This is a genomic window from Nonomuraea sp. NPDC047529, from assembly GCF_040642995.1.
GTDB lineage: Bacteria > Actinomycetota > Actinomycetes > Streptosporangiales > Streptosporangiaceae > Nonomuraea.
Genome location: NZ_JBEYTJ010000002.1, coordinates 280,397 through 337,105, shown reverse-complemented (window position 1 = coordinate 337,105; position 56,709 = coordinate 280,397). Strand labels below are relative to the sequence as shown.

General features: G+C 71.9%; 55 protein-coding genes (2 of these 55 only partly in view). 28 read left to right on the top strand and 27 right to left on the bottom strand.

Annotated elements, in window-relative coordinates; genetic code table 11:
* Together ABZ815_RS05180 and ABZ815_RS05175 are read left to right on the top strand one after the other, a co-directional pair.
* Positions 1–1,497, top strand: partial view of a ComEC/Rec2 family competence protein gene (locus ABZ815_RS05180; protein WP_357694170.1) — the 3' portion only. Its footprint begins 1,341 nt before the window's first position; 1,497 of the gene's 2,838 nt are visible here — the last part of the coding sequence; its start codon lies beyond the left edge, outside the window; it ends in the stop codon at positions 1,495–1,497.
* 246 nt (positions 1,498–1,743) lie between these two features.
* The gene (locus tag ABZ815_RS05175) at positions 1,744–1,962 is read left to right on the top strand and encodes a hypothetical protein (RefSeq protein WP_357694168.1); all 219 of its coding nucleotides are present in this window, start codon (positions 1,744–1,746) and stop codon (positions 1,960–1,962) included.
* Positions 1,963–2,176: 214 nt separating this feature from the next.
* Here ABZ815_RS05175 and ABZ815_RS05170 read toward each other — a convergent pair whose 3' ends face one another.
* Positions 2,177–3,175, bottom strand: coding sequence for a hypothetical protein (locus ABZ815_RS05170; RefSeq protein ID WP_357694166.1), 999 nt, complete (start codon positions 3,173–3,175; stop codon positions 2,177–2,179).
* A gap of 479 nt (positions 3,176–3,654) precedes the next feature.
* Between ABZ815_RS05170 and ABZ815_RS05165 the strand changes: the two genes are divergently transcribed.
* Positions 3,655–5,397: a leucine-rich repeat domain-containing protein gene (locus ABZ815_RS05165; RefSeq protein WP_357694164.1), complete on the top strand. Its 1,743-nt coding sequence runs from the start codon at positions 3,655–3,657 to the stop codon at positions 5,395–5,397.
* A gap of 50 nt (positions 5,398–5,447) precedes the next feature.
* On the opposite strand, the gene ABZ815_RS05160 is transcribed toward ABZ815_RS05165, so the two are convergent.
* Positions 5,448–6,095, bottom strand: coding sequence for an IS5 family transposase (locus ABZ815_RS05160; RefSeq protein WP_357694162.1), 648 nt, complete (start codon positions 6,093–6,095; stop codon positions 5,448–5,450).
* Positions 6,096–6,291: 196 nt separating this feature from the next.
* Here ABZ815_RS05160 and ABZ815_RS05155 point away from each other — a divergent pair, with 196 nt between their 5' ends.
* The 5 genes from ABZ815_RS05155 to ABZ815_RS05135 all read left to right on the top strand — a co-directional run bounded on the left by ABZ815_RS05155 (position 6,292) and on the right by ABZ815_RS05135 (position 10,383).
* Positions 6,292–6,639, top strand: a complete 348-nt coding sequence (locus ABZ815_RS05155; protein ID WP_357694160.1) for a helix-turn-helix transcriptional regulator — start codon at positions 6,292–6,294, stop codon at positions 6,637–6,639.
* Entirely contained in the window at positions 6,636–7,817 is a 1,182-nt protein-coding gene (locus ABZ815_RS05150; protein WP_357694158.1) for an MFS transporter, read from the top strand. The genes ABZ815_RS05155 and ABZ815_RS05150 overlap by 4 nt, the downstream gene beginning before the upstream one ends.
* A gap of 137 nt (positions 7,818–7,954) precedes the next feature.
* Entirely contained in the window at positions 7,955–8,500 is a 546-nt protein-coding gene (locus tag ABZ815_RS05145; protein WP_357694156.1) for an isochorismatase family protein, read from the top strand.
* A gap of 64 nt (positions 8,501–8,564) precedes the next feature.
* Positions 8,565–9,290: an MBL fold metallo-hydrolase gene (locus ABZ815_RS05140; RefSeq protein ID WP_357694154.1), complete on the top strand. Its 726-nt coding sequence runs from the start codon at positions 8,565–8,567 to the stop codon at positions 9,288–9,290.
* A gap of 202 nt (positions 9,291–9,492) precedes the next feature.
* Positions 9,493–10,383 (top strand): LLM class flavin-dependent oxidoreductase, encoded by an 891-nt coding sequence (locus tag ABZ815_RS05135; protein WP_357694152.1) that lies wholly within the window; start codon positions 9,493–9,495, stop codon positions 10,381–10,383.
* Positions 10,384–10,721: 338 nt separating this feature from the next.
* Here ABZ815_RS05135 and ABZ815_RS05130 read toward each other — a convergent pair whose 3' ends face one another.
* Together ABZ815_RS05130 and ABZ815_RS05125 are read right to left on the bottom strand one after the other, a co-directional pair.
* Positions 10,722–11,798, bottom strand: a complete 1,077-nt coding sequence (locus ABZ815_RS05130; protein ID WP_357694151.1) for a winged helix DNA-binding domain-containing protein — start codon at positions 11,796–11,798, stop codon at positions 10,722–10,724.
* Complete coding sequence (locus ABZ815_RS05125; protein ID WP_357694149.1) at positions 11,795–12,928, bottom strand: epoxide hydrolase family protein; 1,134 nt, start codon at positions 12,926–12,928, stop codon at positions 11,795–11,797. Before ABZ815_RS05125 ends, ABZ815_RS05130 begins: the two co-directional genes overlap by 4 nt.
* A 62-nt stretch (positions 12,929–12,990) precedes the next feature.
* Here ABZ815_RS05125 and ABZ815_RS05120 point away from each other — a divergent pair, with 62 nt between their 5' ends.
* Entirely contained in the window at positions 12,991–13,980 is a 990-nt protein-coding gene (locus ABZ815_RS05120) for a YafY family protein (protein WP_357694147.1), read from the top strand.
* Between the two features lie 81 nt (positions 13,981–14,061).
* On the top strand, positions 14,062–15,033 hold the full coding sequence (holA, locus tag ABZ815_RS05115; RefSeq protein ID WP_357694145.1) for a DNA polymerase III subunit delta: 972 nt from the start codon (positions 14,062–14,064) through the stop codon (positions 15,031–15,033).
* A 40-nt stretch (positions 15,034–15,073) separates the two neighbouring features.
* Here holA and ABZ815_RS05110 read toward each other — a convergent pair whose 3' ends face one another.
* Both ABZ815_RS05110 and ABZ815_RS05105 read right to left on the bottom strand, forming a co-directional pair.
* A complete protein-coding gene (locus ABZ815_RS05110) occupies positions 15,074–16,228 on the bottom strand; it encodes an epoxide hydrolase family protein (RefSeq protein WP_357694143.1) in 1,155 nt (384 codons plus the stop codon).
* A 33-nt stretch (positions 16,229–16,261) separates the two neighbouring features.
* Positions 16,262–16,759, bottom strand: a complete 498-nt coding sequence (locus tag ABZ815_RS05105; RefSeq protein ID WP_357694141.1) for a MarR family transcriptional regulator — start codon at positions 16,757–16,759, stop codon at positions 16,262–16,264.
* Positions 16,760–16,827: 68 nt separating this feature from the next.
* Between ABZ815_RS05105 and ABZ815_RS05100 the strand changes: the two genes are divergently transcribed.
* Positions 16,828–18,090, top strand: a complete 1,263-nt coding sequence (locus tag ABZ815_RS05100; RefSeq protein ID WP_357694139.1) for an MFS transporter — start codon at positions 16,828–16,830, stop codon at positions 18,088–18,090.
* A gap of 25 nt (positions 18,091–18,115) precedes the next feature.
* Here ABZ815_RS05100 and ABZ815_RS05095 read toward each other — a convergent pair whose 3' ends face one another.
* The 6 genes from ABZ815_RS05095 to ABZ815_RS05070 form a co-directional block, all read right to left on the bottom strand.
* A complete protein-coding gene (locus tag ABZ815_RS05095) occupies positions 18,116–18,808 on the bottom strand; it encodes an ABC transporter ATP-binding protein (protein WP_357694137.1) in 693 nt (230 codons plus the stop codon).
* Positions 18,798–19,727: an ABC transporter ATP-binding protein gene (locus ABZ815_RS05090; protein WP_357694135.1), complete on the bottom strand. Its 930-nt coding sequence runs from the start codon at positions 19,725–19,727 to the stop codon at positions 18,798–18,800. The genes ABZ815_RS05095 and ABZ815_RS05090 overlap by 11 nt, the downstream gene beginning before the upstream one ends.
* On the bottom strand, positions 19,724–22,315 hold the full coding sequence (locus ABZ815_RS05085) for an FtsX-like permease family protein (protein ID WP_357694133.1): 2,592 nt from the start codon (positions 22,313–22,315) through the stop codon (positions 19,724–19,726). The genes ABZ815_RS05090 and ABZ815_RS05085 overlap by 4 nt, the downstream gene beginning before the upstream one ends.
* Entirely contained in the window at positions 22,312–25,371 is a 3,060-nt protein-coding gene (locus ABZ815_RS05080; RefSeq protein WP_357694131.1) for an ABC transporter permease, read from the bottom strand. The genes ABZ815_RS05085 and ABZ815_RS05080 overlap by 4 nt, the downstream gene beginning before the upstream one ends.
* Positions 25,372–25,577: 206 nt before the next feature.
* Positions 25,578–25,847, bottom strand: coding sequence for a 30S ribosomal protein S20 (gene rpsT / locus ABZ815_RS05075; protein WP_352352450.1), 270 nt, complete (start codon positions 25,845–25,847; stop codon positions 25,578–25,580).
* A 131-nt stretch (positions 25,848–25,978) separates the two neighbouring features.
* A complete protein-coding gene (locus tag ABZ815_RS05070) occupies positions 25,979–26,968 on the bottom strand; it encodes a hypothetical protein (protein ID WP_357694129.1) in 990 nt (329 codons plus the stop codon).
* A gap of 55 nt (positions 26,969–27,023) precedes the next feature.
* On the opposite strand from ABZ815_RS05070, the gene lepA reads away from it, so the two are divergent.
* A complete protein-coding gene (gene lepA / locus ABZ815_RS05065; protein ID WP_357694127.1) occupies positions 27,024–28,856 on the top strand; it encodes a translation elongation factor 4 in 1,833 nt (610 codons plus the stop codon).
* A gap of 3 nt (positions 28,857–28,859) precedes the next feature.
* Here lepA and ABZ815_RS05060 read toward each other — a convergent pair whose 3' ends face one another.
* Positions 28,860–29,276 carry an acyl-CoA thioesterase gene (locus ABZ815_RS05060; RefSeq protein ID WP_357694125.1) on the bottom strand — a complete coding sequence of 139 codons (417 nt, stop codon included), beginning with the start codon at positions 29,274–29,276 and terminating at the stop codon, positions 28,860–28,862.
* Positions 29,273–29,566 (bottom strand): hypothetical protein, encoded by a 294-nt coding sequence (locus tag ABZ815_RS05055; protein WP_357694123.1) that lies wholly within the window; start codon positions 29,564–29,566, stop codon positions 29,273–29,275. The genes ABZ815_RS05060 and ABZ815_RS05055 overlap by 4 nt, the downstream gene beginning before the upstream one ends.
* 67 nt (positions 29,567–29,633) lie before the next feature.
* On the opposite strand from ABZ815_RS05055, the gene ABZ815_RS05050 reads away from it, so the two are divergent.
* Positions 29,634–30,125 carry a GNAT family N-acetyltransferase gene (locus tag ABZ815_RS05050; protein ID WP_357694121.1) on the top strand — a complete coding sequence of 164 codons (492 nt, stop codon included), beginning with the start codon at positions 29,634–29,636 and terminating at the stop codon, positions 30,123–30,125.
* Between the two features lie 4 nt (positions 30,126–30,129).
* Here the strand turns inward: ABZ815_RS05050 and ABZ815_RS05045 are convergent, their stop codons facing one another.
* Genes ABZ815_RS05045 through ccmA form a run of 3 tightly spaced genes read right to left on the bottom strand, consistent with a single transcriptional unit; the run spans position 30,130 to position 32,368 of the window.
* Entirely contained in the window at positions 30,130–31,629 is a 1,500-nt protein-coding gene (locus tag ABZ815_RS05045) for a DUF6297 family protein (protein WP_357694119.1), read from the bottom strand.
* Entirely contained in the window at positions 31,626–31,748 is a 123-nt protein-coding gene (locus ABZ815_RS05040; protein WP_357694117.1) for a hypothetical protein, read from the bottom strand. Before ABZ815_RS05040 ends, ABZ815_RS05045 begins: the two co-directional genes overlap by 4 nt.
* Positions 31,745–32,368 carry a heme ABC exporter ATP-binding protein CcmA gene (gene ccmA, locus ABZ815_RS05035; RefSeq protein ID WP_357694115.1) on the bottom strand — a complete coding sequence of 208 codons (624 nt, stop codon included), beginning with the start codon at positions 32,366–32,368 and terminating at the stop codon, positions 31,745–31,747. Before ccmA ends, ABZ815_RS05040 begins: the two co-directional genes overlap by 4 nt.
* 235 nt (positions 32,369–32,603) lie before the next feature.
* On the opposite strand from ccmA, the gene ABZ815_RS05030 reads away from it, so the two are divergent.
* Together ABZ815_RS05030 and ABZ815_RS05025 are read left to right on the top strand one after the other, a co-directional pair.
* Entirely contained in the window at positions 32,604–32,936 is a 333-nt protein-coding gene (locus tag ABZ815_RS05030) for a hypothetical protein (protein WP_357694114.1), read from the top strand.
* 54 nt (positions 32,937–32,990) lie between these two features.
* The gene (locus ABZ815_RS05025) at positions 32,991–33,623 is read left to right on the top strand and encodes an MOSC domain-containing protein (protein WP_357694112.1); all 633 of its coding nucleotides are present in this window, start codon (positions 32,991–32,993) and stop codon (positions 33,621–33,623) included.
* Between the two features lie 26 nt (positions 33,624–33,649).
* Here ABZ815_RS05025 and ABZ815_RS05020 read toward each other — a convergent pair whose 3' ends face one another.
* Positions 33,650–34,894 (bottom strand): glycoside hydrolase family 18 protein, encoded by a 1,245-nt coding sequence (locus tag ABZ815_RS05020; RefSeq protein ID WP_357694110.1) that lies wholly within the window; start codon positions 34,892–34,894, stop codon positions 33,650–33,652.
* Positions 34,895–34,969: 75 nt separating this feature from the next.
* Entirely contained in the window at positions 34,970–35,956 is a 987-nt protein-coding gene (locus tag ABZ815_RS05015) for a styrene monooxygenase/indole monooxygenase family protein (protein WP_357694108.1), read from the bottom strand.
* Between the two features lie 55 nt (positions 35,957–36,011).
* Here ABZ815_RS05015 and hemW point away from each other — a divergent pair, with 55 nt between their 5' ends.
* The gene (hemW, locus tag ABZ815_RS05010; RefSeq protein ID WP_357694106.1) at positions 36,012–37,229 is read left to right on the top strand and encodes a radical SAM family heme chaperone HemW; all 1,218 of its coding nucleotides are present in this window, start codon (positions 36,012–36,014) and stop codon (positions 37,227–37,229) included.
* Here hemW and ABZ815_RS05005 read toward each other — a convergent pair.
* The 3 genes from ABZ815_RS05005 to ABZ815_RS04995 are packed head-to-tail and all read right to left on the bottom strand — an operon-like array spanning position 37,222 to position 39,409.
* Positions 37,222–37,824 (bottom strand): DUF4870 domain-containing protein, encoded by a 603-nt coding sequence (locus ABZ815_RS05005; protein WP_357694104.1) that lies wholly within the window; start codon positions 37,822–37,824, stop codon positions 37,222–37,224. The genes hemW and ABZ815_RS05005 overlap by 8 nt on opposite strands.
* Positions 37,821–38,630 (bottom strand): DUF3097 domain-containing protein, encoded by an 810-nt coding sequence (locus ABZ815_RS05000; protein ID WP_357694102.1) that lies wholly within the window; start codon positions 38,628–38,630, stop codon positions 37,821–37,823. The genes ABZ815_RS05005 and ABZ815_RS05000 overlap by 4 nt, the downstream gene beginning before the upstream one ends.
* A gap of 17 nt (positions 38,631–38,647) precedes the next feature.
* Positions 38,648–39,409 carry a hypothetical protein gene (locus ABZ815_RS04995; protein ID WP_357694100.1) on the bottom strand — a complete coding sequence of 254 codons (762 nt, stop codon included), beginning with the start codon at positions 39,407–39,409 and terminating at the stop codon, positions 38,648–38,650.
* A gap of 156 nt (positions 39,410–39,565) precedes the next feature.
* Here ABZ815_RS04995 and hrcA point away from each other — a divergent pair, with 156 nt between their 5' ends.
* From hrcA to ABZ815_RS04980, 3 genes are read left to right on the top strand one after another with little or no spacing between them, the layout of a single operon-like run.
* Positions 39,566–40,579 carry a heat-inducible transcriptional repressor HrcA gene (hrcA, locus tag ABZ815_RS04990; RefSeq protein WP_357694098.1) on the top strand — a complete coding sequence of 338 codons (1,014 nt, stop codon included), beginning with the start codon at positions 39,566–39,568 and terminating at the stop codon, positions 40,577–40,579.
* A gap of 11 nt (positions 40,580–40,590) precedes the next feature.
* Positions 40,591–41,733, top strand: a complete 1,143-nt coding sequence (dnaJ, locus tag ABZ815_RS04985; protein ID WP_357694095.1) for a molecular chaperone DnaJ — start codon at positions 40,591–40,593, stop codon at positions 41,731–41,733.
* Between the two features lie 9 nt (positions 41,734–41,742).
* Entirely contained in the window at positions 41,743–42,468 is a 726-nt protein-coding gene (locus ABZ815_RS04980; RefSeq protein WP_357694092.1) for a 16S rRNA (uracil(1498)-N(3))-methyltransferase, read from the top strand.
* A 9-nt stretch (positions 42,469–42,477) separates the two neighbouring features.
* Here ABZ815_RS04980 and ABZ815_RS04975 read toward each other — a convergent pair whose 3' ends face one another.
* Together ABZ815_RS04975 and ABZ815_RS04970 are read right to left on the bottom strand one after the other, a co-directional pair.
* Positions 42,478–43,128: a hypothetical protein gene (locus tag ABZ815_RS04975; RefSeq protein WP_357694090.1), complete on the bottom strand. Its 651-nt coding sequence runs from the start codon at positions 43,126–43,128 to the stop codon at positions 42,478–42,480.
* Positions 43,125–43,604, bottom strand: coding sequence for a SigE family RNA polymerase sigma factor (locus tag ABZ815_RS04970; protein ID WP_113704031.1), 480 nt, complete (start codon positions 43,602–43,604; stop codon positions 43,125–43,127). Before ABZ815_RS04970 ends, ABZ815_RS04975 begins: the two co-directional genes overlap by 4 nt.
* A gap of 312 nt (positions 43,605–43,916) precedes the next feature.
* On the opposite strand from ABZ815_RS04970, the gene ABZ815_RS04965 reads away from it, so the two are divergent.
* The 8 genes from ABZ815_RS04965 to era all read left to right on the top strand — a co-directional run bounded on the left by ABZ815_RS04965 (position 43,917) and on the right by era (position 49,830).
* On the top strand, positions 43,917–44,261 hold the full coding sequence (locus ABZ815_RS04965) for a histidine triad nucleotide-binding protein (RefSeq protein WP_357694087.1): 345 nt from the start codon (positions 43,917–43,919) through the stop codon (positions 44,259–44,261).
* A 90-nt stretch (positions 44,262–44,351) separates the two neighbouring features.
* Entirely contained in the window at positions 44,352–45,389 is a 1,038-nt protein-coding gene (locus tag ABZ815_RS04960; protein ID WP_357694085.1) for a PhoH family protein, read from the top strand.
* Positions 45,386–45,862 (top strand): rRNA maturation RNase YbeY, encoded by a 477-nt coding sequence (gene ybeY, locus ABZ815_RS04955; protein ID WP_357694083.1) that lies wholly within the window; start codon positions 45,386–45,388, stop codon positions 45,860–45,862. The genes ABZ815_RS04960 and ybeY overlap by 4 nt, the downstream gene beginning before the upstream one ends.
* Entirely contained in the window at positions 45,859–47,154 is a 1,296-nt protein-coding gene (locus ABZ815_RS04950) for a hemolysin family protein (protein ID WP_357694081.1), read from the top strand. The genes ybeY and ABZ815_RS04950 overlap by 4 nt, the downstream gene beginning before the upstream one ends.
* Positions 47,155–47,461: 307 nt before the next feature.
* Complete coding sequence (locus ABZ815_RS04945) at positions 47,462–48,097, top strand: hypothetical protein (protein WP_357694078.1); 636 nt, start codon at positions 47,462–47,464, stop codon at positions 48,095–48,097.
* A gap of 1 nt (position 48,098) precedes the next feature.
* Entirely contained in the window at positions 48,099–48,425 is a 327-nt protein-coding gene (locus ABZ815_RS04940; protein ID WP_357694649.1) for a cytidine deaminase, read from the top strand.
* 7 nt (positions 48,426–48,432) lie between these two features.
* Positions 48,433–48,903, top strand: coding sequence for an NUDIX domain-containing protein (locus ABZ815_RS04935; protein ID WP_357694647.1), 471 nt, complete (start codon positions 48,433–48,435; stop codon positions 48,901–48,903).
* A 9-nt stretch (positions 48,904–48,912) separates the two neighbouring features.
* Complete coding sequence (gene era / locus ABZ815_RS04930) at positions 48,913–49,830, top strand: GTPase Era (RefSeq protein ID WP_357694076.1); 918 nt, start codon at positions 48,913–48,915, stop codon at positions 49,828–49,830.
* A gap of 25 nt (positions 49,831–49,855) precedes the next feature.
* On the opposite strand, the gene ABZ815_RS04925 is transcribed toward era, so the two are convergent.
* Positions 49,856–50,329 carry a hypothetical protein gene (locus ABZ815_RS04925; protein ID WP_357694073.1) on the bottom strand — a complete coding sequence of 158 codons (474 nt, stop codon included), beginning with the start codon at positions 50,327–50,329 and terminating at the stop codon, positions 49,856–49,858.
* 147 nt (positions 50,330–50,476) lie between these two features.
* A complete protein-coding gene (locus tag ABZ815_RS04920; RefSeq protein WP_357694071.1) occupies positions 50,477–53,044 on the bottom strand; it encodes a BTAD domain-containing putative transcriptional regulator in 2,568 nt (855 codons plus the stop codon).
* 46 nt (positions 53,045–53,090) lie between these two features.
* Here ABZ815_RS04920 and ABZ815_RS04915 point away from each other — a divergent pair, with 46 nt between their 5' ends.
* On the top strand, positions 53,091–56,543 hold the full coding sequence (locus ABZ815_RS04915) for a serine/threonine-protein kinase (protein ID WP_357694069.1): 3,453 nt from the start codon (positions 53,091–53,093) through the stop codon (positions 56,541–56,543).
* Here ABZ815_RS04915 and ABZ815_RS04910 read toward each other — a convergent pair.
* Positions 56,540–56,709, bottom strand: partial view of an ATP-binding protein gene (locus ABZ815_RS04910; protein ID WP_357694067.1) — the 3' portion only. It continues 271 nt past the right edge of the window; the window shows 170 of its 441 coding nt (coding positions 272–441); its start codon lies beyond the right edge, outside the window; its stop codon occupies positions 56,540–56,542. The two genes, ABZ815_RS04915 and ABZ815_RS04910, sit on opposite strands and share 4 nt — an antisense overlap.

Sequence of the window (56,709 nt, the reverse complement as noted above, 5' to 3'; positions counted from 1 at the left end):
GGGCGTGACACGACGGAGACGCCCACCACTCCCGATCGTCGATGGGCGAATTCCGGCCGGGGCGGGAATGCGGCAGGCACGCTGAGAGCCGGTCATGGGGTAGGGGAGGCAGCCGAGCGCGGGGTGCATGGGGCTGTGAGGGCTGCCGAGCGCGGCGGGGTGCATGGGGCTGCGACGACTGCGCGCGTGGAGGGCGCCGCCGGCTGTCTCTCGTCGTCGCTCCCGGAAGACGCGTCCGCCGGTCAGGGGCGCGCCGTGTCGAGGCTGTGCCGCCTGCCGAGATGGCTGGCGGAGGCGCTGGCCGTGTCGGCCGCCGCGCAAGCGGCCGTGACGCCCGTCCTGGTGCTGATGTCGGGACAGTTGACGCTGGTCGCGGTGCCCGCCAACCTGCTCGTGGCCCCCGCCGTTGCTCCGGCGACCCTGCTCGGATTCGCCGCCGCCCTGGTGGCCCCGATCTGGCCGGACGTCGCCGGCATGCTGGTCGTCCCGGCCGGATACGCGGTGGGCTGGATCGTCACCGTGGCTCGCTGGGCGGTGAACGTCCCGCTCGCCACCGTGCCCTGGCCGGGTGGTCTTCCTGGTCTCGGCCTCCTCGCCGTCGCCGTGGCCGTCGCGATCCCGGTTCTCAGGCATCGCCCTTGGCGGACGATGGCGCTGGTGGCGGCAGCGGCCGCCCTGGTGGCCGTACTGGTGATCCGCCCGCTGGCCGGGGCGTGGCCGCCGAAGGGCTGGCTGATGGTGATGTGCGACGTCGGCCAGGGCGACGGGCTGGTGGTGGCGGCCGGACCAGGACGAGGGGTGGTCGTGGACACCGGCCCGGACCCGGTCGTCATGGACCGATGCCTGCGCAGGCTCGGCGTCGAGGAGGTTCCTCTGCTCGTCCTGACCCATCCGCACGCCGACCATGTGGACGGTCTGCCAGGCGTGCTCAGGAACCGACGCGTCGGAGCCGTGATCGTCAGCCCTCGGCCGACGGCGGTGCAGTCCAGCGCGCGGATCTCGGCCGTACTGGCTCGTCACCGGGTTCCCGAAGGGCGGGCGGAACCCGGCACACGATGGAGGTTCGGGCCGTCCGAGCTGACCGTCGTCGCCCCTGACTCGACGTCCGGCGGGTGGAACGGCCAGGGGGAGGGCAGTGTGATCAACAACTCCAGCGTCGTCATCCACGTACGCTGGCGCGCCGGTTCCGCCCTGCTAGCCGGAGACCTGGAAACCGAGGCGCAGGACGATCTGGCACGTCACCTCACCGTGCGCGCCGACATCCTCAAGACCCCGCATCACGGCTCGAACCGCCAGTCCCCGGCCTTCCTGGCCTCGCTGGGCGCGCGAGCCGCCCTGATCAGCGTGGGCGCCGGCAACGACTACGGCCATCCGGCCACATCGACCCTCGCCCTCCTGCACCGACACGGCACCGCCATATACCGAACCGACCGATCCGGTGACCTGGCAGTCGTCGAACACGAAGGCAGCCTGGCCGTGGTCCCTCGTGGACCGTGAGTCGTCCGACGCCGAGCGAGCGGGACCTGGGACCATCAGGGCGCGAAGGAGCGGGGACCGGTGCCGGTGGGTTGCCCGAACCGGACGAGGACCTGGCCGCCGAGGTTCTTGAGCGGGTCGCGGGGTGGTGGCTCTTCACGCCCGGTGCCGAGCTGGCGAGGGGATCTCCCGGGCGGGGGCGTCGCGGCGCTTCCGGAGGGCTTCGATCCGGTGGCGGCCGATGGCGAGCTCCGACCGTTCTCCGCTTTGACGCGACTGGCGAGCTGCGTCCTGGCCGGGTGCCTCTGCACAGACCTCAGCGGCTGCACGCTGCTGCCCGGCCTCGACGCCGTCATCCTCAGCGAGACCGATGGGTTCATCCGCATCTGCTCGCACGCGGACTGCCAGGGCCCATCCCTCATCATGATGTCCAACACCGGCATCCGCGTCGGCATCGTGTCGAGCTTCTCCGTCTCTACGCCGTGAGCCACGTACAGCCCTCAGGCCCATTGCCTGGGGCGGTCCGAAGGCTTTCGACCTATAGGGCGGCTTCGCGTAGGTGCAGGCTGTCGGGCACCTTGCCGAACCGGACGGCCGCCTTGTGCGGCTTCTTCATCCGGTCGAGGCAGCGGTGTTTGACTGTTGGCCGCCGCAGGAACCGCGCTTCTCGCGGTTGGCCGCTTGCGTCTCAACCGGCGATCTAGTGAAGGGTTTGGCTGAAGAAGTCGAGCAGGGCCTTGCGTTCCAGGTGGAGGGCTTGCTGGGGGTCGATGGTGCCGTACTGCTCGGGGGTGGGGTTGGGGTCGAGCCATTCGCCGTCGGAGAAGGTCAGGTGCTGGGCGCCGGCCAGCCGGACGACCCGGCCCGACAGCGGGGGGTGGCTGTCGGCTTGGGCGGAGGTCAGCGACAGGAGGGGCTTGGTGATCGGCCACCGGCTGACGTCGCCGAAGATGGGCTCGGTCCACGGGCCGTCCAGGTTGACGCCGGCGATGATCCGCGGGTCGTCGTGCATCGCCGCGACCGTCTCCACGCCGCCGAAGGAGGCGCCGAACATGCCCACTCGTGCCAGGTCCAGCTGGTTCAGCACGAAGCGCACATCGGCGACCCGGGTGGCGACCTCATGGGCGGTGTCGGGGTCTTTGACCTCGTCGACGATGCGGCCATCGGGAAACTCCACCTCCTCGGCGTAGTGGGTGTGGTCGATGGTGACGACCTGGTAGCCGTGGCTGGCCAGTTCCTCCACCAGGACGGTGTTGCCGGTCCGGGTGTCGTGGGAGCCGTGGGCGTACACGATGACCGGGTGAGCGCCGGGGGCGATCGGGGCGTTCAGGTAGGCGTGGGTGACTGGCAGCTTCACCTCATCGGGGATCGCGTTGATCTGCCGGGTCCGTGCCTCGGCGCCTTTGGCCATGTACGGCGCGAGCGTGCCGCTGGACGCCGAGGTGGGATACCACAGCTGGACCATCAGTTCACGTACCGGTTGCCCCTCCACCCAGTCGTCGCGGCGGGTGGAGTCCACCAGTCGCAGCATCCTGGTGCCGATCTTGTTCGGGCCGGTGGGCGGCGGCAGGGTGAGCTGCGCGCTGGTGATCCCGGGCAGCGGTGTGGGCTTGCCGGATTGGTCGGCGGCGCTGGAAGAGGTGCTGGAGCAGGCCGACATGGTGAGGATCGCCATCGCACTTATGATCAACATTCTCATGCTTTTGAGGATCAGGAAGTGCTCGGGGGCAGTCATCCTGCCGTGGAATGAGCAGTCCCTGAGATGGCTTCTCGGGGACTCCCCTACGGGAAGCTCGGTTGTCGCCACAGCCGCGCAATCACGGACGCCCGGGGCGCGGCCATGGCGTCGGTGTGAGGGATGTCGGGGGGCGATGACCGTCTGTCCAGGCATTCCGCGGGCGAGGTGGGACAGGCGTTCGTAGTCGCGGACGGTCCGGCGTGCCCACAGGGATCTTTCGACCATCCGTCGGCATGGGAGATAGGGCGTGATTTAGAACGCTGTCGCGTTGATCGCGCCACGCCGGGATGATCTCGGTGTGGCGCGTGGGGATCTCACCGATGAACAGTGGGCTGTGTTGAACTTCTGCAACCGGTATCGACGGCGGGGCGGCCGGCAGCCTCACGACGGCGCTGGACTTTCCCGCAGGGCTGTCACAGCGCGGACCTATGCTCGTCGCCGTGTCGATATCCGCCACCCCCGCATCCCTGTCCTATGCCGACGCCGACGCCCGTCTGAGCGGCGCGTTGTCCGCCGCGTTCGAGAGTGAAGGAGAGTCGTCCGACTATGACAGCGTGCTGTTCTTCGACGGCGATCTCGCGGTCGACGGGGACTTCCTGGACGCCGTCAATGCCCTGCGAAGCGGGGACGACGAGGACGACGTCGAGCTGATCGTGATCACCGGCAATCTGACGGTCAACGGCCCGATCGCGCTCTATGAGGACCAGCCCGGACTCTACGTCGGCGGTCGCACCGAGGCCGAGACCCTGGAGGCCGGCGACTGCGAGATCTACATCCACGACGGCGCCTTCACGCACCTCGTCTACGGCTATGACAACCACGGCCGGCTACGGACCGGGACCGTCGAGACCCCTTGGGTGATCGACTTCGAACACGCCATGAACGTGCACGCCGTCGGCGGGCGCTGGGTGGACAACTTCGGCGACGCCAAGGACGCCGACTACGCCAAGCCGGGCATCGTCGAGGCGTTCGTGCCCGAGGTCGTCGACGCGGAGGACCGCTGTCTGGACGTCGATGCGTTCCTGGACCGGCTGCGGGCCGGGCTGCCGGTCCTGCGGCCCGGAGCCCGGACGGCGGCCGAGTCGGCCGAAGCCGACGTGTCCCGGTCCCGGGCCGACCGAGTGGAGCACCTCGACCTGACCGATCGCAACCTCAAGGAGTTTCCCGCCGAGGTGCTCCAGATGCCGTGGCTTCGTACCCTGATCCTGGACGGCAACCCGATCGGCGAGCTGCCCGAGGCGCTCGGGACGCTCACCCGGCTGGAGCACCTGTCGGTGCGCAAATGCGAGCTGACCGCCCTGCCGGAATCGATCGGCGACCTGGCCGCGCTCCGGGTGCTGTGCGTCGCCGGCAACCGGGACACGGACCTGGACACGGTCGAGTTCACCTTGCCGGCCGCCATCGGCCGGCTCACCGCTCTGGAGGAACTCGACATCTCCTATCTGTCCGTCTCCGTCGACACGGAGTCGGGGTCGGAGTGGAACCTGCCGGAGGTGACGCGGTTCGTCCTGCCGGACGCCTTCGGCGACCTGGTCGCGCTGCGCAAGCTGGTCGCCGACGGGACCGACGTCGTGTTCCCCGACTCCGCGCACGGGCTGGCCGCCGTCGAGGAGGTGTCCATGACCGGCGGGAGTCATTACTTCCTGCGGACCTTCCCCGAGGCCGTCACCACCTTCCCGAACCTGCGCCGGCTCGACCTGAGCGGCAACTACTTCGACACCGTCCCCGACAGCCTGCTGCGGTTGACCCGCCTCGAAGAGCTCGACCTCGGCGACAGCCTCGGTCTGCTGCGCGACCCGCTGCCCGACCTCGGCCGCCTGCCCGCGCTGCGGGTCCTCGGCTTCGGCGGAGACAGCCGCCGCGCTAGCACGCCCCTGCCGTCGCACGATTTCCTGCGGGAGCTGTTCGCCATGGAGCTGCCCGGGCTGGAGGAGCTCCGGATCAGCCGGTGGCAGCGGAACACCAAGCGCCTCAAGCTCAAGCCCGAGCACTTCGCCGGGATCGGGACGTTTCGTCGGCTGCGGGTCGTCGACCTGAGGTTCAATCAGCTCAACGACCTGCCGGCGGATTTCGACACGCTCCCCGATCTGGCGGTGGCCAACTTGTACGGCAACCTGTTCCCAGGGGCGGTCCGCGACCGGCTCACCGCCGCACACCCGACCGCCCAGATCGACTTCGAGTAGGCGTTCGAGGTCGGTGTGGCCGGCATGACAGCGGAGCCGGTCGCCGGGGATCACAGCCACTCACCAATCGCCGCGATCTGTACGGTGGCCAAGTAGCGGACGGCGAGCCTGTCGTATCGGGTGGCCACGGCCCGGTACCGCTTGAGCCGGTTGATCCCGCACTCCACGGCGTGCCGCAGCTTGTAGTCCTCCCGGTCGAATACCGGCGGTCGACCGCCGGCGCTGCCGCGACGTTTCCGCCCGGCAATCTGGTCGCGGCGCTCCGGGATCGTGGCCCGGATGCCCCGACGTCGCAGGTAGACGCGGTTGGCCTTCGAGCAGTACGCCTTGTCGGCCCGCACCCGATCCGGGCGGCAGCGGGGACGGCCGGCACCCAGGCGGGGCACCCGAATCGCCTCAGACACGGGCACGAACTGTGGACTGTCGCCGCGCTGCCCAGCGGTGACGACCAGGGACAACAGGCGCTGTCCGTGTTCGCAGGCCAGATGAATCTCGCTGGTCAGGCCGCCGCGGGAGCGGCCCAGGCCGTGGTCGGCCGGTTCGATGTCCACCCCGCCCGGCGGCTCCTTCTGGGCTGCGCCGTCGCGGCGGGCGCCGGCGGCGTGCTGATGGGCCCGGCTGATCGTGGAGTCCACCGACACGTCCCAGATAATCCGCCCGGCAGCATCGGCCCTGGCCTGCAGCTTGATGAGCGGCATGGCCCACACGCCCTCGCGCAGGGCCTGTACGGAGTTCGGATCTACAGCCCCGCCAGGCGGCTGTCAGGCGCCTTGTCGAACCGGCCCTTCGTGCTGACCTGGCCTGCTTTCGGAGCCGGCGCACCGCCTGCAGATCGATTTGATCGTTCGACAATTCTCGCACTATCATCGTGCGAAAATTGTCGAACGATTGAAGGTGGTTCCGTTGGCGCCGGCACGGGTGTACCAGCATCCCGAGGTTGATGAGATCGCGATCCCGCGCGTGTTGTTCGCGTTGAGTGAGCCGCTGCGGTTGTCGATGGTGCGGATGCTCGCGGAACGCGGCGAGGTGGACAGCATCGAGCTGGGCCCGGACCTGCCGCGCTCGACGCTCACGCATCACACCAGCCTCCTGCGCGAGTCCGGGGTGGTGTTCGTCCGTGCCGAGGGACGCAAGTGCCTGATCCGACTTCGCGACGACGACCTGGAGGCGCGGTTCCCCGGATTGATCGACACCGTGCTCAGCGGCTACCAGGAAGCCGCACCCGCGCAGGAGGACGCGTGATCCGCCGTGTCTGGCCGCTTGTCGCGGCCGCGATTGCGCTGGGGATAGACGCCTACGTTCTCGCCGGGGTGCTGCCCTCGATCGCCGATTCGCTCGCCACGACGGTCGCGGCGGTCGGCCTGGGGGTGACGGCCTTCACCGCCGCGTACGCTCTGGCGGGACCGTTGTTGTCCGGATCGCTGATCCGCGGGAGTACCGCGAGGGCGCTGCTGATCGCGCTGGGCGTGTTCAATCTCGGCAACCTCGTCACCGTGGTCTCGCCGGGGACCGAGGTGTTCCTCGCCTCGCGGGTGATCGCGGGCGCCGGCGCCGGCGTGCTCACCGCAGTGGCGACCGCAGCCGCCGCCGCCATGGTCGCCGACCACGAACGGGGTCGCGCCATGGCCATGGTGACCTTCGGCCTGTCCACCGGGACGGTCGCCGGAGTGCCGGTCGGGATGCTCATCGGCGACCGGTTGAGCTGGCGATGGACCATGGCCCTGGTCGTCGCGGTCGGCCTGCTCAGCATGGTGGCCCTGGCCGTCAAGGCGCGTACGATCCCGTCGTTGCCCGCTTCGCGTGGTCCCGCCTTCGCGGTGCTGCGTTCGGCGAGGACGCTCGTCGGGGTCGCCGCCGCGTTCCTCCTCGGTGTGGCCAGTCTCGGGCTCTACACCTACCTGCTGCCCATGGCCGAGGCGCGAGGGCTCCAGGGCTGGGGATTCGCGCTGGTGTGGGCCTGGGGCATCGGCGGAGTCGCCGGCTCCGCCCTGGTCGGCAGGCCGCTGGACGCCTTCGGGCCCCGTACGCTCCTCATCGTCCTGCCGGCAGTGCTCCTGGGGGGCTTCGCCGTCTTCTGGATCTGTGCCACACCGGCGGCCTGGCTCGTCGCGGCGGCGTTGTGGGGGGCGGCGGGGTGGGCGAGCGTTCCCACCCTGCAACAAGCCCTGACCGGGGCCCGGCCCGAGCGGGCGATGCCGATCGTCGCGTTCCAGATGGCGGCGATGTATCTCGGGTCCGCCGCGGGAGCCGCCGCGGGCAGCGGTCTGCTCGCCAACGGCGTCGATCCGGGCGATCTGTCCGCATGGGCGCTGATCCCCGCAGCCCTGGCGTTGCTGCTCACCTGCCGGCTCGGCATCGGTACGCTCCGCGCTCATGCCCGGCGCCCCGCCTCTCGCCTCGCATGCGAGGCCGCAGACTGAGCGGGCGGCCCGTACGAAACCTCGGTGGCTCCTCCGGCAGGCGGTCGAAGGGCGGGAACGATCGCCGTCGCGGCAGGCCGACTGGCATGCTACTGTCCTTACATCATTCAGCTTGTGAACGATTTCGGGTGAGAATAGTGATCGACCATCGCGCAGTGCAGATCGTCTTCGCCGACCTGCAGGACAGCATCGTGGCCCTGAGCAGTACGAACAGCCCTGGGGCCATCAGGCGGTCTGCCGGGGTGCTCGGCAAGGTCGCGCAGGTGCTGGAGATTCCCTTCACCGTGTCGGTCGCACCCAGGCCCGATGGGCCTGGCGTCATCGCCGAACTTCCCGAAGCGCCCCCCTTCGTGCGCGGCGGACCGTGCTGCTGGGACGACCAGGCATGGCGCGAAGTGATCGCCGCCGAGGCCCGCAAGACGCTGGTCGTCTGCGGTGTGACCTCGGAGATCGTCGTCCTGCACACCGCGCTCGACGCCCTGGCCGATGGGTATGACGTCATCGTCCTGGTTGATGCGAGCGGCGGTATGTCGGAGCGTACGGAGAACGCGGCCTTCCGTCAGATCGAGGCGGCGGGCGGCACGGTGACCTCGGTGGCGAGCTTCGTCACCGGGATGGTGCGCGACTTCACCACCCCTATCGGCCGCCAGGTCATCGCCGCACTGCACGGCCTGTCGGGCTAGCGATCACAACCGCGGCCCGTGCCCGCAGAGGCCGCCCTCCGTCCAGATCTCCGAGAGAAGTCCCATGAAACTCGCGCCCCACCTGCACCGCCTCGGCAACGACATCGTGGCCTGCTACCTCGTCGACACCGCCGAGGGCATCACGCTCATCGACGCCGGGCTGCCCGGCCACTGGCGGGACCTGCAACGTGAACTTCGCTCTCTGGGCAAATCCGTGGACGACATCAGCGGACTTGTCCTGACCCACGGCGACTCCGACCACATCGGCTTCGCCGAACGGCTGCGAAGCGCCCACGGCGTGCCGGTGTTCGTGCACGCCGCCGACGCCGTCCGCACCCGTACCGGGGAGAAGCCCAAGGTCGCGGCCGGGCCCATGCGTCTCGGGCCGACGCTCGGGTTCTTCTCCTACTCCGTCCGCAAGAACGGCCTGCGCCCCCGCTACGTCGGTGAAGTCACCGAGATCGGTGACGGCGACGTTCTGGACCTGCCCGGGAGCCCGGTGATCGTGGGCATGCCAGGACACTCCCCGGGCAGCGTGGCGGTGCACGTCCCGCTCGCCGACGCCGTCTTCGTCGGGGACGCCCTCACCACGCGCCACGTCCTCACCGGACGCGAAGGCCCCCGGTCGGCGCCCTTCACCGACGACCCGGCCGAAGCCCTCGACTCCCTCGACCGGATCGGCGGACTGCCGGCGTCCTGGGTGCTTCCCGGCCATGGCGCTCCTTGGCGCACCTCGCCGGCCAGAGTGGGCGAGGAGGTTCGGTCGGCGTCGGCTGGTACCCACGGGTGAACCGGACCCCAAATACGCCGCCACCAGCGCACGCTGTGGCGGCGGCCTGTGTCCGGGCTGAGGTCGTGCCCCCCGAGTCCCACTGTGCGCGTCGTGGACGCTCGAAGTGTCAGGGCCTCGGCCGGCATTGCAGTTCGCGATACGAACGAGTATAGTTCGTATCGCGAACTGAATGAAGGGCGATATTGTGTCCATATCTGACGTGGTGTTTGGTTTTGGGGCGCATTCCGGTTTCGAGGACCTGCCCGAGCTGTCGCGCATGGTTCAGCAGGCCGACCGGGACGGGCTTGATCTCTTCTCGCTGTCCGACCATCCCTATCTCGGCGAGCGGCTGGACGCCTACGCCACGATCGGCTTCCTCCTGGGCGGCACGCGGCACATCGCCGGCCTGGCCAACGTCACCAACCTGCCGACCAGGCCCGCCCCCATGCTGGCCAGGACGGTGACGTCGTTGTCGGCGCTGTCGAACGGCCGCGTCGTGCTCGGCATGGGCGCGGGCGGGCTGTGGGACCGCATCGCCGACATGGGCGTGCCCCGGCAGACCCCCGGCGAAGCCGTGGACGCCTTCGAGGAGGCGATCGTCCTGATCCGGAAGCTGTCGGGCGGCGGCGCGCCGGTCACCCACGAGGGACGTCACTACCGGGTGCGCCGGATCGAGCCCGCCCCCGTGGTCGCGCCTCAGGTGTGGACCGGGTCGAACGGGCCGAAGTCGCTGGCCGCCACGGGCAGGGTGGCCGACGGCTGGATCCCCGGTCACGCGGCCGACTGGCGCAGCGAGCGCTACCGCGCCTCACGGCCGATCATCGACGAGGCGGCGGCCGCAGTGGGCCGCGACCCGCGCGAGATCCGTACGATCTACAACTTCCCGGGCCGCATCACCGACCGCCCGCTGCCCGCCACCCGCGACCACGACGGGCGCTGGATCGGCGGCTCCGTCGGGCAGTGGGTGGAGGAGCTGACCGAAGCGGTGCTGGAGCACGACGCCTCGGGCTTCATGCTCTTCTCCTCCGGCCACGGCGCCTCCGACCTCACCACGCTGGCCCGCTGGGCACAGGAGATCGTGCCGTCCGTCCGCGAGGCGATCGCGAAGTAGCGAGACGGGCTGCGGGGCCCTGAGCTCGAACGGCGCTCTGATCGGCGGGTTCGCCACCGTCGGCGTGCTGGGGATGGCCTCCGGACCGGCCGCCGCCGCTCGTAGCAGGCGGACGTTCTGACTGATCGGAAAGGGATCCAACGATGTCCCACACCGTCATCAGCCCTTCGAGACCCTGCACAACCCGGTCGGATACGGCTGCAGCCACATCGCCGGCGCCACCGGGGTTACCCCCCACGCAGACGCTCGTCGGAGTGGCCGCGCTCACCCTGCCCGACATGCTGTTCGAGGTGGACGCCGTCGCGGTCACCGGCGACACCACCTGAGCACGCCACGGTCTACGGTTCGTCGAGGACGATGTCGTACGTCGCTCGGGGGGCGAGGAAGGCGCACAGTTGTGCGGCCTCGGTGAGCAGCGCGTCATAGTCCTCCCGGCCCAGCCTGGTGAACGGCTGGATGCGCAGTGTCCGGTTCCGGATCCGCCAGGTGCCCTGCCACGTGCCGTCGACCAGAAAGGTGCCGGTGGTCGCGCCGTTGCCGGGTGGGAGCGGCACCGGGCGGTTGCCGGGGTTGACCCGGGTGCGGTCCTTGTGTGACAGCAGCAGATTGTCGTATTCGGGCAGGAATCGGGGCGGGGCGGGCGTGTCCTCTGCGGGACGGGGCGCGTCGGGCAGGTCGTACAGCGTCTGCCCCTCCGGGCCGCGGAACGTCCGCAGGGGGAGCCGTTCCACCGTCTCGCGCAGATGGGTCAGTCCGGACCACAACTGGACGTCCGCGACAGTCGCCGGGCCGAACGCGCCGAGATAACGCAGTACCAGCGCGTCCACCGGCACCGGACGCAGCGGCGCGCCCAGCCAGCTCTCCACGGGCGCCCATGCGGCGGGGCCGCTCCTGCCCCAGACGCCCCGGGGCGGCACCTGGCACAGCGCGATGTGATGCGTCGCGGCGTAGGCCAGCGCGTTCGGGTCGGCGTTCGGCCGGCCTTCCGCGAGCAGCCTGCCGAGCTCGGCGCGGGTGCGCGGCCGCTCGTCCAGCAGCCGCTTCGCCTGGGTGAGCAGCGCGTCCCGGTCCACTCCCCGGGTTCCGTGGCGAAAGTGCCCGCTGAACTGGGCGGCGTGCAGCGGATGGAACAGCAGGCGCCAGTCCAGGCAGTCGCGGGCGCTGACGAGATGCACGGTGTTGCGCATCAGGTGCAGCCGTACCACCTGACGCCGCTCGGTCAGCGTCGCAAGCTCGTCCGCCATGAAGCCCTGGAGACGGGTCCACAATCCCACGTACGGGGCGAGCGGCGCCTGGGACTGCATGCCGCCCAGGTGCTCGATCGCGTCGATCGCCCGTGCCGGCGCGCGTTCCAGCAGGTGCTGGCGAGCCAGCGTGGCGCGGTTGAGGCCACGCCGGCTCAGCCCGTCGGTCACTTCAGGGGTCCGAAGAAGGTACGCAGGTCCGCCGCCAGTTGGGCCGGGGCCTCCATCGCCGGGAAGTGCAGGCCGCGCTCGAACTCGGTCCAGTGCGCGTCGGCCGGCGCGGGGACCAGCTTGCGCACCGTCTCGTCACTGCCGAAGACCGCGAAGCCCTGCGGCACGGCGGCCGGCGCGCCCCAGTCGGACGAGTGCGCCTGCTCGTACAGGGTGTGGGCGGCGGTGGCGCCTGAGCCGGTGAACCAGTACAGGCTGACCGTGGTGAGAAGCTGGTCGCGGTCGACCGGCAGGTCGGTCCACTCGTGGACCTTCTCGGCGATCCAGGCGAGCTGCAGCAGCGGCGAGTCGACCAGGCCGTAGCCGATGGTCTGCGGCCGGCTGTTCTGGATCGCCAGGTAGCCGGAGCCTTCCTTGTCGAACGCCTCCATCCGGCTCAGGATCAGCTTGTCGACCGGGTCGTTCTCGTCGAGCCGATCGGCCATCCCCGGCATGAAGGTGGCGACGCTCGCGGCGGTCCGCGGATCGGTAACGACGTGCAGGCCGATGACGTGCTCGCCGTCGAGGCCGGTGACCATGCCGGACACGCCGGCGCCGACGTCGCCGCCGTGGACGCCGTACCGCTCGTAGCCGAGCCGGCTCATCAGCTCGGCCCAGGCGCGTGCGGTGCGGCCCATCGACCAGCCGGTCCCGCCCAGCGGGGTCGAGAAGGCGTAGCCGGGCAGCGACGGCGCGACGACATGGAACGCCTGGCCCTCGGCGGGGTCGACCAGCGGCTCGATCAGGTGCAGGAACTCGGCGACGGAGCTCGGGAAGCCGTGGGTGATCAGCAGCGGCTTGGCGTCGGGCCGGTCGGACCTGATGTGCAGGAAGTGCACGCGCTGGCCGTCGATCTCGGTGGTGAACTGCGGGTACCGGTTGAGCCGGGCCTCCTGGGCGCGCCAGTCGTACTGCGTGCGCCAGTACTCGGCGAGCTCCTTCAGATGGCCCAGCGGAATGCCGCGCGTCCATTCCGTCCCGGGCAGCTCACCGGGCCAGCGGGCGTTGGCGAGCCGGTCATGCAGGTAGTCGACGTCGGCCTGGGGGATCTCGATGCGGAAGGGGTGAATGCTGTCGTTTTCTGTGCTCACGTGGAGAAGAGTAGGAACAATAGAGGAAAGGAGCTTTCCTAGATTGTCGTCAGGATCGAAGAATGTTGGAAACCTCGGCGCGGCTGCTGCGCCTGCTGTCCCTGTTGCAGGCTCATCGCGACTGGACCAGTACCGAGCTGGCCACCCGGCTCGGCGTCACCACCCGCACCATCCGCAATGACATCGGCCGGTTGCGCGAGCTGGGCTATCCGGTCGACGCGCGGCCGGGCGTGGCCGGCGGGTACCGGCTCGGCTCGGACGGCGCCCTGCCCCCGCTGCTGCTGGACGACGACGAGGCGGTGGCGGTCGCGATCGGCCTGCGTACGGCCGCGAGCGGCTCGATCGCGGGGATCGAGGAGACCTCAGTGCGCGCGCTGGCGAAGCTGCAACAGGTGCTGCCCTCGCGGCTGCGTCACCGGGTGAGCGCTTTCCAGTCGCACACGCTGCCGATGCCGTCGCGCGGCTCGCAGGTGGACCCCGACGTGCTGACCGTGATCGCGAGCGCGTGCCGTGACCATGAACGGCTCCGGTTCGACTACCGGACGCATTCCGGCACGGCCGGCCGCCGCTCGGTCGAGCCGTACCGCCTGGTCAACGACCGGCGGCGCTGGTACCTGGTGGCCTGGGACCTGGATAGGGACGCCTGGCGCACCTTCCGGGTCGACCGGATCGAGCCGCTGACGCCGACGGGACCGCGCTTCACGCCCCGCGCGCTGCCGCCCGACCCCGAGATCACGGCGCGGGTGGCACGCGGGGTCGGCGAGGCGACCTGGCGATACCGGGCCCGGGTGATCGTGCACGCGCCCGCGGCGTACGTGCGGGACCGGCTGCCGATCCCCATGGAGGTGGAGCCCCTGGGCGAGGACCGGTGCGCGTTCGAGCCGGGCTCGGACCATCCGGAGATGCTCGCCCTCTATCTCGGGCTGCTGGACGCGGACTTCACGATCGTGGACTCGCCGGAACTGGTCGACGCGCTGCGCAACCTCACGGACCGCTACCAGCGCGCGATCGACGCGGCCGGGCGGCCGTCCGCCGGGCCGACGGACCGGTGAGTCGGGCGAGGACGGCGGGCCCTTCGGCGGGGTACGGCGTCGAGTACCGGGTTGTCGGTGCCGCATGGCATGCTGCCTGACATGGCGGGAACCGATCCAGCACTTGTCACCCTGGTCCTCGGCGACGAGGAGCTGCTTGCCGAGCGGGCGGTGGGTGCTGTCGTCGCGGCGGCGCGGTCCGGCGATCCCGGGGCCGAGGTGCACGATCTCGTCGGAGGGAAGGTGGGCACCGGCGAGCTGACCCAGCTGACCTCGCCCTCGCTCTTCGGCGACCGTTCGGTGGTGGTGATCCGCTCGGCCCAGGATCTGCCGAAGGACGTCATCACCGAGGTGGTGTCGTACGCGAAGCAGCCGTCCGACGACACGGTCCTCGTGCTGGCGCACCCGGGTGGGGTGAAGGGGAAGGCGCTGGTCGACGGCGTGAAGAAGGCCGGGGCCAAGGTGGTGACGATCAACAAGGTCACCAAGGCCGGGGAGCGGCTGGAGTTCGTCAAGGCGGAGATCAAGCGGGCCGGGCGGAACATCTCGGGCGATGCGGCCCAGGCGCTGCTCGACGCGGTGGGCAACGATCTGCGGGAGCTGGCGGCGGCGTGCAACCAGCTCGCCTTCGACACCGAGGACAAGACGATCAGCGCGGCGGCCGTGGCGCGCTATCACAAGGGGCGGGCCGAGGTCACGGGCTTCAACGTGGCCGACTCGGCGATCGAGGGGCGTCTGGCCGAGGCCCTGGAGCAGTTGCGCTGGGCGCTGGGCACCGGGGTCGCACCTGTGCTGCTGGTGAGCGCGCTGGCCGGTGGGCTGAGGTCGCTGGCCAAGGTGGGCAGCGCGCCGCGCAACCTGCGTGGCGGGCAGCTCGCCGCCCACCTGGGCATGCCGCCCTGGAAGGTCGACCGGGTCAAGCGCCAGCTGAACGGCTGGGGGCCGGAGGGGCTGTCCCGGGCGATCCAGGCGGTGGCCACCGCGGACGAGCAGGTCAAGGGTGGCGGGGCGGACGCGGCGTACGCCCTGGAGCATGCCGTGCAGGTGGTCGTCGCCAGCCGTACAGGCCGGTAGCGAAACCCGCACGTGACCGGCGGTGCCCCCCAGGTCGGCCTCAGGCGGTGCGCAGGGGGCGGAAGAACGTGGTGAGGTCGGTCGTGAGCTGGGCCGGTTCTTCCAGGGGCATGAAGTGGCCGCCTCGGGCCGGGGTGTTCCAGTGGCGGAGGTCGGTCAGGGCACGTTCGGCGAGGCTGCGGGGGAACCGGGCCACCGAGGGCTCGTGGCTGAGCGTGACGGCCGACGGGACGGTGATGGGCGGCCGGGGCGGGTTGAGGTGCCAGTCGTAGTACGACTTGAACGAGGTGCCGATCGAGCCGGTGGCCCAGTAGAGGGTCAGCATGGTGAGCAGGGTGTCGCGGTCGAACCGGGACTCCAGGTCGCCCTGGCAGTCGCTCCAGGCCCGGAGCTTGTCCACGATCCACGCGGCCAGGCCGGTCGGTGAGTCGACCAGGGCGGCGGCGATGGTGTCGGGGCGCGTGAGCATGATCTCGCTGTAGCCGCCGTCGCGCTCGTCGTAAGCCGCCTCGGCGTCCAGGAACGCCTGTTCCTCGGGGGTCAGTGGCGGGGTGTCGAGGGAGGCGGGGACGGGCGGGTGGATCAGGTGGATTCCGAGCACCTGGTCCGGATACAGGGCGCCCAGCCAGCCGACGGCCGCGCCGCCGATGTCGCCGCCGAAGGCCCCGTAGCGTTCGTGGCCCAGCACCTCGGTCATGAGCAGGTGCAGCGTGCCGGCCATCGCGGCTCGGGTGAGGGGTTCGGCCGGCAGGCCGGAGTAGAGGAAGCCCGGCATCGACGGGATCACGACGTCGAAGGAGTCGCCGGGGTCGCCACCGTACCGGGCGGGGTCGGCCAGGCGGGTGGCCAGGGGCAGCATCTCCAGGAAGCTGCTCGGCCAGCCGTGGCAGAGCAGGATGGGCATCGGGTCGGGGCCGGCGCCGGGGACGCGCAGGAAGTGGAGGTCCTCTCCCTGCACGGGAGCCTTGTAGTGGTCCAGCTCGTTGAGTCGGGTCTCCTGGGCGCGGAAGTCGAACCCGTCGGCCCAATACGCCACCAGCTCCCGCAGGTAGGCCGGGTCCGTCCCGCCCTCCCAGGGACGGTGGTCGAGCGATCCGGTGAATCGGGCGTTGCGGAGACGGGTGCGCAGGTCGGCGAGTACGTCGTCGGGAACGTCAATGCGGAAGCGCGTCGTCTGCGATGTCGGGAATGTCATCTCAGCATGGTTATCACCGGACGCCTGTCGATCTCAATGCAATTGTTGAGGGTTGCTCTCCACGTAGAGCAGCAGCTGTTTGAGCAGGTTGTCCAGGGTGTCCTGGTCGCCGGGGGACAGGGCGTTCACCATGGCGGTTTCCAGCACGGCCAGGACGGCCATGGCGTCCATCCAGAGGTCGTGGCCCTTGGGGGTGAGTTCGACGTCCACGCGCCGGCGGTCCTCGGTGCTGCGGACGCGGCGTACCAGACCTGCCTTCTCCAGCGTGTCGAGGCGGCCGGTCATGCCGGCGGGGGAGAGCAGCAGTTCGGCGGCCAGCTCGGTGGGGGTGGCGGTGCCGTTGTGGGCCGCGAGCCTGTGGAGCGTCTGGAACTCGAAGTCCTGCACCCCGGTCTGGGCCAGCGCGGCGGCCTTGGCGTGGCCCAGGTGTTTCACCAGCGACTGCATGCGGGTCACGATCCCCTCCGCCCGCTCGTCGAAGGGGGCCTTGCCGCGCCAGCGGGCCAGATGACGATCGACGGAGTCCTCCACAGGACAGGATGATACGCCAACAAGTAATTTGTTGACGAATTATTCGCTGGCGAACTACATTTTCGGTCATGTCGTTCTCGTCGCTTGTCGCGTCCAGGAACCGGCTGCTGGCCGGGCGCTGTATGTCGGCGCTCGCCACGGCCATGATCCCCACCACGCTGACCCTGGCCGTGCTGCGCGCCACCGGGTCGGGGGAGGCCCTGGGGTTGGTGCTGGCCTGCGAGATGGTCCCGTTGTTGTTGCTGCTGCCCGTCGGGGGCGTGCTGGCCGACCGGATCAGGCCCGAACGGGTCGTCCTGGTGGCCGACCTCACGCGGTGCCTGGCGCAGGGGGCCATGGCGGTCGAACTGCTCGCCGGGGTGAACCGGGTGCCCGATCTCGCCGTGTTGTCGGCCGTCTCGGGGGCGGCGATCGCGTTCGGGAGCCCCGCGGTTCCGCGGCTGGTGGTGGCGGTGGTGCCGGGGGCGGACAGGCTGCGGGTGAACGCGCGGATCGGGGTGGTGACCAGCGTGTCGGCGGTGCTGGGGCCGGCGCTCGCGGGGACGCTCACGCTGGCCGTCGGGCCCGGGTGGGCGGCGGGGCTCACGGCGATGGTGTTCGCGTGCTCGGCGGTGACCCTCGGGGGAATCCGTACAGCAGTCATAGGCCGGGGCGCCGGGGAGCGTCAGGGCCGGGGGGCCGGGTTCGCGCGGGAGTTGGTCGAAGGGTTCGGGGAAGTCAGGAAGCGGCCGTGGTTCCTGACCTGTGTGCTGGGACATGGCGTGTGGCACTTCATGGCCGGTCTGTTCCTCACCCTCGGGCCGCTGGCGGCCGTGCAGCGGCTGGGAGGCGAGGCCGGTTGGATGATCATCGTGCAGAGCGGCACGGTCGGGCTGGTGGCGGGGGTGCTGGTCGCGCCGCGGCTGCGGGTGCGCAGGCCGCTGGTCGTCGTTCAGGCGGGGGCCGCGGTCTATCTGCTGCCCATGGTGGCGCTGCCGGTGGCCGTGGGGTTCGGGCTGTCGGTGGTGGTGGTCGCGGTGGCCTACTTCGTGGCCATGGTGGGGCTCGGGGTGCTCAGTCCGTTGTGGGAGACGGTGGTGGCCGAGGAGATCCCGGAGCGGGCGCTGGGGCGGGTGCGGTCGTTCGACCAGCTCATCTCGTTCGCGGCGCGGCCGGTCGGGCTGGCCGTCGCGGCGCCGCTGGCGGGGATGACCGGGATGGCGGCGCTGATGGTCACCGGTGGGGTGCTGGTCGCCGTCGCCAACCTCGTCGCGGTGGTGCGCTCGCCCGAGGCCGCGCCCCCTCGGGCTGCCGGGGACCGGGGTCAGGTGCCCGTCCGGCGGAGTGCCTGAGCGAGGGGGCCTGGGCGGGCGGGGGTCAGGTGAGGGCCGGTTCGCGGACGACGCCGTCGCTGATCTCCAGCACCCGGTCCGCCAGCGTGATCAGACTCGGGTCGTGCGTGGCGACCAGCGCCGTGACCCCTTCACTCCGTACGAGCGCCCGCAACAGCTCCATGATCTGCCGCCCCGTCTGCGAGTCGAGCTGCCCGGTGGGCTCGTCGGCCACCAGCAGCCGGGGCCGGTTGGCCAGGGACCGGGCGATCGCCACCCGCTGCCGCTGGCCGCCCGACAGCTCGTACGGCCGCTGGTTCACGTGCGCCTCCAGCCCCACCAGCGCCAGCAGCAGCCGTACCCGCTCCTCGCGCTCGGCGGACGGCACGCGGGCCAGCCGCATCGGCACCCCCACGTTCTCGGCCGCCGACAACACGGGGATCAGCCCGAACGACTGGAACACGAAGCCCACCACGTCCCGGCGCAGCGCCAGCAGGGCGTCCTCGGACAGGGACGTCACCTCGCGCCCGTCCACGACCACCCGCCCGGAGTCGGGACGGTCCAGGCCGCCGATCTGGTTGAGCAGCGTGGTCTTGCCCGACCCCGACCGCCCACGGACCGCCACCAGCTCCCCGGGGAACACCTCGAAGGACACCTCGCGCAGCGCGACGACCTCCTTGGGCCCGCTCCGGTAGACCTTGCGGACCCCCTCCACCACGACCAGGGGCTCATTGCTCATGGGAGGGCTCCTCTCGGGCGGGCCAGACGCCGATGTGGTCGGATTCGAGTTCGAGTCGCACCCGGCGCTCCATGTCCAGGGCGTTCATGAAGTCGCGCGGGAGCTGCAGGCGGCCCACGCGGTCCAGCACGGCGTACTCCTCGGCGACGATCTGCCCCTCGGCGCCCTCGCGCCGCAGCGTCTCGCTGCTGGTACGCCCGTCGCGGATGCCCACGGTGCGGTCCACCTGCTCCGACACCAGCGGGTCGTGGGTCACGATGACCACGGTCACGCCGAGCTCCCTGTTCGCCTTCCTGAGGGAGTCGAAGACCTGCCCGGACGTCTCGCTGTCCAGCTCGCCGGTGGGCTCGTCGGCCAGGATGAGCTGCGGCTCGTTCGCCAGGGCGACGGCGATGGCCACCCGCTGCTGCTCACCGCCCGACATCTCGGGCGTGCGGCGGTCGGCGCAGTAGCCGACGCCCAGGAGCTCCAGCAGCTCGCCGGCGCGGGCGCGGCGCGCCCGGTCGCCGCCGGCCAGCTTCATGGGCAGCTCGACGTTCTCCCTGGCGGTCAGGTACGGCAGCAGGTTCCGCGCGGTCTGCTGCCAGATGAAGCCCACCACGGAACGCCGGTAGCGCAGCCGGTCCTTGGCCGTCATGGCCAGCAGGTCGGTGCCGGCGACCCTGGCCACCCCGGCGGTCGGCACGTCGAGGCCCGACAGCACGTTGAGCAGCGTGGACTTGCCCGACCCTGACGCGCCGACGATGGCCACCAGCTCGCCCTTGTCGATCACCAGGTCGAGGCCCTGCAGGGCGACGACCTCGACGCCCTCGGTCTTGTAGATGCGGACGAGGTTGTCGCAGACGATGTGCGCGTCGGCCCCGAAGGCGGTCTTCTCCCGCGTGGCCTTGGCTTCCAGCTCTGACAGGGTCGGGTTCATGTGAGGTCCCCCACTCGAAGGACGGCGCCGAGGCTGCGACGGCGGCTGATGGCGGTGTGCGCGTACGCGCCGAGCACGGCCACGACGGCCAGCCCGGCCGACAGCGCGGTCGGCGTGATCAGGTCTAGGGAGTAGTCGCCGACGGGCAGGTCGCCGGCGTAGGAGGACAGGTCGACGCCCGGCCCGAGCGCCGCGGGCAGCCCGAGGCCGAGCAGGAGGCCGGCCAGCGCGGTCAGCAGGATCATCGGCATGATCTCCAGGACGGTGAGCCGCTGCGCCTGCCGGTCCGACAACCCCAGCGTACGCAGGAACGACAGCGCCCTGGCCCGGTCGGCCGCCCCGATCACCAGCGAGAGGATGACGGCGACCAGCGCGTACGCCGCCAGCGCGACCGTGACCACGACCAGCGTGGTGCGCACGGTGCTGGTCAGCGGGTCGTCCTGGATGGCGGCCAGGGCCAGCGGCTGGGACTCCACGGTGCCGAGCGGGACCATCCGGCGCAGCTCGTCGAGCGCGGGGTTGCCGCGGATGAGCAGGGTGTTCACGGCGGGCCGCACGAGCGAGTCCAGCGGCAGGATCAGGAACTTGCCCTGGTTGTAGAAGCCGGGCACGGAGGTGATCACGCCACCCTCGGGCACCTTGAGCCGCGACTGCCAGCCGATCTCGTAGGTGCCCCGCCCCTTCAGGTCGGGCGAGACGAAGGCGCCGCTCCCGGCGGGCACGCCGATCGGCGCCCCGGCCAGCACCCGCCGCCACTCGGGCAGGTTCACGGCGATGGCCTCGGCGCGCTCGGCGCCGTACCCGACCTGGACGCGGCCGGTCTGCGCGAGCACGACCTGCTCGACGCCCGGGGTCCTGCGCACCCGCTCGATCACGTCGGCCGGGATCTCGACCCGGGAGGTGACCTTGACCGGCGCGCCCACCTGCTGCCAGGACGCCAGCCGCTGCGTGCTCACCAGCCCGTCGGAGATCACCGCGGCGAACACCGACACGCCCAGCGCGGGCAGCAGGATCAGCACCGGCAGCACCGACGCCGACCGCGCCCTGGCAGCCCTGGTCAGCCCCAGGAAGGGCACGGCCCCCGGCCGCCGCGCGGCCAGCCGGACGAGCAGCCGCAGCGGATACGGGTAGCAGCGCAGGATGATCACGGCCGCGGCGAGCGTCAGCGCGATCGGCACCACCAGCAGGAACGGGTCGAACCCGGCCGAGGCGGTCAGCCCGCGGGTGCGCAGCAGGTAGGCCCCGGCCAGCGCGAGCACCACCACCAGCACCTCCAGCGTGAGCCGGCGGGCGGAGGGACGGGCGGTGCTGACGTCCTCACGCTGCTCGTGCAGCGGCACCCGGTGGGTGGAGGCCAGCGAGGCGGCGGTGAACCCGACGGCGGCCGCCATCACCAGCAGCGGCCCGACGTGCACGATCGGCAGCACGGGCCCGGGGACGAGCCAGGACAGCGCGTACCCGGCGAGCCCGGCGGGCACGACGGCGAGCGCGGTCAGCGCCGCGCCGGTGCCCGCCACCTGCCGCAGCGACCCGCCACGGGCCCGGGTCAGCGCCAGCGTGTGGTCGAGCCGGCCCGCCAGGAGCTGCACCGCCAGCACGATCACGCCGACCGCCACCAGCAGCAGGCCGCCGAGCACCAGGTACATCACGGTCTGCGCGGTGGACTGGGCCGCCACGAAGTCCGTCAGCAGCTTGGGCAGCGCGGTCAGCACCCGGTACGGGCTGAACGAGCCCGACGCCTGCAACCCGATCACCCGCTCGAACTCGCTGACGGCCACCTGGAGGTCGCTCGTGGCCAGCGCGTCGGCCTTGTCCGGGTCGATGGGCAGCACCCAGTAGTAGGACAGGTTGCGCCCGTCGCCGCTGAGCGCGGTCAGCCCGTCGTCCGACATGATCGTCGTGATGTGCTTCTCGAACTCCAGCTTGCCCGGCGGCAAGATCCTGGTCACGGACAGGATGTCGCTGTTGTGACTCCAGTAACGGTCGTCCGGCTTCTTGGCCTTGAACGCGCCGACCAGCTTCACCGCCACGTAGTGGCTCTCGCCGAGCACCTTGACCTGGCCGAGCCGCAGGTCCATCGCGGGCAGCGCGGACTCGACCAGGCCCACCTCGATCAGCGGGATCGTCTCGCCCTGGAAACTCATGGTGGAGGGCTTGCCCGGCGCGCGTCCCTGGGCCCAGTCGACCCGCCGGTCGGCGTCGGACAGCCAGCCGAGGTTCATGAACATGGTGCCGCCCGAGCCCTGGATCGGGGTGACCACGGTCTTGGCGCTCATGTGGCTGTCGCCCGTGCCGGGGGGGACGACCAGCGGCCGCAGAGCCGGGGGCACGAGCTGGCGCCAGCGCCGGTCCCTCGACTCGAACTGGTCGCGTTCGTGCAGGTCCTCCTCCTTCGACATCGACGCGACGGCCACGGTCAGGTCGGCCTGCTCGGCGGAGGCGGTCCTGAGCGCGTCGCGCAGCGCCTGGTCGAACGACAACTGCATCGCCCTGGGCAGCCCCGCGACGAGCAGGCAGGCGCTCAGCGTCAGCACGAAGAGCACGGCCACCGCGCCCAGGTGCGTCCGGGCCAGCAGCGGGATCCTCACTGTTCCTCCCGAAGGCCGAGACCCTGCCTGCGCAGGTTGCGCGCCAGCCCGGCGACGATGGCGAGCAGCACCGCGGTCACCCCGGCGAGCATGGCGGCCGTGGCACCCCAGGGGATGTCGAGCACCACGCCGGGGGTGACCGCCGACGCCTGCCCGGTCAGCACGATGTGCGGCACCACGAGCATGCCCACGACGACGGCGAGCCCGGTCCCGGCCGCCAGTGACAGCCCGATCACGAACGTCTGCTCCATCGCCAGCATCCCGAACACCTGCCGGGAGCTCACGCCGAGCGCCCGCAGGATGGCGAACTCGTTCATCCGCTCGCGGGCCGCGACCGCCGCGTTGACCAGGAAGCCGAGCGCCGCGAACACCAGCGCCGCGAGGAAGCCCAGCATCAGCGCCCCCTGGAGGCCGCTGGCCAGCGGGTCGTCCTGCATCTTGGCGGCCAGGGTGCGCTGGTCGATCGCGGTGACGTCCCAGGCGGGGCGGCCGGTGAGCGCGGCCGCCGCCCGGCCGTCCGGGGTGGCGAGCCACCACTCGGTGGCGGGCCTGGGCAGTTGCCCCGCCGCCAGATCCTGCGCCTGCATCGTCCCCCAGTCGGCCAGTACGGCGTGTTGCCCGGCAGTGGTCGTCGGCATCGTCTCCACGACGGCCACGACCTTGACGTCCATGACCCTGCGGTCGATGCTGGCCCGTCCCACCTGGCCGACGCCCAGCTTGAGCGAGGTCGCCAGGTCGGCGGTGAGCACCACGGGCAGCGGCCCCTGGACCGGCGGCGACCCGAAGGCGGCCGTGGCCGGCTGCCGTCCGGTCGCCTTCAACGACACGGCGGGCGCGGCCACCGGCTGCCCGTCCGCGCTGATCCCGGTCACGGTCAGGCTCCCGCTGCCGGAGGGCGGCGCGCTCGCGACGAGCCCGCGCAGCGACAGCGGGTACGTGATCTTCCCGCTCCGCCCCGCCAGCGCCGCCAGGTCCACGTCCAGGGTGCTCTCGCCGGCCTTCAGCACGCCGAGCGACACGTCCCGCCACACCCCCAGCGCGTCGGACAGCACCAGCCGAACCGGCAGGTCCGCGTCCGTCGTGGCGCGCAGGGTGAGCTTGGACGGTTGTCCCGGCAGGTCCAGCCTGCCCGCCTGCGGCCCGGCCAGCGCCTTGGACATCTCGGCGATGGGCCGGTCGGCCAGGTCGGAGCGGAGCTGGAACAGTGTGCCGAGTTTGGCGGCGTCGATGCCGATCAGGATGGCGTTCTCGCTGCTGACCTCGGTCTGGCCGCGGAAGACGGGCGAGGCGGCGGTCACGCCGGGCAGCGCCGTGAAGGCCGTGCCGCGTCCGAGCGGGCCCAGCTCGGGCGCGTCCGGCGGGCCGGACAGGCGCAGGTCGGCCCCGGCCTGGTGGCGGGCCTGGTCGAGCTGGGAGGCGCGCCAGGTGGCGGCGGTGGCCATGGACACGATGCCGATGGCGATGGCCATGGTGAGCAGCAGCGCGGGGCCGGCGTACTTGAGCGGCCGCCTGCTGACCTGCCACGCGCCGAGCGCGGGGGCCAGGGACGGGCGCCTGGAGGTGATCCGCTCGGCCACCTTGGAGATGCGCGGCACCAGCCGCAGGCCGAGCATGCCGCCGGTGAGCAGGGCCAGCGCGGGCCCGGAGATGATCAGCGGGTCGATGCCGAGCCCGCCGCCCGCGGTGGTGGTGACCGGCGCGCCGTAGTGCTGGAGCTGCCAGATCGCCAGGCCGGCCACGGCCAGCAGCGCGACGTCGGCGCCCGCGCGCTCGATCAGGCCGCGCCCGCCGCCGCGCCCGCGCGCCGACTGCTCCTCCACGTACGTGCGCCGCGCGCCCGCCAGCGCGGGCAGCACCAGCAGCACCGCCGAGGCCAGGGCGACCGCGATCGACACCAGGAACGTGCCCAGGCCGACCGAGGGGTCCAGCCGAACCCCCGACGCCTTGATCCAGGGAAGCTGGTTCACCAGCCCGAGCAGCGGTGGCCCGAGCAACGGCGCGACGATCGCGCACGGGACCGCCACCAGCAGCGCTTCGCCGCCGGCCAGCGCGGCCAGCCGCATCGTGCCCGCGCCGCGCGAGCGCAGCAGCGCCACCTCCATGCGCCGGTGGTCGGCCAGCAGCCGCGCGGTGAGCATCAGCGCGTACGCCGCCAGCAGCAGCAACTGCAGCACCGGGATCAGCATGGTCGAACGGGCCACCAGCGAGGCGGTGTCGAGCTGGGTGAGCATCTCGGGCAGGCGGCTGGTGGTCACGCAACTCGGGCAGGCGCCGGCCTTCAGGTGCGCGCCCACCTCGCCGACCGCCGCCGCCAGCGGACGGAGCTGGGCCGGCGTCAGCGAGCGCAGGTCGGGCTCGGCGGTCCAGGTGGCGTTCACGTTGGTGGCGAAGCGGGCGATGAACGTCTCGCGCGAGACCATCAGCGGCCCGTACGTGGTGAAGTCGCCGCGTTCGACGCCCCTGCTGAGCAACTGCTCCCCGGTCCAGCGCTCGCCGAAGGGGTCGTCGAGCTGGAAGACGCCGGTGATGCGCACCTGGACGGGCTCCGGCGACAGGCGGCCCACGGTGGTCAGCTCCTGGCCGACCTTGAACCCGGCCGCCGAGGCCGCCGACAGCGAGATCGCCGCCTCCACCCGGCCGTCGGCGGCCTTGGGCCAGGCGCCGGAGACGAGCTTGGCGTGCTGGTCGAGGCCGTCGTAGCTGCCGAACCTGAGCAGCTCGGGACGGTCCTGCTTCTCCTGGCCGGGCATGGCGTAGGAGTCGGAGTGGAAGCTCGTGGTGAGCGTGGGCGCCTTGGTGTACGCCTTGGCCAGCTCGGCGCGTACCGCCTGGTCGTAGACCGGGAACGTCTTGCCGGTGACGGGGGCGCTGATCGTCGCGGAGGTCTGGCGCAGGGAGGCGGTCTCCATGGTCCTGCGCACGCCGGCGTCGGCGATGGAGGAGGCGTACATGGTGAGCGCGACCAGCGTGGTGGTGGCGAGCAGGATCGAGCCGAAGGCGGCCAGGAGGAGCAACGGCTCGCTGAACGCCCGTTTGACGACCAACGGCCCCCGCATGTGTCCCCCTTCGTCCGTTTAGTGAACCCTCACGGAGAGGGCGGACGGGGGGCAAGGGATCTTGGTAAGGGATGCCCAGCCGATATCGGGCGGCGATGCCCATGTGATATCGAAACTGTGACAAAAAGCGCACAAAAACAAGAACGCCGCACCCCATGAGGAGTGCGGCGTCAGTGCTCCGCCGGACTGTGGCCCGGCGGCGGTGCCTACTTGGCAGCCAGGGAGGCGGCCTGCTTGGCGATCGCCGACTTGCGGTTGGCGGCCTGGTTCTTGTGGATGACGCCCTTGCTGACGGCCTTGTCGAGCTGGCGGGCGGCGACGCGCTGCAGCGCCGCGGCCTGCTCGACGTCGCCCTGCTCGGCGGCCTCGCGGAACTTGCGGACGGCCGTCTTCAGAGAGGACTTGACCGCCTTGTTGCGCAGACGGGCCTTCTCGTTCTGCTTGTTGCGCTTGATCTGGGACTTGATGTTCGCCACGAAGAAGCCTCGGTGAAAGTCTAAGGATGGATGGGGCGCGCGGGCTCGATGAGAGGGCGCGCCACACGCAAGTGAACAGGGTACCAATAACCCAGGTGGCTGCTCAAATCAACGCCCCGGGTGTTCTCAGTTTAGGCCAGCCAGCGGGTCATGTACTCCTTCCAGTCCTCTTCGGTGGCGGCGAAGTCGACGTACAGGGCCAGGCCGAAGCGTTCGCGGCGGCCGTGCTCGGACAGGGCCAGACTCGCGCCCTCGGCGGCCGTCGCCACGCTCTCGGCGGCGTCCAGCCAGGGCAGGCCGTGGTCGTGGTAGGCGGGGGCGCCGATGACCAGGGACTTGTCGTCGGGGACGAGGTGCAGGGCGAGCGCGGCCTGCCTGGCCACATAGCCGCCGTAGAGGGACTGCGTGGGGGCGCCCGAGTCGTACGTCATGATCGCGACCTGGTCCACCCGGTTCACGACCTCCTGGAAGTAGCCCTGCGACCAGTATTTGTCGTGGCCCAGGACGAGCCTGCCCGCCGGGCGCATGAGGGGATAGGGCTCGATCTGCGGGGTGGAGGTGGACAGCAGCCTCGTGTAGGCCCTCGTCCGCTCCAGCAGGTCGAGGAACTCGGCGTCGCCGTCGCCGATGGGCTCGAAGTTGTAGTGGATGCCGTCGTAGCCCGCCTTCATGATGTCGGCCACGCCGGCCAGGACGTTCGCGCGGGACGAGGCGTCGTCGAGGTCGAGGCCGTTCTTGACGCTCTGGCCCAGCCAGGCGGAGACACGCACGCCCGGCAGGTGCCGGTGCATCCAGGTCACGAAATCCGCGGACTTGGGGTGCTTGGCGGGGTCGAGGCGGCCGTCCCATTCAAACGGGCCGGAATGTACATACACGTCCTTGATGCCGGTGGTGCGCAGGCGTACGGCCAATTGCTCCACGTCCCGCTCCGTGCGGCGACCGTCGACCCAGGCGTGGCCGAGCCAGAGTGCGTCGTTGCCGGTGCTCTTCGCCCAGGCCGCCGGGGCACCGGTAAACTGAAGGAGGAGCGCGCCGGCGAGGAGGCCGGCCAGCGCCACCACGACGGCCGAGGCCAGCGCGACCAGGCGCAGGCCACGGCGGATGACGGTCCGGGTAATCACCCGGGCATGTCACCATGAAAGACGCTTGACCTCAACCCTGTCGAAACGGACTTCGGTGCGCACTCAGCCTGGCCAGACCGACCCCGCGTTGATCCGCAACTTCTGCATCATCGCGCACATCGACCATGGCAAGTCGACCCTTGCCGACCGGATGCTGCAGATCACCGGCGTGGTCGACGAACGCTCCATGCGCGCGCAATACCTCGACAGGATGGACATCGAGCGCGAACGCGGCATCACGATCAAGTCGCAGGCCGTGCGGCTGCCCTGGGACGGCCACGTCCTCAACATGATCGACACCCCCGGGCACGTCGACTTCACCTACGAGGTGTCCCGGTCGTTGCAGGCGTGCGAGGGCGCGATCCTGCTGGTCGACGCCGCGCAGGGCATCGAGGCGCAGACCCTGGCCAACCTCTACCTGGCCATGAACGCCGACCTGCACATCATCCCGGTCCTCAACAAGATCGACCTGCCCGCCGCGCAGCCGGAGAAGTTCGCCGAGGAGCTGGCCGGCCTGATCGGCTGCGACCCGTCCGACGTGCTCAAGGTGTCGGGCAAGACCGGCGTGGGCGTGCGCGAGCTGCTCGACCACGTGGTGCAGACCGTCCCCGCGCCCGTGGGCCAGGCCGCCGCCGCCGCGCGGGCGCTCATCTTCGACTCCGTCTACGACACCTACCGCGGCGTCGTGACGTACGTCCGGGTCATCGACGGCCATCTGAGCAAGCGCGAGCGCATCCTCATGATGTCCACCAACGCCACGCACGAGACGCTGGAGATCGGCGTCATCTCGCCCGAGCCCAAGCCCTCCGACCGCGGCCTGGGCGTCGGCGAGGTGGGCTACCTCATCACCGGCGTGAAGGACGTGCGCCAGTCGCGCGTCGGCGACACCGTCACCTCGTCGGTCAAGCCCGCCAAGGAGATGCTGGCCGGCTACGAGCACCCCAAGCCGATGGTGTTCTCCGGGCTCTACCCGATCGACGGCGACGAGTACCCCGAGCTGCGCGAGGCGCTCGACAAGCTCCAGCTCAACGACGCCGCGCTGGTCTACGAGCCGGAGACCTCGGCCGCGCTGGGCTTCGGCTTCCGCGTCGGCTTCCTCGGCCTGCTGCACATGGAGATCGTGCGCGAGCGCCTGGAGCGCGAGTTCGGCCTGTCACTGATCTCCACCGCGCCCAACGTGGTCTACCGCGTGGTCATGGAGGACGGTAAGGAGCTCACGGTCACCAACCCGTCCGAGTTCCCCACGGGCGGCAAGATCGCGCAGGTCTTCGAGCCGGTCACCAAGTCCACCATCCTGGCGCCCGCCGAGTTCATCGGCGCGATCATGGAGATCTGCCAGGGGCGGCGCGGCCAGCTCCTCGGCATGGACTACCTGTCCGAGGACCGCGTCGAGATCCGCTACACGCTGCCGCTCGGCGAGATCATCTTCGACTTCTTCGACCAGCTCAAGTCGCGCACCCGCGGCTACGCCTCGCTCGACTACGAGCCCGCCGGCGAGCAGGAGGCCGAGCTGGTCAAGGTGGACATCCTGCTGCAGGGCGAGGCCGTCGACGCCTTCAGCGCGATCGTCCACAAGGACAAGGCCTACTCCTACGGCGTCGACATGGCCAAGAAGCTGCGCGAGCTCATCCCGCGGCAGCAGTTCGAGGTGCCGATCCAGGCCGCCATCGGCGCCCGGGTCATCGCCCGCGAGAACATCCGGGCCATCCGCAAGGACGTCCTGGCCAAGTGCTACGGCGGTGACATCTCCCGTAAGCGCAAGCTGCTGGAGAAGCAGAAGGAAGGCAAGAAGCGGATGAAGATGGTCGGCCGCGTCGAGGTGCCCCAGGAGGCGTTCGTCGCCGCGCTGTCCACCGACTCCTCCGGCGCCGACAAGACCAAGAAGTAGCCGCTACAGGCCCATCACGGCGGGCGTTCGCGCGAGCGCCCGCCGGCGATTTCCCGGGTCGGGGAGCAGCCGGCGGGCCCGCAGGTCCATCAGCCCGCCCACTCCGGTCAGCTCGGCGGCCGGCTCGCCGTCCGCGCCCCTGAACTCCTGCCTGATCCTGAACGTCCTCCCCTCGCCCCACTCGAACGCGCACGTCACCTCGACCTCGTCGCCGGCACGCAGCTCGCGGTGGAAGCGGATGGTGCTCTCCAGCGTCACCGGGCCGACGCCGGCCTCCCGCAGGTCGTCGATCGAGATGCCGGCCGCGCGCAGGCACTCCCAGCGGGCGTGGTCGCCGTACTGGTGGTAGGCCACGTTGTTGAGGTGGCCCTGGGTGTCGAGCTCGTAGCCGCGTACGGCGATGCGTACCGAGAAGGTCATGATCGTTCCTCCAGCCAGGCGTGCGACTTGGCGGTGAGGTAGCGCAGGCCGTCGTCGCCGAGCTCCACCCAGTCGCCGCGGGCCCAGCCGCCCGTGGTCTGGGGGGCGAAGCCGTGCCGCTGGAACAGCGCCGACGCCTCCTTCTGGGTGAGGCCGCGGCGGCCCCACTCCGCGATGACCCGGGCCGTACGCTCGGCCTCGCCCGCCTCCTCGTCGCCGAGCGCGGCGGCCAGCTCCTCCAGGCCGCGCGCCATCAGACGCAGGGAGGCCTGCACGCGGGCGATGTCCATCGGGCGCTCCTCATCGCTGTTCGATCGGTGCCGATAGCTTAGCGATGGAAGCGGCTACCCTGAAAGGATGGAATTGGTACGTACGGAACGTATGGTCCTCTCCCGGGTACGCCTGGAGGACCTCGAAGCCGTGCACGAGATCCACGCCGACCCGCGGACGAACGTCTACAGCTCCGCCGGGCCCCCCGTGGACCTGGAGGCCAGCCGGGCCATGCTGGACCTGTGGCTGGCCGACTGGGCCGAGCGGGGGATCGGCTACTGGGCCGCCCGCCTGCCGGAGCGCGCGCGGGTGCTGGGCATCGGCGGCCTGCGGCACGCGACCCTGGAGGGCGAGGACGTGCTCCACCTCTACTACCGGTTCCGCCCCACGGTCTGGGGCAACGGGTACGCGGTCGAGCTCGCCAGGGCGGCCCTGCGCGTCGGGCGCGACCTGGGCACCGTGGTGGCCCTGATCGGGGACGGCAACGAGCCGTCCCGCCGGGTGGCGGAGAAGGCGGGCCTGCATAGGGAACGCACGATCCGGTACGGAGGCGTGCCGAGCGACCTCTACGTCGCCTGACCACTCAGGCCCGAGGGCCCCCGTCAGGGCGGGACCTCAGCAGGACGCCCGCCAGGGCCGCCAGGCCCGTCAGTGCCTGGGCCGCCAGGAACCCGCCCGGTGCGGCCGGCCCGGTGGCCAGCGCGACCACCGCGGGCAGGCAGCCGAGCAGCGCCAGGTCGGCGCCCGTCGCCGCCCACAACAGCGGCCCGGTCGGGACGGCGCCGCCGGGGGTGTCGATGACCGGCATCGAATGGTCGACCGGCCCCCTCCTGGCCATCCGCAGCGCACCGGCCGCGAGTGCGGGAGCCGCCGGCAGAGCGAACCACCACATACCGGACGGAAGGCCGCCGACCACCGCGACACCGGCCAAGGCCAGGCCCGCCCAGGTACCGCCCACCAGCGCGGGCAGGAGGGCTCGCGCCGCCAGCGCCGGACGCCGGCCCACGCCGGTCAGCCGGGCCAGGGCGGGGTTGTCGGCGTCCCTGCGCGCGCCGGACGTGCCGGACGCCGCCACCGCCAGCGCCCCGCCCAGCACGACCAGCCCGAGAACCGCCGGAGCGGCACCCGCCTGGGCGAACACGGCGGGCAACGCCGCGCTCGCGGCCGTGGCCGCCAGCCGCCAGGGCCGACGGCCGAGCCGCACCCAGTCCTGCCAGGCCAGCGCGAGCGGCGCGGGCAGCCCCGGCCACCGCCGCGAGGTGAGCTTCCTGGCCCGCCAGTGGTTGTCCTCGGCGATCCAGCTCAGCGCGCCGGGGTCGAGGGTGACGGCGGCGTTGGTGACGTGCCCGGCCCGGGTGGAGGCGGTCAGCAGCAGGCGGGTGGGGATGGCGGCCAGCGAACCCCAGGCCCGGCGGGCCAGGACGGCGGCGATCGCGGCCATGGCCGACGCCGTGGCGGCCGGCGCGGGCAGGGGCGCGTTCGCGGCGGCCGCGAGGGCCGTACGGGCCTGGCCGCTGACGGCGACCACGGCCAGCACGAGGAGCGCGGCCAGGACGCCGGTCAGCCAGGCGTTCCAGACCGGGGACGCTTGGGCGAGCACCGCCAGCGCCATGCCCGCCACGCTCGCCGCCGTGGCCAGCGCCAGCGCGGCGAGCAGCCGCCACACCAGCGCGCCGGGCGCGCCGAGCGCCGCGAGCAGCCCCAGCCCGAGCAGCAGCCCGGCCACCAGCGCGACGACCATGAGCACCCGCCCGGTCCGCCCGAGCAGCCGGCGCCGGTTCAACGGCGACATCAGCAGCCAGGACGCCTCCGCCGCGGGCACCATCACCGGCCCAGCCACCCGTGCCACGGCCAGCAAGCCCGCGAACGCCAGCAGCACCAGGGCGACCCCCGCGCCCATCCGCCCGGGCTCGACCGTCCCGGAAAGGCCCGACACCGCCGAGGACAGCGGCTGCCCGAGGACGGCGACCAGCATGCACAGGCCGAACAGGCTGACGTAGCGATCGACCAGACCGCCGCGAGCACGGCCGCGCGCCCGGACGAACGCCCGCACCGACCGCACACTCACCTCATGCGCACTCACCGCCCGCTCGCCTTCCGCCGCACTGCGCCGGCCCGCTGGGAGAACCGTCCGTCCTGGGAGAACCGTCCGTCCGCCTTGCGTGGCGGCTCGGCGGTGGGGCTGGGGTCGGGACGGCTCATGCGGGCACTCCGGCGGGGGAGACGCGGCGGGCGACGTCGGCGAGGGTCTGGTCGTGGGTGGCCATCACCACGGTGCCGCCCTCGTCCGCGTACTCTTCGAGGAGTTGGGCGAGCCGGACGCGGAAGCCGGCGTCGAGGCCGCGTTCGGGCTCGTCGAGCAGCAGCAGCGTGCTGGGCCTGAGCAGCGTGGCGGCCAGGCAGAGGCGCTGGCGCTGGCCGGTGGACAGGTTGAGCGGCGGCGCGTCGGCCCGTTCGGTCAGCGCGAACTCCTCCAGCGCCGACTCCACCGTCATGCGCGCCTCGGCGTGCACGGCCCCCATGAGCTCCAGGTGCTCGCGCGCCGTCAGCCCCGGGTACCAGGCGGGCTCGTCGCCGAGCAGCGCCACCCGGCGCCAGAAGGACGCGTCGTCGGCCGGTTCGGCCCCGAACACGCGTACCTCGCCGGAGGTGGCGGGCTGGAGGCCGGCCAGGCAGCGCAGCAGCGTGGACTTGCCCGAACCGTTGGGCCCCACGACCGCCACGATCTCACCCGGCTCGACGGCCAGTTCCAGGCCCCGGAGCACCGGATTGCCTCCGAGCTCGACCGAAAGTCCCGCGACATCGATGATCAGACCGCTCACCGTTCGAGCGTAGCCACCGACCCGGCCTCCCGCGTGACCGCCCTCCGCCCGATCCCGCCCCTCGGCCGCCGGCCTCCGGCAGGCATCCTCAGGGAAGAAGAGCGGGCTGCCCCGAGGAAGAGACACGGGCCTCTCCGGCCCCCTTCCAGAGCCCCTCCAGGGCGGAAGAGCCGATTCTGTCGGTGGTGGTCGCTACCTTTGCTGTTCCCGAACACCAGTGCTACTGGAGGGTGACGTGATTGCTTCTGAGCGATTCGAGCGTGCCGCTGTGCTGGGGGTGGCCGTGGCGGAGGAGACGCGGCGGCTGCTGCGGCTTCACCTGAGACCCGCCGAGGTGGGCGGCGACGGCAGGGTGGTGGTGGACGTGCCCTATCCCGACGCGGCCGTCGTGGCGGCGCTGCTCGACGTCGCGGCCGAGTGTTTCGGCGAACGCGGCGGCTCGGTCGAGGAGACCAGGCAGGCGGCGCTGGAGACCCTGTTACAACTGGCCGAGCTCGACGCCGACTCCCAGCTCGGCCAGATGTCGCCCGACGGTGACAATGTCCGCCTTTCTCCCTACAAGGGCTGAGAAAAGCGGAAAAAACAGTGCAGAACACCTCGATCTGTCCGCTACGGTCGCGGCATGCGCATCCTCTCCGTGAACGTCGGGAAGTCGTTCGACGCGGAATGGGCCGGCAAGCTCGGCCGTACGGCGATCGACAAGCGAGCCGTGACCCACCGGGTGGAGGTGCTGCACAACGGGCTCGCGGGCGACGAGCGGGCCGACACGCCCAACCACGGCGCCCCCAGCCATGCCGTCTACGCCTACGCCCGCGAGGACTACGACTGGTGGCAGGGCGAGCTGGGCCGCGACCTGCGCGACGGCCGTTTCGGGGAGAACCTGACCACCGACGGCCTCGACGTCAACGGCGCCCTCGTGGGCGAGCGGTGGCGCGTCGGCAGCGCCCTGCTGGAGGTGACCGGCCCGCGTACGCCCTGCGTGGTGTTCCGCAACTGGATGGACGAACCGGGCTGGCTCAAGCGCTTCACGCAAGCCGCGCGGCCGGGTGCGTACCTGGCCGTGGTGGAGCTGGGCGAGCTGGGCGCCGGCGACGAGGTGGAGATCGTCTCGCGCCCGGAGACCGGGATGACGGTGGCCGACGTCTTCCGCGCCCGCCACGGCGACGCCGACGCGCTCGCCCGCGTGCTCGCGGTCCCCGGCCACGCCCCCGAATGGGACGAGCTGGCCGCCCGAACAGGCCGGGCGGGCGACTGAGGAGGCCGCCCACCCGGCCCGGCGCGTCAGCGCAGGACTGAGTACAGGGCCGAGGTGAGGGAGGCGCGGGCGTCGTCCTGGTCGATCGACCACATCATCGAGCCGCCCAGCCCCTTGAGCCGGATGTAGGCCGCCTTCTCCAGCAGCGACGCCGGGTCGTCGTAGGACCAGAACTCGTTGCCGTCGTACAGCCACATCGCGCCGGTGCGCAGGTCGCGGTAACGCTTGCCCGGCTTGGCCGCCAGGTCCTTGTAGTCCTCGCTGCCCGCCCCCCACTTGCCGGCGGCCGGTCCGGTCGCGGGCTGGTAGAGGCCGTCGCCGCCGCCGGTCACGCCGGTCCAGCCCTGCCCGTACGCGGGCACGCCCACGACGATCTTGCGCCCGGGCGCGCCGCGCGACAGGTAGTCGCGCACGGTCTGGTCCACGCTGTACCTGACGGGGTTGGGGTCGCGCCGGTCGTTGAACAGGTTCCCGTTGTGCCCGGTCCGCGACTCCCACGTGCCGTGCAGGTCGTACCCCTGGACGGTGGCGAAGTCGAGCGACCGGAACACGCGGCGCACCTCGAACCCGGCGTCGATCTTGGCGGCGGCGGCCGGGAGGAAGGCCGTGAGCTGGGAGGTCGCGGAGAAGGCCCGGAGCTGGGCGCGCAGCTCCTCGACGAAGAGCGTGAAGTTCCGCTTGTCCTCGGGCCTGATCACGTTCCCGTCGTTGCCCGCCGAGCCGGGCCACTCCCAGTCCAGGTCGATGCCGTCGAACACGCCGGCGCCCGCGCCCGGCTCCAGGCCGGGCAGGTTGCCGCGCAGCCACAGGTCGACGCACGAGCGCGCCAGCGCGGCCCGGGACTCGGGGGTGAGCACGGCGTCGGAGAAGTACTTGGAGCCGGTCCAGCCGCCGAGCGACATCAGCACCTTGAGGCCGCGATGCTTGGCCTTGAGCTTGCGGAGCTGGTTGAGGTTGCCGTTGAGCGCCTGGCCGGGCTGGTCGGCGACGCCGTCCACGCTCTGCTCGGCCGGCACCGGGCGCTGCCAGTCGGCCCACGGGTCGGCCGAGTAGCAGGAGCCCTCGGCGTTGACGAAGCCGAAGGCGTAGTTGAGGTGGGTGAGCTTGGCGGCGGCGCCGGTGGCGTCCACGTCCTTGACGTGGTAGTTGCGCCCGTACACGCCCCACTGGATGAAGTAGGCGACCCGCTTGAATCCGGAGTGGGCCTCGGCGGGCACGGAGACCGCCGTCAGCCCGAGTAAGAGCGAGAGTGCGAGGACGATCTTCTTCACGGGCGCTCCTGGGGGTGAACTTATAGGAAACTTTCCTATAAGTTGACGCGATCGTAGAACCGTCACCCCTCGCCGTCAACGACGAGCGCGACCTCCTCGGCGCTCGACAGCAGCTCCCACGCGCGGGCCGGGTCGCCGAACAGCGACAGCACCAGCTCGGCCACGTCCTGCCTGGTCGAGGCGGCCCTGAGCAGCGCGAGGACGTGCTCCGCCGGAGGGCGCAGGAAGGCGTTCGTCCACGCGGTGACCGGCCCGGCCGCCACCCACATGCGCCGGGTCACCTCCCGCGCGAACGCCGCGTCGTACGGCCCGCCCGCCGCGACGGCCTCGGCCACGATCGGCTCGGGAGGCAGGGGCGAGCAGCGCCTCGGCGAACTCGTGGACGGGCACCCGGGCCAGCACTTCGAGCGGACCGCCCGGGATCGCCTCGACCAGGACGCCGCCGCGCACGCCGGCCCGCGTCATCATCGCCATGCTCAGGATCTCGCCGCAGCCGGGCGAGATGTTGAACCCGAAGGCCGGGCCCGGATCGAACCCGCGGAACAGCCCGGCCGCCAGGACCCGCTGCGGCGCCAGGTACGGGGACCGCGCCGGATCGCGCGGGAACAACTCGCGCACCGAACGCCTCCCGGTGGCCACCACCATCAGCTCGTGCCCGCGCGACCAGCGGTCGACCTGGCCCGCGTCCGGCTGGAGGGGATCGACGACCAGGTGGCCGCCCCTGCTCGTGTAGTCGTCCATGAGCGCCGGCAGCAGCACCCGGAAGTCGACCGCGTGGAACGGCTCGGCCACGCGGGCCGTGAACTCCAGCGGCGGATCCCCCTTGATCGAGAGCCTGCCGGCGGTCAGCAGGCAGCCCGGGTCGAGGAAGTGCAGGCTGCCCAGCTCCCGCTCGCGGGCCTGCGCGCGGGCCATCCTGCCCACGGTGTTCGGCAGCCGCCCGCGTCCCAGGTCCTCCGCGTCGCCCTCGCTGTAGAGCGTGGTCGGGACGCCGAGCTGCTGCAGCCGCAGCGCCAGCGTCAGCCCGGAGATCCCGGCGCCCACGATTCCGACGCCCGTCATGTGCCGCCTCCTTCGATGGCTCGGAGCACCCCCGTGAGCAGGCACACTGGATGACGTGCCATCCACCCTGCCCGACGGCGACCCGGCGCCCGCCTCCGGCGAGCTGCCCGACAGCGCGCTGCGCGGACTCGGCGAGCGCCCGTTCGGCTTCTACGTGCACGTGCCCTTCTGCGTGACCCGCTGCGGCTACTGCGATTTCAACACCTACACGGCCTCCGAGCTAGGGCCCGGTGCCTCCCATCGCGACTACGCCGACACGGTCGTGGCGGAGGTGCGTCTGGCCCGCCGCGTGCTGGGCGACGCCGAGCTGCCGGTGGAGACGGTGTTCTTCGGCGGCGGCACGCCCACGCTGCTGCCTCCGGAGGACCTGGCGCGCGTCCTGGCCGCGATCGACGCCGAGTTCGGGCTGCGGCCGGGGGCGGAGGTCACCACCGAGGCCAACCCCGAGTCCGTCGACCCCGCCTACCTCGACAAGCTGCGTCAGGGCGGCTTCAACCGGGTGAGCTTCGGCATGCAGAGCGCCCGCGAGCACGTGCTCCAGGTGCTCGACCGCACCCACACGCCGGGCCGCCCGGCGCGGGCCGTGCGGGAGGCGCGGGAGGCCGGGTTCGAGCACGTCAACCTCGACCTGATCTACAGCACGCCGGGGGAGTCCGACGACGACTGGCGGGCCTCGCTGGCCGCCGCGATCGAGGCCGGGCCCGACCACGTGTCGGCGTACTCGCTGATCGTGGAGGAGGGCACCAGGCTGGCGGCCAGAATCCGGCGCGGCGAGCTGCCGATGCCCGACGACGACGTGGCCGCCGACCGCTACCTGATCGCCGACGAGATGCTGGCCGAGGCCGGTTTCAGCTGGTACGAGGTGTCCAACTGGGCGACCTCCGAGCAGGCCCGCTGCCGGCACAACCTGCTCTACTGGACCGGCGGCGACTGGTGGGCCGCCGGCCCCGGCGCCCACAGCCACGTCGGGGGCACCCGCTGGTGGAACGTCAAGCACCCGGCCGCCTACGCCCAGCGCCTGGCGGCGGGCACCTCGCCCGCGCACGCGCGCGAGGTGCTCACCGAGGCCGACCGGGCCGCCGAGCGCCTGATGCTGGAGCTGCGGCTGATCTCGGGCTATCCGCTCGCCGAGGTGGCCCCCGGGGCGCGCACGTCCGTGGCGAGCGCGCTGGCGCGCGGGCTGCTGGAGCCCGAGCCGTTCAGGGCGGGCCGGATGGTGCTCACCCTCAAGGGGAGGCTGCTGGCCGACGCCCTGATCACCGAGCTCATGTGATGAGGCGGATGGCGAACGGGTAGCGGTAGTTCTCGCCCCGGTTGGTGGCGACGGCCGCCTGGATGTGGAAGATCAGCGACACGATCCACACGATCGGGAACAGCAGCAGGCCGACCAGCACGACCGTCAGCACGCCCGCGACCAGGTAGCCGATGAACATCGTGATCTGGAAGTTCAGCGCCTCGGCCGCCTGGTCCCTGACGTAGGGGGACTCGTCCTTCTTCATCAGGTAGATGATCAGCGGGCCGACCCACGAGACCAGCAGGCCCAGCAGGTGGGCGAGCATCGCCATCGTGGTGTCGTCGCTGCCGCGGCGCGGGCCGAACCGGCCGGGCACGTACGGCTCGGCGGGCCGGCCGTACCCTTGCTGGGCGCCGTAGCCGGGGGGCTGGCCGTAGCCGGGCGGCGGGGGCACGTAGCGGGGCGGCGTCGGCATGGGGCCGGGCTGCGGGCCGCTCTGGCCGGGCGGCTGCCGCCCGTAGTCGGGCTGGGAGCCCGGCTGCTGGCCGTAGCCGAGCCGGGGGCCCTGGTCACGGGGTACGTCCGAGGGCGGGACGTCCGGGGAGTCGTCGGCGGGCGGCGGATCCTGGGTCATGATGCCTCCGTAACGAAGTCGATCAGTTCCTCGACCCGGCCGAGCAGCTCCGGCTCAAGGTCGGCGTAGGACGAGACGGCGCCCAGAATGCGCCGCCAGGCGTCCGCTGGCTCCATGCGCCAGCCCAGCGCGGCGAGCACGCCCTCCTTCCACGGCACCCCGCGCGGCACGTCGGGCCAGCCGGGGATGCGCAACACGGACGGCTTGACCGCCTGCCAGATGTCGATGAACGGATGGCCTACGACGAGCACGTGCGGCGAGGTGACCCGGGCCGCGATCCGGCTCTCCTTCGACCCCGGCACCAGGTGGTCGACCAGCACGCCCAGCCTGCGGCCCGGCTCGGGGGCGAACTCGGCCACGATGGCGGGCAGGTCGTCCACGCCCTCCAGGTACTCCACCACGACCCCTTCGACGCGCAGGTCGTGGCCCCAGATCTTCTCCACGAGCGCGGCGTCGTGCACGCCCTCGACGTAGATCCGGCTCTCCTTGGCGACCCGGGCCCGCAGCCCCTCCACGGCGATGGACCCGGACGCGCTGCGCCTGGGCCCGGCCGGGGCCGCGGCCACCGGGCGCACCAGCGTCACGGGCCTGCCCTCCAGGAGGAAGGCGGCCGGCGCCAGCGGGAACAGGCGGCGCTTGCCGAACCGGTCCTCAAGGGTGACGGCCTCCTTGTCGCAGGCCACCACGGCGCCGCAGAAGCCGCTGTCGGCGTCCTCCACGACCAGGTCGAGTTCGGCCGGCACCTTCGGGATCTTGCCCTTGCCCGGCCGCCGCCAATTGCCCGCCAGCACATCACCCTCGTACACACGGGGACCGTAGCAAATCACCCGCTGACCGCAAGGCGCTTACGCGCGCCGCTGCGCCGTACGAGGATGACGATCGTGCCGATGATGCCGATGAGCAGGCCGGCGCCGGGGATCAGGAACAGCGCGGCCACGCCGCCGAACACGCCGCCCGCGGCCGAGAGCACGTCACGGCCCACGCCGAAGCGGGCCGACGACTCCTCCTGCGTGGCGCAGGTCAGCTGGTAGTCGCCCTTGGCGGGGGCGTTGACGGCGAGGATCTCCTGCCAGGTCTTCCCGCCGGCGGTGAGCGTCTGGGTGCCGGAGACCTTGACGAGCCTGGCCTGGGCCGGGCCGCCGGAGATCTCGCACTGGTAGTTGACCCGCGTGTCGGTGGCGATGTACACGGCCGGGCGCTGGGCGGGGTCGATCGCCACCTTCACGCTTTCGCCCGACGCGAACGTGGTCGTCGGGGCCATGTCGGTCACGCTGCTCAGCACGCCGCCGGCGAACACGACCACGCCGACGACGCCCAGCACCACGGCCACGGCCCACACGACCGCGATCCACCACAGGCGTGGCTTGATCGCCTTGCCGTCGATCCTGGCCGGGAACTGGGGCTGCTGGCCGTACTGGTTGTACTGGCCGTACTGGGGCGGGGGGCCGAACTGGGGCTGCTGCTGCTGGTAGGGGGGCTGGCCGTACTGCGGGGGCTGGGGCTGGGCGTACTGGGGCTGCTGACCGTAGTAGGGACCCTGCCCCTGGGGCGGTCCGTACTGCGGGGGCTGGGAATTGTCGGTCATGCGGCAAGTGTGAGGCCTGTCGCTTGTAAGTCGCTAGCAACAGGATGGGACCCGGTGTTATCGCACCTTGTGGGCGAGAGCCGTACACTTGGCACTCGGGAACACGGAGTGCTAGACCTGTCGTTTCCCTGTAAGGCACAGGCAGGAGGTGAGCACGTGCTCGACGATCGGAAGCTGGCGGTGCTCCGCGCCATTGTCGAAGACTACGTGTCCACCAACGAACCGGTGGGCTCAAAGGCGCTGGCCGAGCGCCACAACCTGAAGGTCTCCCCGGCAACGGTCAGGAACGACATGGCCGCTCTGGAGGAGGACGGCTACATCACCCAGCCGCACACCAGCGCGGGCCGCGTGCCGACGGACAAGGGCTACCGCCTGTTCGTCGACCGGCTGTCGCAGGTCAAACCCCTGTCGGGGGCCGAGCGGCGGGCGATCGAGACCTTCCTCGCCGGCGCGGTCGACCTCGACGACGTGGTCTTCCGCACCGTGCGGCTGCTCGCGCAGCTCACCAGGCAGGTCGCGGTCGTGCAGTACCCGACGCTGACCCGTTCCACGGTCAGGCACGTCGAGCTGGTCCCGCTCAACGACCGGCGGGTCATGCTCGTGCTGATCACCAACACCGGGCGCGTGGAGCAGCGCGTGATCGAGCTGCCCGAGGTGGTGGAGGACGACCGCATCGCCCACCTGCGCGCGGTGCTCAACTCCTGCCTCGACGGCTGCGGGCTGAGCAACGTCCCCGAGCTGGTCGCCGACCTGCCCGAGCGGCTCCCCGCCGAGGACCGGCCCGCCGTGGCCACGATCCTGTCGGTGCTGCTCGAAACCCTCGTCGAACGCCACGACGAGAAGATCGTGTTCGCCGGCGCGGCCAATCTCGCGGGCGCCGACTTCGCCACCGGCCTGCGCGACGTGCTGGAGGCGCTGGAGGAGCAGGTCGTGCTCATGCGGTTGCTCGGCGAGACATCCACAGACACCCCGTCCGCGCTCACCGTGCGCATCGGCTCGGAAAACCCCTACCTTCGCGGCACGTCCATCGTCGCAACCGGATACGGTTCTGGCGACAACCAACTGGCCCGGCTCGGCGTGCTGGGTCCCACGAGGATGGACTACCCCGTGACGATGGGCGCCGTACGCGCGGTGGCACGCTACGTCAGCCAGATCCTGGCTGCATCTTAAGAGGTCGATAAGTGGCAAACAGCGACTACTACGCCACCCTCGGGGTGCGCCGTGACGCCAGTCAGGACGAGATCAAGAAGGCATACCGCCGCCTCGCCCGCGAGCTGCACCCCGACGTGAACCCCGATCCTGAGACCCAGGAGCGGTTCAAGGAGATCACGCAGGCCTACGAGGTGCTGTCCGACCCGAACAAGCGCCAGATGTACGACCTGGGCGGCGACCCCTTCGGCGGCGGCGCGGGTGCGGGCGCGGGCGCCGGCGGCTTCGGGGCGGGTTTCCCCTTCAGTGACATCATGGACGCCTTCTTCGGCACCGCTGGCGGCACCCGCGGGCCGCGCTCGCGCGCCAGGAGGGGCCGCAACGCCACCATCCGGGTCGAGCTCGACCTGCGCGAGACCGCGTTCGGCACCACCCGCGAGCTGGTCGTGGACACCGCCGTGCTGTGCGAGGTGTGCCACGGCGCCGGCGCCGCCCCCGGCACCCACCCCGACGCCTGTGACATGTGCAACGGGCGCGGCGAGATCTCCCAGGTCACCCGCTCGTTCCTGGGCCAGGTCATGACCTCGCGGCCGTGCCCCCAGTGCGGCGGTTTCGGCAGCATCATCCGCCACCCCTGCCAGGAGTGCTCGGGCGACGGCCGGGTGCGCACCCGCCGCACGATCAAGGTCCGCATCCCCGCGGGCGTCGAGGACGGCACTCACATCCAGCTCGCCGGCGAGGGCGAGGTCGGCCCCGGCGGCGGCCCGCCCGGAGACCTCTTCCTGGAGATCGTCGAGCGCCCCCACGAGATCTTCGAGCGGCGCGGCGACGACCTCCACTGCACGGTCCAGATCCCGATGACGGCCGCCGCGCTCGGCACGATCCTCGCCGTGGAGACGCTCGACGGCTCCGAGGAGATCGACGTGCGCCCCGGCACCCAGTCCGGCCAGGTCATCACCATGTACGGGCGCGGCGTGCAGCGGCTCAACGAGTCCGGCAGGGGCGACCTGCTCATCCACGTCAACGTCGAGACCCCGATGCGGCTCGACCAGCCGCAGGAGGACCTGCTGCGCGAGCTGTCCAGGCTGCGCGGCGAGGAGCGGCCGCCGGGGAAGTTCGCCCCGGGGCAGCAGGGTTTTTTCTCCCGCCTGCGTGACGCCTTCAACGGCAGGTGACGATCACCCGTGACCGTCCCCGTGTTCCTCGCCGAGGACCTCAACGGCTCCGAGCTGACGCTCGACGGCCCTGAGGGGCGGCACGCGGCCTCCGTGCGGCGTCTGCGCGCCGGTGAGCGGGTCGACCTGACCAACGGCGCGGGCGACGTCGCCGAGTGCGTGGTGCGCGAGGTGTTCAAGGACGCGCTCGCGCTCGACGTGCTCGCCCGCTACACCGTCGAGCCGCCCGCGCGGCGGCTGGTCGTCGTCCAGGGGCTGCCCAAGGGCGACAGAGGCGAGCTGGCCGTCGAGATGATGACCGAGGTGGGGGTCGACGTGATCGTGCCCTGGGCCGCCTCGCGCAGCATCACGCAGTGGAAGGGCGACAAGGTCGCCAAGGCGCTGGGCCGGTGGCGTTCCACGGCCCGCGAGGCGGGCAAGCAGGCGCGCCGGTTCCACCTGCCCGAGGTGGCCGAGCAGGCCTCCACCGCGCAGGTCGAAGGGCTGCTGGCCGACGCGGCGCTGGGGCTCGTGCTGCACGAGGAGGCCGTAGAGCCGCTGTCGCAGGTGGCGCTGCCGCCCGGCGGCGACATCGTGGTGGTCGTGGGGCCCGAGGGCGGGGTCTCGGAGGAGGAACTGCGCAGGTTCGTCGCGGCCAAGGCGGTGCCCGTGCTGCTCGGGCCCACCGTGCTGCGCACCTCCACGGCGGGGGTGGCGGCGGCGGCCGTGCTGCTCGCGCGTACCGGGCGCTGGTAGGCCCGCGGCTCAGGGAGTGGTGTGCGGCACGCCCACGAGCGGGCTGCTCAGGTCGCTCGGGGCGGCCGTCGGCAGGTCGTCCGGCGGGCACTCGTCGGCGGTGCACGTCGTCGGCGTGCCGATCGACTCCGGCGACTCCGGCGAGGTCGGTGTGGGCGTCGGCGTGACCTCGGGGCAGTCCTGCTCGCCGGTCGGGTCGCCCGCGGGGTCGCCGGTCGGGCAGGGCGTCGAGGACGGTGTCGGCGACGGCGAGGGCTGCCGGGTCGACCTGGCCGTCTCCGAGGGCCTATGGGTCTCGCTGTGGCTCGGCGGCACGACCACGACGGGCGGCGGCTCGGCGCTGTGGCTGTCGCGCCTGGGCGGCGTGGAGAGCCTGGTCGAGGAGTTGCCGGGGGTGGTGGTCGAGTTGTCCACCGGCTCGATGGGCGCCTCGAAGATCTGGGAGCGCAGCCCGGGAACGACCATCACGATCGTCCCCGCCACCAGCACGGCGCTGATCGCTGCCGCGCCCGCACGCCACCAGAACAGGTTACGGACGCCGCGCCGCTCGATGCGGGCGCGGATGATCTGCAGTCCCTCCGGCGAGGGCACGACCGCGTCCGCCTCCGCGCGGAGCGCACGGCGCAGGACGTCGCCGTACTCGTCGGGGGGCTGGGTCATGACATCTTCTCCAGAACGGATCGCAATGCGGCCATGCCACGTGCGGTGTGGCTCTTGACCGCGCCCTTGCTGATTCCCATGGCATGGGCGATCTCAGCTTCGGACAGATCTCCGTAATAACGCAGAACCAGTGCTTCTCTCTGTCGGGTCGGCAGGGCGCGTAACGCCTCGATGACGGCGGAGCGTTCCAGCTCGCCGATCGCGCCGTTCTCGGCGCTCGGGGCGTCGGGCAGGCCCTTGGGTGCGTACTTCTCGACGACCGCGCGGTGACGCAGCACGGAACGGGACCGGTTGACGACAGACTGACGCAGGTAGGCGAGTGCCTTGTCGGGATCACGCAGTCTGCGCCAGGCGCCGTGAATGGCGACGAACGCGTCCTGCACGACTTCCTCGGCGGTTGCCATGTCACGCACCAGCAACACCGCGAGACGCACCAATGACCGGAAATGCGCGCTGTAGAGCGCGGTCACGGCCATGTCGGCATCCCACCCGACCGGCACCGCCCCCAACGACCTGTCGGCCAGAAGGGTTTCGGTGGTCACATCAGTGGGACGCGCGGCCTTCCCAGAGGGTTTACTCTCTTCCGGTTCTGAAGGTTTCCCCGGTTCCTTAGGGTGCATTACCCAGTCGTGTTCCTCGCCAGGTGGCGCTCGCCCGACCCTGAATCAACTTTTTTGCTCCGAAGTGTCGCACACTCACCCTAACTGCGCGGATCTTCCGGCGCACGACACCACGGATTACCGATTCGCAACGGACTGCCGAACGGTCGCTCTCGATAGGGTACTGCTGTGAGCGACTGTCTCTTCTGCAAAATCGTGGCCAAGGAAATTCCGGCCGACGTCGTCTACGAGAACGCCAGGGCGCTGGCGTTCCGCGACATCAATCCGCAGGCCCCGACCCACGTGCTGGTCATCCCGCGGGCGCATCACCCCGACGCGGCGTCGCTGGCCGCCGCCGACGACGGGCTCGCCGACGACGTGCTGAAGGCCGCCCATGCGGTCGCCGTCCAGGAGGGGGTGGCCGAGCGCGGCTACCGGGTCGTCTTCAACACCGGCCCCGGCGCCGGCCAGACCGTCTTCCACGTGCACGCCCATGTTCTCGGAGGGCGTGACCTCACGTGGCCGCCCGGCTGATATTGACGCGAGCAATCAGCCTGGTGCCGGATACGATGGGCGGAGAAGAACACCGAACAGACCGGGAGGCATCAGGCCGCTGGCCTGCCCATGTCCGAACTACATGAATCCCGACGCACGGCACCTCCCTCGCGCACTCAAGCCAAGGTGCTGATTCCGGACGAATACCCGATGGTCAGCCTCCTCGGCTCCCGTGACGAGCTGCTTCGCGTGATCGAGGGCGCCTTCAGGGCCGACATCCACGTGCGGGGCAACGAGATCACCGTCACCGGCAGCCCCGACGAGAGCGGCGCGGTCGTGCGCCTGTTCGAGGAGCTGGTCGAAGTGCTGCGCAGCGGCGGCGAGCTCACGCCCGACGCCGTCGAGCGGAGCATCGCGATGCTGCGCATGACCTCCGACCGTCCGGCCGAGGTCCTCTCGCTCGACATCCTGTCCTCCCGAGGCCGCACGATCCGGCCGAAGACCGTCAACCAGAAGCGGTACGTCGACGCGATCGACCAGCACACGATCGTGTTCGGCATCGGGCCCGCGGGCACCGGCAAGACGTACCTGGCGATGGCCAAGGCCGTGCGCGCGCTGCAGGAGAAGCGGGTCAACCGCATCATCCTGACCAGGCCGGCGGTCGAGGCGGGCGAGCGGCTCGGCTTCCTGCCCGGCACCCTCTACGAGAAGATCGACCCCTACCTGCGGCCGCTCTACGACGCGCTGCACGACATGGTCGACCCCGACTCGATCCCGAAGCTGATGGCCGCGGGCACGATCGAGGTCGCGCCGCTGGCGTACATGCGGGGCCGTACTCTCAACGACGCCTTCATCATCCTCGACGAGGCCCAGAACTCCTCGGCCGAGCAGATGAAGATGTTCCTGACCCGGCTGGGGTTCAACTCCAAGATCGTGGTCACGGGCGACGTTACCCAGGTCGACCTGCCCTCGGGCACGGTGAGCGGGCTGCGGGTCGTCCAGGAGATCCTGGAGGGCATCCCCGACATCCATTTCGCCCGTCTGTCCAGCGCCGACGTGGTGCGCCACAAGCTGGTCAGCGAGATCGTCGACGCCTACGGGCGCTACGACGCCACCCAGGCCACGCAGGAGCCGAAGGCCATCCACCGGGGGAAGCGACGCCCGTGAGCATCGAGATCAACAACGAGTCCGGCGTCGGCGTCGACGAGGAGAACCTCGTCGCGCTGGCCACCCACGTGCTCGGCGAGATGGGCATCAACCCGCTCGCCGAGCTGTCCATCGTGGTGGTCGACGAAGACGCCATGGCCGAGCTGCACGAGAAGTGGATGGGCGAGCCGGGCCCGACCGACGTGCTGGCCTTCCCGATGGACGAGCTGCGTCCCGGCGGCGGCGCGCGCGGCGACGGCGAGAGCCCGGCCGACCCGGCGCTGCTCGGCGACGTGGTGCTCTGCCCGCAGGTCGCCGACCGGCAGGCCAAGGAGGCCGGCCACAGCGCCCAGGCCGAGCTGGAGCTGCTGTGCACCCACGGCATCCTGCACCTGCTCGGCTACGACCACGCCGAGCCCGAGGAGCACAAGGAGATGTTCGGGCTCCAGGCTCGGCTGCTCGAGTCCTGGCAGGAGGTGCGCGACTCGCGGTGAACGCCTGGTTGCTGTGGGCCATCGCCCTTGTGATCATCGGTGGCCTGATCGCCAGTGCGGAGACGGCACTGACGCGCATCTCCAGGGTGCGCGCGGAGGAGTTCGCACGTGAGGGCCGGCGCGGGGCCGAACGGCTCCAGGCCATCGTCACCGACCCGCCCCGCTACCTCAACCTCCTCCTGCTGCTGCGCCTGAGCTGCGAGCTGGTGGCCACGGTCATCGCGACGCTGCTGTTCATCGACCTCATGCACGACCAGGGCTGGGCGTACGTGGCCGCCGCGGCGGTGATGATCGTGGTCAGCTACGTCGTCGTCGGCGTCATGCCCCGCACGCTGGGGCGTCAGCACGCCGAGCCGGTCGCGCTGGCCGGGGCGCCGATCGTCTACGGCCTGACCCGCATCTTCGGCCCGCTGCCCAAGCTGCTCATCCTGCTCGGCAACGCCCTGACCCCCGGCAAGGGCTTCCGCGACGGCCCGTTCACGTCGGAGGCCGAGCTGCGTGACCTGGTCGACCTGGCCGAGGAGCGCCGGGTGATCGAGCCGGACGAGCGCGAGATGATCCACTCGGTCTTCGAGCTGGGCGACACGCTGGTCCGCGAGGTCATGGTGCCGCGCACCGACATGGTCTACATCGAGCGCGGCAAGACGATCAGCCAGGCGCTGTCGCTCGCGCTGCGCAGCGGCTTCTCCCGCATCCCGGTCGTGGGCGAGAACGAGGACGACGTCATCGGCATCGCCTACCTCAAGGACATCGCCCGCAAGATCCACGAGTCGGGTGAGGGCGGCGGCAAGGAGACCGTCGAGTCGATCATGCGGCCGGCCGCGTACGTGCCGGAGAGCAAGCCCATCGACGAGCTCATGCGGGAGATGCAGGCCCGGCAGATCCACATGGCGATCGTCATCGACGAGTACGGCGGCACCGCCGGCCTGGTCACCATCGAGGACGTCCTGGAGGAGATCGTCGGCGAGATCACCGACGAGTACGACCAGGAGGCCCCGCGCGTGGAGACCATGCACGACGGCGCCATACGGGTGACCGCCCGCATGCCGGTCGACGAGCTCGGCGAGCTGTTCGACACCGAGCTCGAGGTCGACGACGTCGAGACCGTCGGCGGCCTGCTGGCCCACGCGCTCGGCCGGGTGCCGATCGCCGGGTCGCAGGCCGAGGTGGCCGGGCTGGAGCTGACGGCCGAGAGCCTGGCCGGGCGGCGCAACCGCATCAGCACCGTCGTCGTCCGCAGGGTCGCGCCGTCCGAGGAGGACGACGTCCAGGCCGGAGCCGAACGGGAGTGACCGCTTTGCAGGGAGATGTCGCAAGCGTTCTACAAGTCTTCTGCAAGTGAGGTCCGGCAGTCTCATCCCTGACACCCGGTGCGGTGGGTGTCACGAGGAAGCGTCCGAACGCCGGGTGGGGTTCGCGGCGGGAGGACGCTCCTGGGGGGACGATGGCGTTCCGGCCGGCTAGCCGGCCAGGGCGTCGATCGGCGTAAAGGGTGTTCTCGTCTGAAAACCAGGCGGGGGCACCCTTTTTGCGTTTGGTGGAGACGCTGGGGAGATTGCCGCATTCGTCGCCTGGGGAGGCTGCGGTCCAGGGGGAATCATGAAACCGGGGATCATCGTGTACGGGCTGCTGGCCGCGACCCTGGCGGGCTGCGCGGGAGGCGGCGCGGAGACCGTCGTCGACGCCCACGCCATGGCCCAGCTCCGCGACGTGCTCAACAGGCGGCCGAGCCTGCCGGACGGCTTCGCGCAACGGCCCGATCAGGCGTGGCGGGTGCCGTTCGGCCGGGTGGACCAGAGGTGCAGGTCCGCACTCGACGCGGCGGCCGGGCACGCGCCGCAGGAGGGGCTCACCGGCCAGGCGGCGGTCAGCTACCAGGGGGACGGCCTGGGGGAGCGCGCGGCCGTCGGCCTGGCCCGGTACGCGGGCGAGGAGGCCGAGGCGCGCTTCGACGCGCTGAGCGACGCCCTGGAGTCGTGCCGGGAGATCCGCACGGCGGGCGGCACCGACCTGCGGGCCCGCAGGCTGGACCTGGGCGACGCCGCCCGCTCCGGGGACGAGGCCGCCGGGACGCGGCTGCGCGGACGGCTGAACGGCTACCCGTACGCCCTGGACGTCGTGCTGTCCCGGACCGGCGACACACTGGTGTCGGTCGTGCACGCGGGCATCACCGACGTGGACCGGGACCGGACGAGGAAGCTGGTCGCCGCCGTGCTTTCGATGTCCACGGCCTAACCTGGTCCTCGTGACTCTCGATCCTGAAGACAGCAAGATCATCACCTTGGCGCGGGCGGCCAGGGCGCGCAACGAGGCCGCCGAGGGCGCCGCCGTGCGCGACGAGACCGGCCGCACGTACTCGGCGACCGACGTCGCGCTGTCGTCGCTGAGGCTGTCGGCCGTGCAGGTCGCGGTGGCCATGGCGGTCTCCAGCGGCGCGCGGTCGCTGGAGGCGGTCGCGCTGGTGACGGCGGGCGAGCCGTCCCCGGCCGACGAGGCGGTCGCGTCGGAGCTGGGCGTCAAGGCCCTGCTCGTGGCCGGCCCCGACGGCACGCTGAGGTCCTGACGTGGGCATGACGCCGTTCCTGGCCCGGCTGCGGGCCAAGATCGGCAACGACCTGCTCATGCTGCCGTCGGTCAACGGGTGCGTGTTCGACCGCGCCGGGCGGGTGCTGATGGCCAGGCACGGCGACGACGGCCTGTGGGCCACCCCCGGCGGCGGCGTCGACCCCGGCGAGCGGCCCGAGGAGGCGGTGGTCAGGGAGCTGCGCGAAGAGCTGGCCATCGAGGTCGAGGTGCGCGGGCTGGTCGGCGTCTTCGGCGGCCCCGAGTACCGCACGGTCTACCCCAACGGCCACGAGGTGGCGTACGTCATCGCCATGTACGCCTGCACCCTCGCCTCCGGCACGCCCGTCCCCGACGGGGACGAGATCACCGACTACCGATGGGTGGCCGAGCATGAGGTCGACGGCCTGACGACGACGGCCTGGACGCCCCTGGCGCTGCCCGACGCGTTCGCCTGGTGGCGTGAACACGGCGGCTGATAAGCGACAATGCACAATGTGACTTCGCCAGACAACCATCGCGCCGGATTCGCCTGCTTCGTGGGAAGGCCGAACGTCGGCAAGTCCACGTTGATGAACGCCCTGGTCGGCGCCAAGGTGGCGATCACCTCGTCCAAGCCGCAGACGACCAGACGGGTCATCAGGGGCATCGTGCACCGCCCCGACGCCCAGATCGTCATCGTGGACACGCCGGGCCTGCACCGGCCGCGCACGCTCCTCGGCGAGCGGCTGGACAGCCTGGTGCTGTCCACGCTCACCGAGGTCGACGTGATCGGCTTCTGCGTGCCGGCCAACGAGCCCATCGGCAAGGGCGACCGGTTCATCGCCGACAAGCTGGCGGCGGTGAAGAAGACGCCCGTGGTCGCCGTGGTGACCAAGTGCGACCTGGCGAGCCGGCAGCAGATCGCCGAGCAGCTGCTCGCGGTGTCGCAGGTGGCCGAGTTCGCGGCGGTCGTGCCGGTGTCGGCGCAGTCGGGCGAGCAGCTCGACGTCCTGGGCGACGTGCTGATCGAGCACCTGCCCGAGTCGCCGCCGCTCTACGAGGGCGGGCAGCTCACCGACGAGCCCGAGCAGGTGATGGTGGGCGAGCTGATCAGGGAGGCGGCCCTGGAGGGCGTCCGCGACGAGCTGCCGCACTCGATCGCCGTGGTCGTCGACGAGATGTTGCCCCGCGAGGGGCGCGAGGACCTGCTCGACATCTACGCCCACATGTTCGTCGAGCGGCCCTCCCAGAAGGCCATCGTCATCGGGCACAAGGGCGAGCGGCTGCGCGACGTGGGCACCAAGGCCCGCAAGCAGATCGAGGCGCTGCTCGGCACGCGGGTCTACCTCGACCTGCGGATCAGCGTGGCCAAAGACTGGCAGCGCGACCCCAAGCAGCTTCGCCGGCTCGGCTTCTTCGACTGACCCGACGGCGCCCGAGCGGGCTGGGTCAGCGCGCCCGGCGCACCAGGGTGAGCACGGACAGCACGACGATCGCGAGCGAGCAGGCCAGCGCGGCGAACCAGCCGAACCTGATGACCGGCTCGACCGACAGCAGCCGGCCCAGGTCGATGGAGAGCCGGTCGCCGATGCGGCCGGGGTCGGCGACGAACATCACCAGCAGCAGCGTGGCCAGCGCGCCCGGGATCACGGCGAGGGCCGCGACGCGCGGCCGGCCGCCGAGCAGGCCCGTGACGCCGAGCGCCAGCGCCGCCAGCCCGGCGAGCAGGGTGTACAGGCCCGTGCTGACGTCGATGCCGCGCACGTCGTCGGAGACGCCGCCGCCGAGCAGGTCGCTGCGGGCCTCGATCCCGGCCCAGGGCATGATCGCGGTGAGCACCAGGAGGGCGGCCGCGACGGCGACGGCCAGCGCGGCGCCGCGGCGGGCGGACGTCGTCCGGGCGGGCTTGAGGTCATCGGCCACACGATCACTGTAGGCCGGGCTCCCGCCCGTCACCACCCGGCGCGACGGACTCGTCACCAAGCCGCGCGCCCGCCGCCGGGCGGGGCCGGCGGTCAGTCGTCGCCAAGCCGCGCACCCGCCGTCGGGTGGGGACGGGCGGGGCGGCGGTCAGGGGGTGGCGAGGAAGGCGCGGGCGTTGGCGGCGGCCCGGCGGTCGCCGGTCTCGTCGAAGATCTCCAGGGCGGCCGTGGCCAGCTCGCGGGCTCGTCCGGCGGCGCCCTCCGCCCGGTTGACCCGGGCCAGGGCCAGCAGCGCGTACGCGTCGAGCAGGCGGTCGCCGAGCCGTACGGCGATGCCCCTGGCGCGTTCGGCGGCGGACCTGGCGTCGGGTTTGGCGCCCTGTGCCAGCCGTACGGCGGCCAGGTCGAGCAGGGTGTCGGCCTGCCGGTGCCGGTCGCCCAGCTCGGTCAGGTGGCCGACGGCCGCCAGCAGGCGGACGGCGGCCTCCTCCAGACGGCCCGCCCGGCGCAGCACCGCGCCCAGCACGCGTTCGGCGTCGGCGGCGTCCCGCTCGTTGTCGGCCGCCTCCAGGCAGGCCAGCAGCGCCCGCTCGGCCTCCTCCAGCCGGTCCCGCTCCAGGTGCACGCGGCCCAGGCGGCGCCGGGTGTGGTTGACGTCGCGGGTGCGGCCCTGGCGCAGGAACATGCCGAGCGCCAGCCGCAGCTTCTCGTGGGCCAGGTCCCAGTCGCGCTCGGCCAGGTGCAGGTCGCCCTGGTCGAGCAGGACGAGCGCCTCGCCCCGGTCGTCGCCGGACCGCCTGGCGCTCTCCAGCGCCCGGTCCGAGACCGCCCGCCAGTCGTCGAGGAACCGGTGACGCTCCAGGTACGGCCCCAGCAGGTGCGCCAGCCGCCAGCACGGCTCGTCGAGGCCGGCGGCGTGCAGGTCGGCCACCAGGCTCACCAGGAACGGCCGTTCGGCGTCCAGCCATTCGACCGACTCCCTGATGTCCCTGGTCGCCACGGCCGTGCCCGGGTCGCCCGACACCAGCGAGAAGCGCGAGGCCCGCACCCGGGCCAGCACGAGTTCCGACACCTCGGCCAGCACGCCCGGCAGCGGCTGCTCGCGGGCGAACAGCCGGGTCAGGTCGTGCATCCGGTAGCGGACCTGGCCGGCCGCGTCCACGCCGTGCGTCTCCAGCAGGCCCGCGTCCACCAGGGCCTCGGCGCCGCCGCCGAGCCGGTCGGTGAGCCAGTCGGCGAAGTCGGGGGCCGACAGCGCGCCGAGGCCGCGTAACGTGCGCCTGGCGGGCTCGGGCAGGCCCTCGTAGCCGATGGCGAACACGCTGCGGACCGCCTGGTCGCCCGCGTGCAGCCGGTCGAGCCGCTTGTGCTCGTCCTCAAGGAGGCCCACCAGGTAGTCCACCGTCCAGTTCGGGCGGGCCGCCAGCCTGGACGCGGCGATGCGCAGCGCGATCGGCAGGCCGCCGCAGAAGCGGGCCAGGCGGTGCAGCGCCTCGTCCGCGGGTCGTCCGGAGCCGGTCGTGAGCAGGGCCAGGGCGTCCTCCTGGCCGAGCACGCCCACCGACAGCCGGGTCGCGCCGGTCAAGCCGCCCAGGGACGAGCGGCTGGTCACGACCGTCGGGCAGGACGTCAGCAGCGGGCGCACCTGGGCCTCGCCGGCGGCGTTGTCCAGCAGGACCAGCAGGCCGCGGTTGGCGGTGTAGGCGCGGAACAGGCGCTCGCGCTGCTCAAGCCCGGCCGGGATGGCCTGGGCCGGGCAGCCGAGCCAACGCAGGAAGTCCTCCAGGACGGCCGAGGAGGCCGTGGTCTCGCGCAGGTCGGCGTACAGGATGCCGTCGGGGAAGGACTCGCGGGCCCGCCAGGCGGCGTGCACGGCCAGGGCCGACTTGCCCGCGCCGGCCTGGCCGTGCACGACGACGTGGCCGCCGACCACCCGGTCGAGCAGGTCGGCGCGGCCGGTGAAGCCCGCGATGTCGGGCGGCAGCAGCACCGGAGGGCCCGCCGACACGTGCAGCGACACGTCGTCGTGGAGCATGCGGTGGTAGAGGAGCTGGAGCTCGGGGTCCGGCTCGATCGCGTGGCCGCCGTCGAGCTGGTCGCGCAGCACCGCGTACGCGGCCAGCGCGTCGACCCGGCGGCCGCTGCGGTAGAGGGCCAGCATGTACTGGCCGCGGAAGCGCTGCCACAGCGGGTGCTGCTTGGTCAGCCGCTTCAGCTCGGCCAGCAGCTCGCGGTGGCGGCCGGCGTCCAGGTCGGCCTGGAGGCGGCGTTCCAGGGCGAGCAGGCGCAGCTCCTCCAGCTCCTCGCGCAGGCGCCGGGTCTCCTCCCACCGCTCGCCGTCGGGGTCCAGGTCCTCCAGCGCGGGGCCGCGCCACAGCGCCAGCGCCTCCTCGTACGAGCCGCGGTCCACCAGCAGCCGGAACCGGTCGACGTCGAGCTGGTGGCCGCCGATCGCCAGCGCGTACGAGCCGGACACGGTGGTGATCACGTCCTTGCCCAGGAGCTGGCGGAGCTGGCCCACGTACCCGCGTACCAGGGAGTCGGAGCGGTCGCCGCCCTCGCGCGGCCACAGCAGCCGGCGCAGCCGCTCCACGGTCAGCGGACGGCCCGCGTTCAGCAGGAACATCGCCAGCAGGTCGCGGTGCTTGGGGGTCGTGGGGGTGCGATCCCGGCCGCCGTCACGGACGTCGAGCGGCCCCATGATGCGAAATTCCACGCGACCTTCCTTTTGGGAGGGGATGTCGATCAGAATGGCACATCTGATGGCTCCTCTGATCTCGTCCGACCCTCACCGGTTGGGCCGCTACTGGCTGGCCGGACGGCTGGGCGCCGGTGGCCAGGGCGTGGTCTACGAGGCGTACGGCGAGGCCGGGGAGCGCGTCGCGGTCAAGGTGCCCAGGTTCGACAGCGCGCAGTCGCGGTCCAGGCTGGCCAAGGAGGCGGCGGCGGCCCAGCGGGTGGCCTCCTTCTGCACGGCCAGGGTGATCGAGGCGCAGGTGGACGACGCGCCGCTGTACATCGTCAGCGAGTACGTCCCGGGGCCGAGCCTGCGGGAGGTGGCCGCGGGGACGGGGGCGTACGAGGCGGACGCGCTGCGCCGCCTGGCGATCGGGGTCGCCACCGCGCTGACGGCCATCCACCGGGCCGGGATCGTGCACCGCGACCTCAAGCCGGACAACATCATCCTGGGCCCGGACGGCCCCCGCGTGATCGACTTCGGGGTGGCCAGGGAGGCCGGGCCGACCACGAGCGGGCCGGCCATGGGCACGCCGGGCTACATGGCGCCCGAGGTGCTCACCGGGCGCGCCGCCACCGAGGCGGCGGACGTGTGGGCGTGGGGGATGGTGGTGTTGTTCGCGGCGCGGGGGCGTGACGCGGTCGAGCCGGGCGAGCCGATGGCGGTCGTGGGCCGGGTGCTGGAGTTCGAGGCGGACGTCGCCGGGCTGCCGGAGGAGCTGGCGTCGCTGGTGTCGGCCGCCACCGCCCGCGACCCCGCCGCCCGTCCCGCCGCCGGGGACCTCCTGCTCCGCCTCCTGGGCGAGGGCCCCCGGCGGGACGACGGCGATCCCCTGGCCCGTGGCGGGATCGTGGCGGGGGAGCTGAAGGGGCAGGCGGGGCCGGACCTGGGGGCGATCGCCGAAGAGCTCTACGGCGAGCTGAGCGAGGACGAGCGGGCCGCCGTGCCCGAGGTCTTCCTGCGGCTGCTCGACGGCGACGGGCTGCGTCCCGTGGAGCGCGAGGAGCTGCCCGAGGCCAAGACGGTCGACTCGATGCTGGGCCTGTTCGTCTCGGCGGGCATCCTGAGGACGGGCGGCGGCGCGTACGAGCTGGTCGCCCCCGGCCTGGTGCAGGCGTGGCCGCGGCTGCGCGACTGGCTGGCGGGCAACCGCGAGGGGCTGCCCGTGCACCGCCGCCTGGCCGAGGCCGCCGCCGAGTGGGACGGCCACGGCCGCAAGCCCGCCGACCTGCTCCACGGCACCCACCTGGACCGCACGCTGCAATGGGCCGCCACCGAGCGCAAGGACCTCACCCTGGCCAGGCGCGAGCGCGAGTTCCTGGACGCCGCCGCCGGGCAGGCCCGCACCCGCACCAGGCGGCGCGGCCTGCTCGCGGCCGTGCTGGCGGTGCTGCTGGTGGCGGCGCTGGGCGGGCTCGGCACGGCGGAGTACCTGCGCAGGGAGTCGGCCCGGCAGCGGGACGAGGCGCTGGCCAGGGAGCTGGTGCTGCGCGCCGGCGGGCTGCGCGAGCTGGAGCCCGCGCTGGCCGGCCTGCTCTCCGTGGCGGCCTGGCGGCTGGCCCCTGAGCTGATCGAGACGGCGGGCGGGCTGTACGACGCGGCCTCCCAGCACGTCACCGACGTGTTCGTGGCACCGAACGTGGCGGCGGGGAGCGTGCAGGCGCTCAGCTTGGACGGCCGCGTCCTGGCCTCCGCGACGGACGGCACCGCCCGCCTGTGGGACATCCCGACCGGCCGGGAGCTGCACGAGCTGGCCGGTCTGGGGGCAGGCGTGCAGAGCCTCGCCGTGAGCCTCGACGGCCGTCTTCTGGCCGCCCTGGACGACAAGGGCGTGCGGCTGTGGGACACCGCCACCGGCAGGCCGCTCGGCGGCCGGTTCGCGAACAACGCGAGCGGGTTCGGGGCGCTGGAGTTCGACCGCACCGGTCGCCGGCTCTCGGTCCCGTACAGCTCCGAGAGCGAGCGATGGTGGGACGTCGCCACCCGCACCCCCCTCACCGCCCCCGACGGCGCGATCCTGAACGGCGTCAGCCCCGACGGCCGCTACGGCTACGTCGCCGACGACGACGAGGAGCGGGCCGTGGTGTGGGACCTGCGCCGCCGCAGGCGCCTGGACCTGCCGACGCTGCCCGGCACCGGCACCTCCGTCGAGGCCAGGTTCAGCGAGGACAACGGCGCCCTCGTGGTCATCGAGGACGTCCCCCGCCACGACAAACCCAAGATCCATCTGTACGAGCTGACCGCCGGCACCGCCGAGCACGAGTTCGAAGGCCAGAACGCCCAGGCCGCGGACCTGGTCTTCGGCGGCCGGTACATGGCCACGTGGCGGCCGGGGGACCTGCTCGTCCTGCGGCCGCGCGACAGCCTGGTGACCGCTCTGCGGCTGCCCCTGCCGGACGGCGTCACGCAGGTCCGCTACGACCTGGCGGGCAAGGCCGTACGCCTGCTGGACGCGGCCGGCGGCGTCACCACGGTCGACGTCTCCCCGCTGTTCGACCCGCCGGTCGACGGGGAGCTGCCGGACCTGCGGATGCGCGAGGACGGCCGGGTCCTGGCCGTCAAGCGGGACGACCGGCTCGAACTGCTCGACCCGGCGACCCGTCGCCGCCTGGCCGGCCCGATCGCCTGGAAGGGCGAGGGATCGGCGATGGCGTTCAGCGGGGACGGCACGCGGTTGGCCTACGGCGACGGCCCCCGCGTCCGCGTGCTCGACGTCGCGGGCGGACGGGAGACGCAGGCGTTCGAGCTGGCCGGGAAGGGGGCGGAGAAGGCCGACGCGCTCGCCTTCAGCCCCGACGGCCGCACCCTGGCCGTGCTGCCCTCCAGGTTCGAGGGGGCGCTGCCGCTGGAGCTGCGCGACCTCGCGACCTCGCGGACGCGGACCACGAAGGTGTCCGGCGTCGGGCCGATGAGCTTCGCGCCGGACGGCTCGCGGCTGCTCATGGGAGGCCCTGAGCTGCGGCTCTACGACCCGGTCGGCGGGACCGTGCTGCCGGTGGGGGACGAGGCCAGGCGGATCGGCGGCGCCTTCGCCTACAGCCCCGACGGACGCCAGGTGGCCTTCTCCCATCCCGACCGGATCACGCTGTGGGACCGGGACCTGCGGACCCTGCTCGGCGCCTTCCCCACCGTGCCGGGCGCGGAGCAGTTCGAGCTGCCGGCCTGGTCGCCCGACGGGCGGCTGATCGCCACGTACGAGAAGGGCCCGCGGATCCGCCTGTGGGACGTGGCCTCGCGGCGGCACATCGGGGTCGTGTTCGACGGGCTGGCCGAGTCGACGGGCGACAACGTCTGGCTCGGCTTCTCGGCCGACGGGACCAAGTTGCGCACGCTGGACGACGACGGCGCCTTCCGTACACATGACCTCGACCGGCGGCACGTGGCCGCGACCGTGTGCGCCCGCGCCCGCCGTGCGCTCACGGCGGCGGAGTGGCGGGCGTACCTGCCGGGGGTCGAGCCGTTCGACGTGTGCCGCTAGGACGTCCAGGCGACCACCTGGAACCAGACCGCCTTGCCGGGCGGCTCGGGATGCCAGCCCCAGCCGTAGGACAGCCGGTGGACGATGGCCAGCCCCCGCCCGCGCCCCGCCAGCGGGTCCGCCTGGCCCATCCGGGGCAGGGCCGTGCACGAGTCGCGGACCTCCA

Excerpts from the sequence above, each read along its gene's own strand:
- ABZ815_RS05170 (WP_357694166.1), bottom strand. The coding sequence starts at position 3,175 with ATGAGAATGTTGATCATAAGTGCGATGGCGATCCTCACCATGTCGGCC.
- ABZ815_RS05160 (WP_357694162.1), bottom strand. The coding sequence starts at position 6,095 with ATGCCGCTCATCAAGCTGCAGGCCAGGGCCGATGCTGCCGGGCGGATT.
- ABZ815_RS05140 (WP_357694154.1), top strand. The coding sequence starts at position 8,565 with ATGAAACTCGCGCCCCACCTGCACCGCCTCGGCAACGACATCGTGGCC.
- ABZ815_RS05120 (WP_357694147.1), top strand. The coding sequence starts at position 12,991 with ATGTTGGAAACCTCGGCGCGGCTGCTGCGCCTGCTGTCCCTGTTGCAG.
- holA (WP_357694145.1), top strand. The coding sequence starts at position 14,062 with ATGGCGGGAACCGATCCAGCACTTGTCACCCTGGTCCTCGGCGACGAG.
- ABZ815_RS05110 (WP_357694143.1), bottom strand. The coding sequence starts at position 16,228 with ATGACATTCCCGACATCGCAGACGACGCGCTTCCGCATTGACGTTCCC.
- ABZ815_RS05100 (WP_357694139.1), top strand. The coding sequence starts at position 16,828 with ATGTCGTTCTCGTCGCTTGTCGCGTCCAGGAACCGGCTGCTGGCCGGG.
- ABZ815_RS05095 (WP_357694137.1), bottom strand. The coding sequence starts at position 18,808 with ATGAGCAATGAGCCCCTGGTCGTGGTGGAGGGGGTCCGCAAGGTCTAC.
- ABZ815_RS05090 (WP_357694135.1), bottom strand. The coding sequence starts at position 19,727 with ATGAACCCGACCCTGTCAGAGCTGGAAGCCAAGGCCACGCGGGAGAAG.
- ABZ815_RS05080 (WP_357694131.1), bottom strand. The coding sequence starts at position 25,371 with ATGCGGGGGCCGTTGGTCGTCAAACGGGCGTTCAGCGAGCCGTTGCTC.
- ABZ815_RS05060 (WP_357694125.1), bottom strand. The coding sequence starts at position 29,276 with ATGACCTTCTCGGTACGCATCGCCGTACGCGGCTACGAGCTCGACACC.
- ABZ815_RS05055 (WP_357694123.1), bottom strand. The coding sequence starts at position 29,566 with ATGGACATCGCCCGCGTGCAGGCCTCCCTGCGTCTGATGGCGCGCGGC.
- ABZ815_RS05050 (WP_357694121.1), top strand. The coding sequence starts at position 29,634 with ATGGAATTGGTACGTACGGAACGTATGGTCCTCTCCCGGGTACGCCTG.
- ABZ815_RS05040 (WP_357694117.1), bottom strand. The coding sequence starts at position 31,748 with ATGAGCCGTCCCGACCCCAGCCCCACCGCCGAGCCGCCACGCAAGGCG.
- ABZ815_RS05025 (WP_357694112.1), top strand. The coding sequence starts at position 32,991 with ATGCGCATCCTCTCCGTGAACGTCGGGAAGTCGTTCGACGCGGAATGG.
- ABZ815_RS05015 (WP_357694108.1), bottom strand. The coding sequence starts at position 35,956 with ATGACGGGCGTCGGAATCGTGGGCGCCGGGATCTCCGGGCTGACGCTG.
- ABZ815_RS05005 (WP_357694104.1), bottom strand. The coding sequence starts at position 37,824 with ATGACCCAGGATCCGCCGCCCGCCGACGACTCCCCGGACGTCCCGCCC.
- ABZ815_RS04995 (WP_357694100.1), bottom strand. The coding sequence starts at position 39,409 with ATGACCGACAATTCCCAGCCCCCGCAGTACGGACCGCCCCAGGGGCAG.
- ABZ815_RS04975 (WP_357694090.1), bottom strand. The coding sequence starts at position 43,128 with ATGACCCAGCCCCCCGACGAGTACGGCGACGTCCTGCGCCGTGCGCTC.
- ABZ815_RS04970 (WP_113704031.1), bottom strand. The coding sequence starts at position 43,604 with ATGGCCGTGACCGCGCTCTACAGCGCGCATTTCCGGTCATTGGTGCGT.
- ABZ815_RS04960 (WP_357694085.1), top strand. The coding sequence starts at position 44,352 with ATGTCCGAACTACATGAATCCCGACGCACGGCACCTCCCTCGCGCACT.
- ABZ815_RS04945 (WP_357694078.1), top strand. The coding sequence starts at position 47,462 with ATGAAACCGGGGATCATCGTGTACGGGCTGCTGGCCGCGACCCTGGCG.
- ABZ815_RS04935 (WP_357694647.1), top strand. The coding sequence starts at position 48,433 with ATGACGCCGTTCCTGGCCCGGCTGCGGGCCAAGATCGGCAACGACCTG.
- era (WP_357694076.1), top strand. The coding sequence starts at position 48,913 with ATGCACAATGTGACTTCGCCAGACAACCATCGCGCCGGATTCGCCTGC.
- ABZ815_RS04915 (WP_357694069.1), top strand. The coding sequence starts at position 53,091 with ATGGCTCCTCTGATCTCGTCCGACCCTCACCGGTTGGGCCGCTACTGG.